Source organism: Actinomadura montaniterrae (assembly GCF_008923365.1).
GTDB lineage: Bacteria > Actinomycetota > Actinomycetes > Streptosporangiales > Streptosporangiaceae > Spirillospora > Spirillospora montaniterrae.
Window position 1 is genome coordinate 1 of sequence record NZ_WBMR01000007.1, and the last position, 55,765, is coordinate 55,765.

Below are 55,765 nucleotides of genomic sequence, written 5' to 3' on the forward strand. Positions count from 1 at the left end.
GGCCGCCTCAAGCAATGGCGCGGCATCGCCACCCGCTTCGACAAGCTCGCCCGCAACTACAGAGCGGCAATCGTCCTAGTCACAGCACTGCTCTGGATCAACGCATGATCCACTGGACACGACCTAGGCCTGGGCCTGGGCCTGGGCCTGGAGGGCGCGCGAGATGCCGAGGCCGGCGGTACGGAGGGCGGCGGTGAACCGGACGATGTTCATGCGGCAGGTGGGCGCGGTGATCGAGAGGGCGGCCGCGAGGGTCGTGGGCGTGCTGAAGACGGGGACGGCGACGCTCATGTAGCCGAGCCTCGTCTCCTCGACCTCGACCGCCAGCCGTTCATCGCGGGCCTTGTCGAGCTGCGCGCGCAGCAGCCCGGGCTGCACGATCGTCTTGCGGGTGAGCGGCCGCAGGCCGTTGTCCAGAACCTCGCGGAACAGCGACGGCGGCGAGAACGCGAGGATCACCTTCCCCGTCGCGGTGCAGTACAGCGGGAGGCGACCGGCGACGCGCGACCGCTTCTGGATGCCGCGCTTCTCGACGTACAGCACGTCGAGGCCGTCGTGGATCGCGAAGTGGACGGCCTCCTGCGTGGCGATCAGCAGGTCCTCCATGTACGGGAGGGCGGCTTCGCGCAGGGTGCGCTGCCGGGGCACCCGCTGGCCGATCTCGAACAGCCGCAGGCCGAGGCGGTAGCGGTTGCCGACCCGCTCCAGGACTCCCCACTCGAGGAGTTCCTGGGCGAGCCGGTGCACGCTGGCCTTCGCCACTCCGGACCGCCGTACCAGCTCGGCCAGGGAGAGGACGTCGTCCTCCGCGGTGAAGGACTCGATGATCAGCCGTGCCTTGCCGAGGACGGAGTTCATCGCGTCGGCGTCGTGCTGCGGGGCGAGCGGGAGATCTGTTGCGGGGCGGGCGAACGGAACCACGGTCATAACGCGAACCTCGCGATGAGATCGGCTACCTCGATGGAGTGCAGCTCCATTAATGGGACCATGCCGCCCTCGATGACCGCAATGGTCGGATCGTCGAGACGTCCTGCCAGAGACGCCAGCTCGGGGAAGCTGAACGGGTCGGCCGACGCGCCGACGCACAGCACGGGGCAGCGGACGAGACCGATCCGCTCCTCCATGCGGTAGGCGCTGACCGCCTCGTGTCCCTTCTCCGCGTCCGGGCCGAGGACCAGCACGTCCCGGATCAGCCGGTTGAACACGTCCGGGCGGTCCGTGGGGTAGAAGGGCTGCCGGCGCCGCCATATCTCCGTGAGATGACCTCCGTCGGGGTCGGTCTCCAGGTGCTCGATCGGCGGGCGGTGCCGCCGCGCCTCGCGCGCGGCGGCATCGACGTACGGGGTGGAGGACAGCACCAGCCGCTCGACGCGCTCCGGCGCCCGCGCCGCCGCCTCGACCGCGACGACGCCGCCGGTGTGGTGGCCGGCCAGCGTCGCGCGGTCCAGGCCCAGCGCGTCGAGGAACTCCAGGACGGCGGCGGCGTACGTCTCGATGCTGTGCTCGGCGAGCGGCGCGGAGGCGCCGAAGCCGATCGTGTCCATGGCGATCGCGCGGTGCGTCCGGCCGAGGAGGGGGAGCACCTCGCGGTACTCGTCCCAGGAGCGCGGCGTCTGGTGCAGGAGCACGACGGGCGCGCCGGAGCCGTACTCGGCGTAGTGCACCTGCCCGAAGGACGTGTCGGCGTACCCCTTGCGGATCATCGCGCCTCTGCGAGGAACGCGAGGCTGATCGGGTTGTACCGGCCCGCCTGCTCGTGCTGGGGCCAGTGCCCGCACTCGTTGAAGATCTCCAGCCGCGCGCCGGGGATGGCGTCGGCGATCGCCTGCGCCTCCGGGACGTCGCCGAACGGGTTCTTGTTGCCCCAGACCACCAGCGTGGGCGCGGTGATCCGGGGCATCCGGTCGGGGCGGAGCAGGTTGCGCTCGCGGATCTCCACCTCCTGCAGGGCCAGCAGGTTCGGCAGGTTCTTCTGGAAGTCCGGCCGGTGGTAGATGGCGTAGCGCACCTCGGTGAGCTCGTCGCCGAACTCCTCGTCCCATTCGGCCCACAGCAGCCGCAGTCTGCTGCGGGTGAGCTCGACGTCGTCCTCCAGGGAGGCGGCGGTGGTCGTCTTCTTCAGGCGCTCCATGACCTCCGGATTGATCTTGGTGCCGCCCATGCACAGCAGTTGCAGAGACGCGACCCGTTCCGGGTGCTCGCTCGCGGCCCACGCCGACACCCAGCCGCCGAGCGACTCGCCGACCAGGTGCGCGCGTTCGGCGCCGACGGCGTCGAGGTAGGCGATCAGGTGGTCGACGTAGGCGGGGATCTCCTGCGGCACGTCCGGCTTGCCGGTGTAGCCGTGGCCCAGCATGTCGATCGCGTGGCAGCGGTAGTGCCGGGCGTGCTCGGGGACGTTGCGGACGAACGCCTCCAGGTGGCCGCTGGTGCCGTGCAGGAAGACGACGTGCTCGCCGTCTTCCGGCCCGGCCTGCAGCGCCCGGGTCCTGATCCCGCCCGCGTCGACGTACGCGTGCCGGTAGTCGACGTCGGCCAGTGCGTTCCAGATGCTCATGCGGGGACCTCTCCGTGGGGCTGTGGCTCGATGACGGCGACGGCCATGCCGGTGAGCCATTCCGGGATGACCTCGTAGGCGAGCCGCCGGCCGGGGACGTGGCCGAGCGCGGCGGCCATGACCAGCCAGGTGCGCACCTCCTGCGCGCCGTTGCCGGCGACCTCTTCGAGGCGTTCGGTGGTGTACGCGGTGATGCGGTGCAGCTCGCCCTTCTCGACCATGGTCAGGAGCTCGTCGTCGAACTCCGGGTTGATCGCCGCCCGGGCGGCCCGGACGATCTCGCGGCGCCGCCCGTCGTACTCCTGCCAGTTGTTCCGCCCGTCGAGCCAGGCCCGGACCATGAACTCCTCGTCCTCGCCGTCCGGGCTGCGCCAGTCCGGCCACGGCAGCCGGTGCGACAGGCCGCCGGAGCCGATCACCGCGATGCGGCGGTCGCCGGGGAACGCCTCGACGGCCTCCCGGATCGCGCGGCCCAGCGCGTCGCAGCGGGCGAGCGCGGGCAGCGGGGGCGCGAAGACGTTGATGACGATCGGGACGATCCGCACGTCCAGCCCGGCGAGCAGGTACTGGATCGCGTGCGACTGGCCGTGGTCGATCTGCAGCCGGGCCGAGAAGGCGACGTCGAAGCCGCCGCCTTCCACGAGGGCGCCGGCGACGTACCGGGCCAGCTCCTCGTCGACCGGCTGCGGGCCCTTCGGCGTGCCGGACTCGCCGCTCGCGACGCACTCGCCCACCCCGATCGTGAAGCTCGGGATGAGGTCCAGCCAGAACCCGCGGAAGTGGTTCGAGCCCACCAGGACGACGGTGTCCGGCCGGGCCGCGGCGATCCGGTCCCGCGCGGCGTACAGGGCGTCGCGGAACCGGCCGGCCTCGTCCTTGTGGACCGTCTCCTCCCAGTGCGTGTTCATCAGCGTGCTGTGCGACGCGCCGACACCGAGCACGATCTCGCTCACAGTCCCACCTCCGACCGGGTACGGGTGACGGTGTCGACCGCCGTGCGGACGAGGAGCCGGGTGAGGCGTTCCATCTCCCGGACGTCGACGGTGTTCATCCCCATGGCGAAATCGATCTCGAAGGGCGCGTCGGTGACCTTCGGCATGCCGATCCGCACGGTCGGGACGCCCCGGTTGCGCAGGATGTTGGCGTCGGTCGCGCCGCTGTTGCCGCGGATCACCTCGTGCGGGCGGCCCTCCAGTGCCTCCCAGGCGGCGATCGCGCTGCGGGACGCCCACATGTCCGGGTCGGACGCGGTGCCCGGGATGGCGAGAACCATCTCCGACGCCAGCTCGACGCCGGGCAGTTCGGCGCGGATCCCCTGGAGCGCGGCGGCGAACTCCCGCTTGGCCCGCATCGGCGTCGTCCGGGGGCTCAGCCGCAGATCGACCAGCAGCCGGCAGGAGGCCGGGGTGACCGCCGCCATCCGCGGCCGCCCCGCCTCGATCGCGGCGACGATGCCCTGCGGGGCGACCGTGCCCTCGGTGTGCCGCTCGGCGTACTCGGCGAACCAGCGCTCCAGCCGCACGGCGACCTCGCCCGCGCGGGCGATCGCGTTGTCGTACGGCAGCCGGTGCCGGGATCCGACGTACGTGTGGATCCCGCGTACGGTCACCTCGAACCAGGCGAGCCCGACCTCCTCCCACGACACGGTCCAGCCGGGCTTGGCGATCACCGCGAAGTCGGTCCAGTGCCCCTGTTCCAGGAGGAAGGAGCAGCCGGCGCCCTGGCCCGTGTTGCGCCGGGCGCCGCCGTCGAGCGCGTTCGTGGGCATGCCCCCGGCGCCGAACGCGACGAGCAGGTCCCCGGTCAGCGGCAGCCCCGCCTGGTGAATGGCCTCGGCGGCCATCATCACGCAGGCGGCGTGCCCTTTCGGATTGGACGCTCCGAGCCCGATCACGAGATCGCCCACGACGCGGGCGGCGGGCCGCATGTCGGGCCGCAGGTCAGGACCGGTCCACGGAGCGTCCTCGGCCGCGTCGCCGGTGGTCAGCGTGTCGACCGGGGCGTACAGCATCAGGTCGGGACCGGTGCCGTCGCCGTGGAGCCGCCCCCACGCGTTGGCCTGCCGGTCGTCGAGCGGCTGCGTCGCCGCCGTGATGCCGGCCGCGCCGAGCGCGCCCGCGATGTGCTCGGCCAGCGGCCCCTCGCCGCCGGTGGGGCTGGGCTCGTTCACGAGGCCGACGACCAGCTCGCGCAGCCGCGCCGCGGTGACGTGCTTCCAGGCCGCCGCGACCAGGTCCCGGCGCCGCTCGTCCAGCCCCTCCAGCCCGCTCACTGGTTGATCCGGTGGACCTGGGTGTTGCTGGTACGGGCGATCCAGCGCCACAGCCGCGGCGCCGCCGCCGCGAGGGCCGCGCCGATGATCAGGGTCAGCAGGGTACGTCGCATGGAAGACTCCTCAGAGGTCACTTGGCGCCGATCTCGGCCCGCTTCTTGGCGGTCTCCTCTTCGGCGAGGGTGCGCCAGGCGGTGAGGGACACGTCGGGGCGGTAGAGCTTCTCCGGCGGCGCGTCCGTCACGTCGACCATCCACGCGTCCTGGCCGGAGAACTGGCCGTGGAAGAGCCAGCGGATCGCGCCGAGGTACTTGGCGTAGAAGCCGAGGCTCTTCCAGCCCTCGGTGAAGTTGACCATGACGCCGACGTACTGGTGGTGGTCGGCGTCGACCGGGACGTAGAACTCGTAGTGGATGAATCCCGGGTAGGCGATGCGCAGCATGCCCGGCATGGCCAGCGAGGCGAAGCCGGGGAACCCGTACGACTCGATGACCGGGTCGACCTTCTTCGGCTTGCCGGTGTTGCCGAGGTTGAAGGTCTCCTTGGGCGGCTGGAACTTCCACCAGCGCTTGGTCGTCCACCGGCCCACGCCGGGGAAGTCCGCCTCCCAGTGCACCTCGTCCTGCACCCGGTAGATCCACCGGCCCTCCGGCACGATCCTGGTGATGTTCCAGGTGGGCATCGGCTTGAATAGCCGCCACAGCGACGTCCGGTGCAGGTACTTCGCGTGCCCCTCGTCGAAGCCGTTCTCGCACGCGAACCGCCAGTTCCCGGTCCGCGGCTCGATGCGGCCGCCCAGCATGAAGGAGTTGCCGAGGAGTTCCTCGGGCAGCTGCGAGTCGAGCGAATGCGGTTCCTCGCCGGCGAGCGGGACGTACACCCACACCATGCCGAGGCGTTCGTCCACCGGGTAGGTCTGCACCCGCACCTTGCCGCAGATCCGCGACTCGGGGCCGTCGGTGATGACGGCGCACAGCTCTCCGTCGCCGAGGCGGAACGTCCACCCGTGGTACGGGCAGCTGAGCGTGCCGGGGAACTGCTGGTCGCCGAACGACAGGGGGACACCGCGGTGCGGGCAGCGGTCGTGCAGCGCGTGCACCTTCCCGTTGTCCCGGACCAGCGCGATCTTCTCGCCGCAGAGGGTGACCGCGAGGGGCTTCCCGTTCACGTGGCTCGACCAGGTGACCGGGTACCAGTACCCGCGAAAGCCGGTGGCGGCGGCGTTGTACTCGGGCCACGACGACCAGTCCTGCCGGCCGGGTCGCTTGGGCCGCCGTGCCGGCGCGCGGGTGTCCCCGGCCCCGGAAACGGACGAGTCGAGCTCGGTCATGCGTCGTCCTCCCGAAATCAGCTAGCGATGTCGAGATGATCGGACGCCGGACGGGTCCTGCCTACGGGAACGTTTCGCTCAGCAGACCGCTGCCGCCGGGACGCCGCCGCGGACGAGGATCCGGAACGGTCCGGTGAGTGGACCTCCGCTCATGCGGCGCAGGTGCCGAGCACCTTACGGTTCAGCGAACTCCGGCCTACGCCGAATCCACGCCGGGGTTCCCGGCCCACTGCCATCGAGGTGCTCTATGAAAGCACGGCCCACCTTCTGGCGCGCCGCCGCCGTTCTCACACTGTTCATGACCATTCCCGCCTGCAGCGCCGGCTCGACCGACTCCGGGGGTGCCGGAAACGCCGCCGGGCCCAAGGTCCGCTTCGCGGTCGGCATCGACGCGGCGTACGCCCCCGTGTTCGTCGCCCAGGAGAAGGGGCTGTTCGCCAAGCACGGCGTCAACGTCGACGTGGTCCAGTTCGGCAAGGGCGGCGACGCCGTCGACGCGATCGCCTCCGGCCAGATCCAGCTGGCCGGCAGCTCGGACACGACGGCGATCGGCAAGCTCCAGCAGAACCCCGACCTCCGGGCGCTCCTCGTCTACGAGCGGTCCGGGAAGTTCCTGAAGGTCGTCGAGCGCAAGAGCATCGGGGACCCGTCGCAGATCAAGAAGATGGCGACCGTGCCCGGCCTGTCGGAGATCGCCGCGACGCGGTTCCTCGAGTCCAAGAAGATCGACCCGAAGAAGGTCACGTTCGTCACCGCCGACCCGCCGGAGATCCCGGCGCTGCTGCAGAAGGGCAGCGTCGACGCCTACGTCCTCTGGGAGCCGTGGCCGGCCAAGGGCACGCAGCTCGGCGGGAAGATCGTCGAGACCAGCGGGGACTACGGCCTGTCCTATGTCCAGTGGCTCATCGCCGGCAACAAGTGGCTCAACGCCAACCAGGAAACGGCCGCCAAGGTCGCCGCGGCGCTCGACGAGGCGGCCAAGCTCACCGAGAGCGATCCGCAGGCGGCGGCGCAGGCGACGCAGAAGATCGCGAAGATCCCGGTCGAGCAGACCCTCACCGCGGTCAAGGAGATCGACTTCGGGGTCCGCGACATCACCGCCGCCGACATGGCGGGGTACGAGCAGACCGCCGGGTTCTTCCTCCAGACCGGCAAGACCAAGGCGAAGCCGGACGTGAACACCGCCGTGCTCCAGAACTGGTTCTCCCAGCACGCGGGGAAGTGAGGACGCCGTGACGACCGAGATCGACCGAGACGCCGCCCGCGGCGCGGCCACGCGCATCGACGGCGTGCGCATCAGCTTCGGCTCCTACGACGCCGTCAAGGACATCTCCCTCCAGGTCGCCGCAGGCGAGTTCCTGTGCCTGCTCGGCCCGAGCGGGTGCGGCAAGTCGACCCTGCTGTCCGCGCTGGCCGGGTTCACCCCGGCCACCGCCGGCACCGTCTCCGTCGACGGCCGGCCCATCGACGGGCCGTCGCCGGAACGCGGCATGGTCTTCCAGAGCAGCGAGGCGCTGTTCGACTGGCTCACCGTCCGGCAGAACGTCGCGTTCGGCCCCCGCATGCGCGGCATGTCCCGCGCGAAGCAGGCGGCCCTGGCGGACGAGTACCTCGGGCTCGTCGGCCTGCGCGGGTTCGCCGACAAGTTCCCGGACCAGCTGTCGGGGGGCATGCGGCAGCGGGTGCAGATCGCCCGGGTCCTGGCGAACCGGCCCCGCATCGTGCTCATGGACGAGCCGTTCGGCGCGCTGGACGCCCAGACCCGGCAGGTCATGCAGGAGGAGATGGACCGCATCTGGCGGGAGTCCGGATGCACCGTCGTCTTCGTCACCCACGACATCGACGAGGCGATCATCCTCGGCGACCGCATCGCGGTCATGACGGCGGGCCCGGCGGCGTCGATCAAGAACGTCTACGACGTGAAGCTGCCCCGGCCCCGCGACGAGACGTCCCCGGACGCGATCGCGCTCCACCAGAAACTGCGACAGGACATCGGCCAGGAGGTCCGCGCGGCCCTGCGGGAGCAGGGCCTCGCCTCCGGAGAGGAGGACGGGTGACCACCGTAGACACCGCCCAGCAGGGGGACACCGTCCCCCGGGTCCGCAGCCGGCTTCCCCGCGCGGCGTCCGGCCGGATCCGCACCGTCGCCATGTACGCGATCTCCGTCGCCGTCGGCATCGGGGTCTGGCAGCTCCTCGCGATGCGGTACGGTTCCGCGCTGGTCGCCTCACCGGCGCAGACCGTGAAGGCGGCCAAGGAGCTCGCCTCCGACGGCACGCTGGGGAACTCCGTCATCGCCTCCGGCCGCCGCATCCTCATCGGCTGGGGCCTCGGCGTGGCCGTCGGCGTGCCCGTGGGCCTGCTCATGGGCCGCCTCCCCGTGATCCGGCTGCTGCTCGATCCGTACATCGAGTTCTTCCGGTTCATCCCGCCGATCGCCTTCGTCACCCTCGCGGTGGTGTGGCTCGGCATCGGGGAGTCCTCGAAGATCGTGCTGATCTTCTACACGTCCGTCTTCATCGTCACGCTCAACACCATCGCCGGCGTGCTCTCGATCGACGAGTCCAAGCTCCGCGCCGCCACCAGCCTGGGCGCGAACCGATGGCAGGTCATGCGGAGCATCGTGCTGCCCGCCACGGTGCCGCACATCGTCACGGGCGCCCGCCTGGCGATGGGGAACTCCTTCCTGACCATCGTCTCGGCCGAGATCGTGGCCGCGCAGGTCGGCCTCGGCGCGCTGATCTGGACGTCGCGGAACTACGGCCGCATCGACTGGGTGTTCGTCGGCATCATCACGCTCGGCATCCTCGGGTTCGTCTTCGACCGGGTGCTGCGCATCGTCTCCTCCCGTGTTCTACGCCGATATGGGGTGAAGCTGTGATCGCGGAGAAGAAGTCCCGCGCGCTCGTCCTCGACGAGTTCGGATCGCCGCCGCGGATCGTGGAGCGGCCCGTGCCCGCGCGGTCGCCGGGCGAGACGCTCGTCCGGGTGCGGGCCGCGGCGGTCGGCCATCTCGACCTGAACGTCATCGACGGCCGGTTCGGCATCCTGCCCGAACCGCCGTTCGTGCCGGGCACCGACGCGTGCGGCACGGTCATCGAATCGGACGTCCACCCGGAGGGCGCACTGGTGCGCCTGCGGGGGGCCGGAGTGGGGCTGCGCCGTGACGGCGGCTGGGCCGAGTACGCGGTCGTCCCCGACAAGGCCGCCACCGCCACCCTCCCGGACGCGGACCCCGCCGTCGCCTGCTCCTTCTTCTCTCCGGCGGGCGCCGCCTGGGCGGCCGTGCACGACGTGGCGGCGATCCGCGAGGGGGAGCGGGTCATCGTGACCGGCGCGGCCGGAGCCGTCGGATCCGTGGCGGTCCAGCTGGCCGCGCGCGCCGGCGCGGAGGTGATCGGCGTCGTCGGCCGGCCGGCCAAGCTGCCGCACGTCCCGGCCGGGGCCAAGGCGATCCTCGCCCGCGATCTGTCGGAGGAGGCACTGGGCGGCCGTGTCGACGCGCTCGTCGACACGGTCGGAGGGACGGTGCTGACCGCCGCGCTCGCGCTCGTCCGGCCCGGCGGACGCGCCGCCCTGGTCGGCTACTCGGCGGGGCGGGAGCTCACCGTCGACCTCGCGGAATGGCTGCTCGCCGACGTCGCGCTGCTGCCGGTCAACCTGATGACCCGTGCCCGGGACCTCGCCGAGGTGGGCGAGCGGCTCCTCGCCGAGATCACCGCCGGGGACCTGACCCTCAACGTGGAGCGGTACGGCCTCGACCGGTTCGAGGACGCCATCGAACGGCTGCGGACCGGCGCGGCCGTCGGGAAGGTCGCCCTGACGATGGACTGACCGGGCCCCGTCACGGGGACGGCGCCGCCGAGCGGACTGCCCGCTGGCGGCGCCGTCCCCGGTGCCGTCCCCGGCGCCGGACGCCATCGGCGTCCGGCGGGTCTCGAGCCGGTCAGGTGCGGCGCGACCCTTCGCCATCGGGTGACGGGGGCAGGGCCACGACGGCGTGCCCGCGGCAGCAGACGGTGCCGTCGTCGAGGGTCTCCTCCAGGTCGAGCGTGACCTCGCCGGTCGCGGCGTCGACCGTGCGCACGGTTCCGGTGACGGCGAGGCGGTCACCGGGAGACGCGGGCGCGCGGTTCTGCCATCCGAGCGCGCGGACGGCCCGGGGATCGCCGCCGGCGAATGCGGCCGCCGCCCGGTGGAGGAGGCAACCGTGCAGCTGCGCCATGACGACGGGGCCGGCCAGCCCCTCGGAGCGGGCGAACTCGGCGTCGTAGTGGATGCGGTGCGCGTTCCGCGTCACCGCGCCGAACCGCAGCAGCCGGACCGCGTCGGGCACCGCCCGGACGGGCCCGATCTCCGCGCCGGGCAGTGCCGGCCGGCCGCCGGCCGTGGTGGGGACGTCCTGGTCCGTCATCGGACGATGAACCTTTCCGTGACCTCGATGAGGACACCGCGCTCGGCCGTTCCGTAGGTCTTCTCGGCGGTCAGCAGCAGGAACCCGGTGCCGCGCCCCTTCCGCGCGACCTCCGTCAGCGTGCGCCGCACGTCGATCCGGTCGCCGGGCCGTACGTCGGCGATCCAGCGCACGTCCTGGCCACCGGCCATCAGGGCGACGTCCAGTCCGTCCGTCCCCGGAACCTCGTCGCGGTACATCCCGTCCGGGCGGAACTCCTCGTCGCCGGCGCCCGGCACGCCGCGGAGCAGGCTGACGACGTACATCGGGTGGACGACGAAGCCGGCGTCTTCCGGGTCGACCAGGCACGCGGAGGTCTCCCCGGCGGCCCGCGCGAACTCGGCGGCCTCGGCCGCCCGTACGACGCCGAGCGAACGGTGCTCGACCCGGCCGACGAGGGCGCGAGCGCGCCGCTCGGCGAGGTCGACCGCAGTGGCCACGGCTTCCAACGGCACCTCCTGGTGTGATCACCTTGCGGCGCACGCTACGCACGGCGCCCGCCGCCGGTAAGGACCGCGGACCGCTCAGCGGACCGAGAGGCTTCGGCGCGCGGGCGCGGCGGCGCGAGGATCTCCGTCATGGACATCCAACCGGCTCCCGAGGGGGCGTACGCCGACGCCGACGGCGTGAAGTACCACTACCTGCGCATGGGCGCGGGCAGCCCGACGATCTTCCTGCACGGCGGCGGACCGGGCTGCACGGCCTGGTCGGACTTCGGTCCCGTCGCGCCGATGTTCGCGCGCGACCGCGAGTGCTTCCTGGTCGACATCCTGCAGTACGGCAAGTCGGAGAAGTGCGTCATCACCGGGCCGATGTGGGACTTCCACGCCGCGAAGACCGTCGCGCTCATGGACGCGCTCGACATCGCCCGGGCCGACTTCGTCTGCAACTCCTGGGGCGGGACGATCGCGCTCAACCTGGCGGCGAAGTACCCCGAGCGGGTGCGCTCGCTGGTGGTCACCGGAAGCATGCCGGTCTTCTACGGCCCGCTCGCGCCGCTGCCCGAAGGGGCCCGCCGCGGCCGCAAGGCCCGCGACGCCTACTACGGCGGCACTGGTCCGTCGTGGGAGAAGATGCGCGATCTCATAGCGCGGCTGGAGTGGTACGACCGGGAGGCGGTCCCGGATGAGACCGTCTCCCTGCGCTACCAGCAGAGCCTCGACCCGGAGGAGATGGCGCTCGCCGCGGACGCGGACAACCCGCGCGGTGACTGGCAGGACCTCACCGACGAGCTGGGGCGCCTCATGGTCCCCGTGCTTTTCGCCTGGGGGATGCACGACGCGTTCCTCACCCCCGACTATCCCCTGATGCTCGCCCGGATGGTGCCGCGCGGCCACCTGTACGTCATGGACCACACCTCCCACCACCTGCAGGAGGAGCGGCCGCACGACTTCTACTCCGTCGTCACCGGTTTCCTGAACCAGGCCCACGACCGCTGACCCCCATCTGGAGCCCGTCCAGGCCCATGAGGCGAGCGTCGTCCGTCGTAGTGCTCGGCGCCGAGGGCTCGCCCCATGGGCCATCCCGGCGGCGGGGCGCTTGCGGTCCGGCCAAGGCCGCGTTCCTGTGCGTGTTCGAACCGCGTCCAGGGACGCCTTTCCGGCAGTCGAACTCTGAGCGGATTTCCCCCGGCCGTGTGACAAACGGTTCGGTCAGCGGACCCGAAGGGTTTTGTGGCACTGCCGCCCGCCTGATCATACCGGGGATCGGCGTCCGTATCGTCCCAGGAGGTCAGTTGTCACTCTCCATGCGGGGTCCCAATAGGCGGCGAATCCTTGCCGCTGCCGTCAATGTGTTCGTGCTCGTGGTGGCCGTTGTCGCCGCCTCCACGGCGCAGGCTTCGCCGCGCCCGATGAACGTCCCCTCCAAGGCGGCCGCCACGTCTCCGGCGATGTCATGCGCGCAAGCCGCGCGGCTGGACCTGACCGGTGTACCGGGCGCACCGGCGAACATCGCCTCGGCGACCATCGTCGCCGCCGCCGACAATCCCCTCGGCAAGTGGGAGGCCTGCGAGGTCAAGGGGGTCATCGCGCCGCAGATCCAGTTCGATGTGCTGCTGCCCACCGAGACGTGGGCGGGGCGCTACCTGCAGACCGGCTGTGGCGGCTTCTGCGGCACCGCCCGCCTGGACGCCCAGGCGACCTTCGGCTGCACCCCGCTCACCAACGGGACGTTCGCGGTGGCCTGGGACAACGAGGGCCACTACGGAACCACCATGACCGATGGGCTCTTCGGCGCCGACCCGCAACTGCGAGTCGACTTCGGCTACCGCTCCCAGCACCTGACCTCCATCGTGGCCAAGGAGATCGTCAAGCGCTTCTACGGCCGGTCGGCGTCGCACTCCTACTTCACGGGCTGCTCGGAGGGCGGCGACCAGGCCATGACCGAGGCACAGCGCTACCCCGAGGACTTCGACGGCATCGTCGCCGGCGCCCCCGCCTCGAACATGACCGCGCTGGCGATCTGGGACCAGGGGTGGAACGGCAAGGCCATACTGGACGCCGACGGCAACTCGACCCTCACCCAGGACGACCTCAAGTCGCTGCATGCGGCCGTGGTCAGCGCCTGTGACGCCCAGGACGGTACCCGAGACGGGCTGATCAGCGACTCGATGGACTGCTCGTTCGATCCGAAGAGCATCGCCTGCAAGAGCGACGGCGGCGGCTCGTCCGGCTTCTGCCTCGACCCGGCTCAACTCGAGTCGGTCCGCAAGATCTACGGTGGGGCGCGGGACAACAAGAACCGGCTGATGTACCCGGGTGCCCAACCCCGCGGTTCGGAAGGCAACTGGGCGGGCTGGCTCGTTCCCTACACGCAGGGCGCGCTGTCGAACCAGGCCAGTTTCGCCGTCAACACATTGCGCTGGCTCGCCTATCCCGAGGCGCGGCCGTCGATGACGCTGAAGGACGTCCAGTTCACCGAGGCGAACTTCCGGGAGATCATGGGCCGCGTCTCCGGGATCTACGACTCCACGGACCCGGACCTGAGCGAGTTCCGGCGGCACGGCGGCAAGCTGATCATGTGGCAGGGCGAGGCCGACCCGGCGGTGCCGCCGGCCGGGACCGTCGCGTACTACCAGGCGGTCACCGAGCGCATGGGCGGGTTGGCCCGCACCCAGGAGTTCGCCCGGCTGTTCATGCTGCCGGGCGTGGCCCACTGCAGCGGCGGCGAGGGGCCCGACAAGTTCAACGGGCTCGGTGCGGTGGTCGACTGGGTCGAGGGCGGCCGGGCACCGAACAGCATGATCACCAGCAAGGTGGACTCCTCGGGATCGGTCACCGCGACCCGGCCCGCCTACCCGTGGCCGCTCATGGCGGTGGACACCACGGGGGGACCGGTCGACCAGGCGTCGAGCTACACGGCGCGGCCCCGCCGGTCCGCGAACCAGTCCATCAGCTGGCTGGGCACCTTCCGCTCGGGCTATGAGAAGACCTGTGGCTGGATCAACGGCAAGTGGGTCTGCCGGAAGGGCAAGGCCTAGACGTCCTGTGTACGGACGTGCTGAATACGCGAGACCCAGTCCGATGATCTCGGAATGAAGGAGGGCCTCCGAGTGCCGGTGCGAGACGCGAAATGCACACCGGCGCCTCAGGAGGCCCTCCACCCTCGCCATATCCGCCGACCTGCAGGTTCGATTTCCACTCGGAATTCGACGGCTGTCACATGGTGATGGCCACGGTGCCTGACACCTTGCCGCCGGTGCGGGCTTCGAGTGCCTGGGCTATGCGGGCGAAAGGGTAAGCGGTGGTGTTCAGGATCAGGCGCCGCTCGGTCAGGTCGGTGAGCAGGCGGTGGAAGACCTCTCCGGGGACGGGACGGCGGACCATGTTCAAGGGGAGCAGCCTGATGTCCTGGGCCAGGAAGGAAGGAAGATCGAGCGTGAGGGTCTTGCCGGCGACGTAGCCGATCAGAACGGCCCGTCCGCCGGGGCGCATGGCCGGCAGGAAGGCGGGCAGGGTGTCGCCGCCGATGGTGTCGAGCAGGAGGTCGACGCCTCCATCGGCGGCAGCCGTGCTCAGGCTCTCCGGTCCACGGCCGATGAGGACCTCATGGGCGGCCGGGGGTACGGAGGCGGCCTTCTTTTCGTCGCGTACCAGGGCCATGACGTGAGCGCCGGCCTGGGCCGCCAGTTGGACGGTCAGCGAGCCGACGCCACCGGAGGCGCCGGTGACCAGGACGCGCTCGTCCTCGGCGACGCGGCCGACCGGATCGACCGCGGCCCAGGCGGTGGTCATGGGCGAGTAGCAGGTGGCGGCGAGCGCCGCGTCCGCGTCATCGGGGATGGTCCGTACCGCGGTGAGCGGCGCGGTCACCTGCTCGGCCCAAGTACCGGGCCGTTCCAGTCCGACACCGCCGCCCCGGACCAGGACCCGGCGTCCAAGCAGCGATTCGCCGCCGGCGCTCACCCTGCCGATACCCGCGGTGCCGGGGATGAACGGCAACTCGGGGCGGTAGGCGAAGGTCCCGGACATCAGCGTGAGGTCCAGATGGGTGACCGCGGCGGCCTCCATGTCGACGGTCACCTCCTCGGCCGCAGGGCGCGGTGGCGCAACCTCCTCAACAGCCGGGGCGGTATTCCACCGGTGCAGGCGGGCAGCGAGCATGACGACTCCAATCCGCGGTCTCGGGGTCGCCGAGCTCTACCGATTGACACGAAGAGGTTCACAGGGCGGCGAAGTGGTGCGGCTCGGTCTCCGCGCGATCCTGTTTCAGCAGGCTAAGCGGTGAGTTCCTGCTGCTGGACGCCGGGGCTGACGGTCACGCAGGTGGACGTGGCCGCCGTCCACAACCCGGTCGCCGTAACCGACCTCTATTGGCGGGGAGCTCGGGCGTGGCGTTCGCTGTACAGGCGGCCCGCGATGGAGCCGAGGTGGACGACGACGCCGACGGCGACCAGCCAGGACATGATGACCATGACGACGCCGATGGAGCCGTAGCTCTGCTTGTTGGAGACGATCTCGTCGGAGAAGAAGCGGGACGAGAAGGCTCCCAGCCCCACCCAGAACAGGCCGGTGGCCAGGGCCGAGGGCAGCAGGGACATCCAGTCGGCGGCTTTCCCGAGCAGGACTTTCATCGTCCACCACCAGAACAGGACCGCCAGCGCCAGGCCGGTCAGGCCCTGGAGGATCGGTCCGACGAGGGGGCCGAGGGGGCCCAGGGCCCAGCTGAGGGCGACGTGCGCTGCGCCGTAGCCGAGGAGGCCGGCGAGCCAGGCGGCTTGGGCGCCCAGGTCCCGCAGGCCGCGGCCGGGCAGGTCGAACACCCGCCGGTACCAGCCCTGGAGTGTTCCTGCCACGGCCAGGGCTCCCAGGACCAGCAGGCATGCGCTGATCACGGTCGAGGAGCCGGTGGCGGGAGTGGCGGCGAACAGGCCGGCCACGGCGTGCGAGGCCGGTTCGTCCAGGCCCAGCCAACGGGTGACGACGGTGGCGGTGTCCTGGCCGGCCGCCGTGGTGATCACGATGAGGAACGGGAAGAAGCACAGGATCGCCAGCGCGGCCAGCTGGATGGAGTTGCCGAAGAAGTCGACCGCCGTCATCCGGGTCCACAGCGGGTTCTCCGTGACCGCCTTCAGGCGTGGGGCCGCCCACTCCCGGCTCGCCTGGTGGAGGGCGCGACGCCGGGGCCGAGGCGGTGGCCCGAGCCGGTGAACCCCGGACGGTTCGGCGCTCATGTGGCAGACCTTCCCTGGCACCGCACCGCCACCTACCAGCCAGCATACGCACCCCGCCCCGCCCGGCGCCGCCACGGTCCGGTCGTTCATGCGGGTCGTGGTCACCCACGAGCTTCTCCCGGCGATCGCCGTGGTCAACAGGATGAAGGGATCATGGGGATGGCTTCAGCAATCGCCTGGGGCTGCTCCTTCGGCCGGGCTGGGCCGGTGTGGGGTCGGGGAATCTCCAGGAGACCAGGGCCAGCGCGGTGACCGCGATCGCCATGGCGAGCGCGATGTACACGGCCACCGACAGCGAGCTCGTGACGTCGAATCCCATTTCTCGCATCTGCGCGTGCGTCGTGGCGCCGGTATGCGTGCTCAGCCACACCAGATCCGCTTTGCGGATCATGAAAGTGGTGATCGACGCTACGGCGAGAGCTCCCGGGACGGCCGCCCAGACGGCGGAGATCCGCCGGGCGAACTCCTCGTTGATCGCGATGCAGAGCGCCGTTACGGCCATGACGGCGGTGAGGATGCCCCAGATCGTGCGTACTCCAGCGATCGGGTCGTCATGGACGGTGTTGCTCAACAGGAGGCCGGTCTGGACGATGTGGCCCCACGGCAGCGCCGTCAGGAGACCGAGGAGCACGGCCGCGAGCGCCATCGATCGCGTGACCTTCCCGCGAGTGATCCGCAGCGGCTTCCGTTCGAGCGGACGGATCGGCCGCGTCGGGGCGCCGGCGGGAGGCGCCTCGTTCGGTGGGCCGTGCTGGTCGCGTGATTGCGGGTCCGGACTCGTCGGCGAGGGCGAGGGCGAGGGCGAGGGCGAGGGCGAGGGCGAGGCCGCGCGAGCGCCCTCGTCCAGCAGGGTCAGCGCGGCCCCGGCCGACGCGTGCCCGCCGAGGAGCCCCAGCAGGACCTCGCGAGCGGTCGGCCGGTCGGCGGCGTCTTTGGCGAGGCACGCGGAGACGAGGTCGCGCAGCGGGCCGGTGATCCCGCGCAGCTCCGGCTCCTCGTTGAGGATGCGGTGCATGACCGTGGGGATCGAGTCCAGGCCGAACGGCGCGGCCCCGCTGGCGGCATAGGCGACGGTGCATGCCCACGCGAAGATGTCGGCGGCGGGGCCGATGGCGCCGCCGGCGATCTGCTCGGGTGCCATGTAGGCCGGAGTGCCGATGATCGCGCTGGACGGGGTGCCGGTGGCGTCGAGGGCGCGGGCGATGCCGAAGTCGATGACGCGTGGTCCGTCGGCGCCCATGATGACGTTGTTCGGCTTGAAGTCGCGGTGCACGATCCCGGCTTCATGGATCGCGGCGAGCGCGGTCACCGTGGCGATCGCGATCCGATCCAGCGCCGGACCGTGGGACGGGCCCGCGGTGGCGATCGCCTCGGCGAGCGAGGGACCGTCGACGAACTCGCTCACGATGTAGGGCTGATCTCCCTCGAGGTCCGCGTCGAGCACCCGGGCGGTGCAGAACGGTGCGACCCGCTGGGCGTGGGAGAGTTCGGCGGCGAACCGGGAGCGGGCCTTGGCGTCCCCGCCGAACCTGGCGTGCAGGACCTTGACCGCGACGGGCGAGCCGTCGGGGGCCTCGCCCCGGTACACCGAACCCTGGCCGCCCTCACCCAGCAGCCCGGTCAGCCGGTAGACGCCGATCTGCCCCCGGTCGCCCGCACGAAGCTCACGCATGGACTCTCCCAAAGAGGATTCGTAGCAAAATGCACGGTACAGGAGAGTTTCGAGAATGGGGTCAGAGAAGACGTGCCATTGGTGGCGAGCCACAGAGACGCGGGTAATGCTCGAACGGCATTGCGTTATCGCAGCGCGCGTTTCAGGAGCACGTCGAGGGCAAACGATGTGTGCCGGTTGCTCCGCGGCCGCAAACTCGGCCCGGCCCGCATGGCTCGATCGGCAACGGTCCGCTGGGCGCAGGCCCGGAACCGGGTTCGGTTCCGGGCCTTGTCCTTCGGGGGGCTTCGTTCAGGCGCTCTGTCGGGCGGCGGTGACGGCGTCGAGCCGCGGTCGTGCGGCCATGGACCTCAGCTTGGACTGGGGCGGGTCGGCGGGGCGGCGCCAGTGCCAGTCCGTGACGGCCTGGTAGGCCGCCACCACTTCCAGCAGCCGGTCCTCCTCGTACGGGCCGCCACCGAGGATCGTGCCGACAGGTACCCCGGAATCGAATCCGATCGGGAAGCCGATCTCGGGTAGCCCGAGGATGTCGAAGGGGACCGGGCCGGTCTGCAGGAGGACGTCGCAGTCGTTCAGCAGCCCGTCGAGGACCTGGTGGAGCAGATGGGTCTTGGCGCGCTGCCCGGTGATCCATTCGTCGCCGGACAGCATCAGTCCGCCGAGCCAGCTCAGGACCGAGACTCCGAACAGCTTGAGGTCCTTCTGCAGCCAGGGCCGGAACGGCTCGGTCCGCTCGGACAGGCGCACGTCGTTGAACGCCCCCGTCAGCAGGGACCAGTCGTCGGGGTAGGAGACCTGGACGACCCGTGCACCGGGGATCGCCTCCAGGGCGGCGAGGAAATTCCTGCGCAGCGCGAGCACCGGCGCGCTCACTCCGGTCAGGTAGTCCGGGGGGACGCCGATGCGCGTGGTGCGCCGCAGTCGGACCTTGCCCTTGGCGCGCACGGGTGTGGCCGCACGGACGAGGTCGGGCACCGCGGGCAGGCCGAGGGTTCGCACGTCGTGGGGGTCGGGCCCGGCGAGCACCGTCATCATGATCGCGGCGTCCAGGGCGTCGCGCGCGAGTGGTCCACTGTGGTCGCGGGTGAACGACAGGGGGATGACGCCGTAGATCGAGGTGCGGCCCATGGTCGGCTTGAGCCCGGTCAGGTTCTGCTGGTTCGACGGCAGCACGATGCTGCCGCCGGTCTGCGTGCCGATTGACGAGGTGGCCATCCGCGCGGCCACGGCGCAGGCAGGGCCGGTCGAGGAGCCGCCGGGATCGACCGAGGGGTCGGTGGGCGTCCAGGCGTTGACGGTCGTGATCCGGCCGTCGGGGGTCGTCGCCCGGGTGGTGGCCAGCGGCCCCATCTGCCCCTTGCCGATGACGATCCCGCCGGCGTTCTTCAGCCGGGCGACACCCGTCGCGTCGTAGCCGGGAACGAACTGGTCGAAGATGAACGAGTTCGCGGTCGTCCGGACCCCGGCGGTGAAGTAGTTGTCCTTGATGCACAGGGGGATGCCGGAAAGCGGGCCGCCGCGCTGCCGATCGGCTCGCTTCGCAGCGGCGAGCGCCTGCTCCCCGGTCACAGTGACGAACGCCTGGTAGGTGCCGTCGAACGCGGTGATGCGGTCCAGGTGCGCTTGGACGAGCCGCACCGCGCTGATCTTGCGGTGGCGGAGCAGCGTGGCCGCCTCCGCCAGGGTCGCCTCCGTGGGATCGGCCGCCGCCTCCGGACGTACCGGGACGTCGGGGATCGTCAGCCGGCGGGTGGTGGCCAGGGCCGGTGTCGTGCCGGGCGCGGTCGCCAGGGCCGCGGCGGCGGTCACCGCGCCCGAGCGCGCCAGGAACAGCCGGCGGGAGACCGAGCGGCTCATCGGGTCGCCGTCCAGGCCGTGGTGATCGAGGGGTACTCCAGTGGCGGATCGGCCTGCTGCGACAGCGCGGCGGAGTCCGGGCCGTCCGCCGGCGGACGCCAGCCGCCGATCGCGGCGGGCCGTCCGCCGGGCCGCGCGCCGCCGCTCTTCGCGCCGGCCATGAACGTTCGCAGGTACTCCATGGCCTGCGCGCGCGACGGCGCGCCGGTCGTGGGATCGGGCGACTCGGGAAGCTGGTTCAGATCGACCCCCGCCAGCGCCAGCCGCGCCGTGATGAAGGCGTCGAGATCGTCATCCGACGGTAGGCCCATCGGTCCTCCTCCGCTTGTAGATCATGAGCGGTGAGGAAATCGGATGACCGTTTCCGGCATATTTCGCCAGTGTCGTAACCAGGTAACGCCTGCGTTCCGCCGCGCTGCCGGCATCCCGTGTCCGTTCAGACGGCGAGGAGGTTCTTGACCTCGTCGGTGTGCAGGTCGGCGGCCGTTCCGGAATGCCGGACCGCGCCGCCGTCGAGGATCACGAAGGCGTCGGCCAGGCGGAGGGCCAGGTCGAAGTACTGCTCGACGAGCAGGACCGCGAGCCCGCGGTCCCGGTGGAGTCCCTCGATGGCCTCCTCGATCTCGCGGATGATCGACGGCTGGACGCCCTCGGTCGGCTCGTCGAGGATGAGGAGGCGCGGCCGGGTCACCAGGGCGCGGGCGATCGCGAGTTGCTGCTGCTGCCCGCCCGACAGGAAACCGGCCCGGCGTTTCAGCAGCCCGGTCAGCCGCGGGAAGACCTCCAGGGCGTCATCGACGGCGGTCCGGTCGGTCCGCCCTGTGGCCTCCAAGGTCACCTGGAGGTTCTCCCAGACGGTGAGCTGCGGGAACGTCTCGTGCCCTTGCGGCACGTAGCCCATGCCCGAGCGGACGCGCTGGAAGGTGCGCGCCCGTGTCACGTCGGTGCCGTCGAAGGTGACCGTGCCGGCCGTCGGGGGCAGGAGGCCCATGATCGAGTTGAGCAGGGTGGTCTTCCCGACCCCGTTGCGTCCCATGACGGTGACGAGTTCGCCCGGACGTACCGTCAGGTCCACCCCGAACAGCACCTGCGACCTTCCGTACGCGGCCTGCAGCCCGCTGACCTCGAGCATCACCTCGGCCATGCCGTCTCTCCGTTCATGCTGAGGCCGTCGCCCGCTCCCTGGAGCGGCACCCGCTCCTCGCTCATGGCGTCTTCTCTTCTCTCGGGCGGCCGAGATAGACCTCCTGGACGCGGGCGTCGGCCTGGACGGCGGCGACGTCCCCTTCCATGAGCACGCTTCCCTCGTGCAGGACGGTCACCTGAGACGCGTACCGCCGGAGGAACTCCATGTCGTGCTCGACGACGATGACCGTGTGGTCCTTCGCGATCTCGACGAGCAGCTCGCCCGTCCGGTCGCGTTCGGTGCGGCTCATGCCCGCCACGGGTTCGTCGAGCAGGAGCAACCGGGGCCGCTGCGCGATCAGCATGCCGATCTCCAGCCACTGCCGCTGGCCGTGCGACAGCACCCCGGCGGGCCGGTCCGCGAAGCCGGCCAGCCCGGTCCGCTCCAGCGCGGTCGCGACGGCCTCGGACGTGCCGCGCCGCTGCCGGAGCAGCGCGGGCAGCGGGCGGCGGAAGCAGGCGGCGAGGTCGATGTTCTCGGCCACCGTGAGCTCCTCGAAGACCACGGAGGTCTGGAACGTCCGCCCGATTCCGAGCCGCACGATCCGGTGCTCCCGCCGTCCCAGCAGGGAGGTGCCGGCGAAGCCCACCGATCCGCTCGCCGGCCGGGTCAGGCCGGTGATGACGTCGATCAGCGTGGTCTTCCCGGCCCCGTTGGGCCCGATCAGGAAGCGGAGCTCGCCCTGCCGCACGGTGAGGTCGACGCCGGTGAGGGCGCGGAACCCGCCGAAGACGACCTCCAGCCCGCGGATCTCCAGCAGCGCGGGGGCCTCCGATGCGGGCGCCGCCGCGGAGGCGGGAGGGGAGGGAGAAGTCATGGAGCGGCCACCTCCTTCTGTCCGTGCGTGGGCCCCGCCGGTTCCGGGACGGAGGACGGACCGCGGCCCGTCCGGCGCCGTCCGATCGCCTCGGCGGCCCAGCGGGCGGCACCGGCGACGCCGCCGGGGGCCACCATGATGACCAGGATGAACATCAGGCCCTGCAGGTAGACCCAGCCGCTCGGGTACTGCTCGCTGAAGGTGGTGTGCGCCCAGTTGAGCAGGACTCCGCCGAGGGCCGCCCCGGCCAGCGAGAACCGTCCGCCGATGGCGACCGCGACGACGAGTTCGATGGACGGGACGACGCCGAGCAGCGAGGGCGAGATGATGCCGACGACCGGCACGTACAGGGCGCCGGCGATGCCCGCCATGGCCGCGGAGACGGCGAAGGCCACGGTCTTGACGGTGGCGGGGTTGTAGCCGAGGAACCGGACCCGGTCCTCGCCGTCGCGCACCGCGACCAGCAGCCGGCCGAAGCGGCTCTTCATCAGCTGGCGGGCCAGGAGGTACAGGGCGCCGAGCACGACGGCCACCACGAAGTAGAAGATCCGTTTGGCGCCGTCGGTCTCCGGGTCCCGGCCGAAGACGTCGTAGAAGTGGGTGAGCCCGTTGGTGCCGCCGGTGAGGCCCTGCTGGCCGACGAGCCAGATCGTGAAGGCGGCCGCCAGCGCCTGGCTGAGGATGGCGAAGTAGGCGCCGCGCACGCGCTGGCGGAACACCAGGAGTCCGAGCAGCGCGGCCGCGGCGGCGGGCACGACCACCGCGGCGGCGATGGCGAACACGGGACTGGTGAAGGGCTTCCACAGCAGCGGCAGCCGCTCGACGCCGCTCCAGACCATGAAGTCGGGGAGGTTGCCGGGGCCGGCGTCGTGGAGTTTGAGGTACATCGCCATCGAGTAGCCGCCGAGCCCGAAGAACACGCCCTGCCCGAGGGTGAGCATGCCGCCCTGGCCCCAGGCGAGCCCGATGCCGAGCGCGGCGATCGCGAAGCACAGGTACTTGGCGAGCAGGCCCAGCCGGAACGGGTCCAGGACGGCCGGCGCGACCACGAGGACCAGCAGCGCGACGGCGGTGAAGAGCGCGGGTCCGCGCATCCGGGCGGTCATGTCAGCGCCCGGCTGCGCAGGACGAACAGGCCCTGCGGGCGTGCCTGCAGGAACACCACGATCGCCGCGAAGCCGATCACCTTGGCCAGGCTGGCGTCGGTCCAGAACTCGGCGTAGGAGTCCAGCAGGCCGAGGGCCAGGGCGGCGATGACCGCGCCGCGGAGCCGGCCGAGGCCGCCGGCGACCACGACCAGGAAGGCGTCGACGATGTAGTAGGTGCCGAGGTTCGGGCCGATCGGGCCGATCAGCGTCAGCGCGACGCCCGCGACTCCGGCGAGGCCGGACCCGATGAAGAAGGTGAGCTGGTCGACCCGTCCGGTGTCGATGCCGCTGCACGCGGCGAGCTGGCGGTTCTGCATCACCGAGCGCATCCGCCGGCCCTGCCGCGTCCGGTTCTGGTACGCCCAGATCGCGAGCGCCGAGACCGCGGCGAGGACGATGATGAACAGCCGGGTGTAGGGCAGCTGCGACCCGAACATCCGGACGCCGCCGTCCAGCCAGCCGGGGGCGCGCACCTGGACGTTGGGCGCGCCGAAGATGTCGCGCGCGAGCTGCTGGAGGACGAGGCTGACCCCCCAGGTGAGCAGCAGCGTGTCGAGCGGCCGGCCGTAGAAGCGGCGGACGGCCGCCCGCTCCAGGACCAGGCCCATCGCGCCGGCGACGGCGAACGCGACCGGGAGCGCCGCCAGGACCGCCTCTCGTCCGGTCCAGTCCTGCAGGACGTACGCCGTGTAGGCGCCCGCCATCATGAACTCGCCGTGGGCCATGTTGATCACGCCCATCTGGCCGAAGGTGAAGGTCAGGCCGAGGGCCACCAGCATCAGGACGGCTGCGATGCTGAGGCCGATCGGCAACTGGCTGAGCAGGGCTTCCATGCGACTCCTCGGTGCCCGTGGTCGGCGGGTCCGCCGGGCAGCGCCGTCATCGGGCCGGCCGGGGCCGCCCGATGACGGCGGCGGGACGGGTCAGGACAGGCCGGCGGCCCACGGGTAGCTCTTGAGGTAGGGGTCCGGTGCGATCGGCTTGCCGGAGTCCCACACCTCCTTGATCGTGCCGTCGGGCTGGATCACGCCGATGCGGGCGGTCTTGTACATGTGGTGGTTGGCGCCGTCGATCGTCACCTTGCCTTCCGGCAGGTCGAGGGAGATGCCGCCCGCGGCCTTCTTCACCGCCTCGACCTCGGTCGTCCCGGCCTTCTGGACGGCCGCCGCCCACAGCTTGACGGCGTTGTAGCCCGCCTCCATCGGGTCGGAGGTCACCTTGTCCGCGCCGTACTTGGCCCTGAACGCCTTCACGAACGTCTCGTTGGTCTTGCCCGGGGTCGTCATGTAGTAGTTCCAGGCGACGAGCTGGCCCGCGACGTTGTCCACGCCGATGCCCTTGACCTCCTCCTCGGCGATGCTCACCGACATCACCGGGAGGGAGGACGCCGTCGCGCCGGCGCTCTTGAGCTGCTTGAAGAACGCGACGTTGCTGTCTCCGTTGAGGGTGTTGAACACCGCGTCCGGCTTCGCCTGCATGACCTTGTTGACGAGCGTGCTGTACTCCGTCGCTCCCAGCGGTGTGTACTCCTCACCGAGAATGGTCATGCCATTGGCTTTGGCGTAGGCTTTGATCTCCTTGTTCGCGGTGCGCGGGAAGACGTAGTCGCTGCCGACGAGGAATATCTTCTTCTTGCCCTTCTCCTTGAGGTAGTCCAGGGCGGGCACGATCTGCTGGTTGGTAGTCGCGCCGGTGTAATAGATGTAGGGCGAGCTTTCCAGGCCCTCGTATTGCACCGGATACCACAGCAGTGCCTTGTTGCGTTCGAAGACGGGCAGCATCGCCTTGCGGCTGGCCGACGTCCAGCCGCCGAAGACGGTCGCGACCTTGTCCTTGCGGATGAGCTTCTGGGCCTTCTCGGCGAAGGTGGGCCAGTCGGAGGCGCCGTCCTCGACGACCGGCTGGAGCTTCTTGCCGAGCACTCCGCCGGCGGCGTTGATCTCGTCGATCGCCATCAACTCGGAATTCTTGACGGTGACCTCGCTGATGGCCATGGTCCCGCTCAGCGAGTGCAGGACACCGACCTTGATGGTGTTCCCGCTCGCCGCCGCCGTTCCGCCCGAGGATTCCGAATCGCCGCAGGCGGCGAGGGACAGCAGCGTCGCGGCGGCCAGGGAGGCCAATACCGGCAGAGATTTCCTGAGCACGTACCACTCCTTGCGGACAGGCCCCGAAACCGGTGGGCGGATCGCTCACCGTGTGAGTCGGGTTAATGCAAGCCGCGAGCTGTGTCCTCGGTAATTCTGCTCTGTATCCGATGCGTCAACTGAACCTCACGGCGGGGGTCTGCCCGGTGCCGGCCGGGGTGTTCTCAGCCGTGTCGACGGCTGCCCTCGCGAGGCTCTCGCCGTGGACGAGCCGGCGGCGGAGCGCCGCGGAGTCGGCCGCGAGCGCGGTGACCAGGACCCCCGGCCCCGCGAGCGGCATGACCGCGAGCCCTTCGGCGGCATGGGCCTCCTTCGCCAGTCCGGGACCGACGAGCAGCACGCTTCCGGTGCAGCGTGCGCCGCCCAGGACCGCGCCGCTGGCCTGGAGCGTGCGGTCGGGCAGCCGCAGCTCGTGCCGCAGGACCGGGTCGCCGCCGTGGGTGACGTCGACGCGGGCCGTGTAGCGGCCCGGCGGTTCACCGTGCCGGCCCAGGACGAGCTCCTCGCGCCATCGCAGGGTGGCGCCGTCCGCGAGCGCGATCTCGGTGACCGAACGGTGGTGGGAGCCCGCCGCCGCGACCGCCGGCTCGAAGGCGAGGTCCAGGTGGCCGCCCGGTCCGACCGCGGCCCGCACGTGCGCACCGGACTCGCCGTCGCCGGGGAGGAGCAGCGCGCTCGCGACGGACCGGACGGCCAGGGCGGCGCCCGCCGCGACGTCCAGCCGGAGGTGCAGCTCGTCCCCTCCGAGGGGTCCCGCGGCGGCCCCGACCAGGTAGACGGCGTCCGGGGCGGCGCGCAGCGCGTACGGACCGTCGGAGCGCAGCGTCGCCAGCCGGGTCCGCCCGCCGGCGCCGAGTTCGGCGCGGACGGCGGCGCGCGCCGTGTAGTGCCGGGTCACGGAGCCCCGGGAGCGACCGCCGGCCGCGGGGTGCCCGCCGCGGACCGGGCCTCGTGCGTCTCGGCGAGGACGGACCGCACCCAGCCGGCCACCTCCGGAGCGCCGGGACGCTCCCGCAGCGAACTGAAGATCACCGGCTTTCCGCGGCGCACCTGCGCCGCGTCGCGGTCCATCACGCCGAGGTCGGCGCCGACGAGCGGGGCCAGGTCGGTCTTGTTGACGACGAGCAGGTCCGCGCCGCTCACTCCGGGCCCCCCTTTGCGCGGGACCTTGTCGCCGCCGGAGACGTCGAGGACGAAGATCTGCCGGTCGACGAGCCCCCGGCTGAACGTCGCGGTGAGGTTGTCGCCGCCGCTCTCCACGATGACGAGGTCGAGCGGCGCGTGCCGCCGCTCCAGCGACTCGACGGCGTCGAGGTTGGCGGAGATGTCGTCGCGGATGGCCGTGTGCGGGCAGCATCCGGTCCGGACGGCGGCGATCCGGTCGTCCGACAGCACCGCGTTGCGGCGCAGGAAGTCGGCGTCCTCGGTCGTGTAGATGTCGTTGGTCACCACGGCGAGGCGGAGGTCGTCGCGGAGCGTCCGGCACAGCGCCGCGACCAGCGCGGTCTTGCCGCTGCCGACCGGACCGCCGACGCCCAGCCGCAGGGCCCGCCCGCGGGCCGGCGGCGCCGGGTGGGGATCGTGGTCGTGGTTCGCGCCCATCGTGGCGTCCTCTCTGGCGGCGTGTCCCCGGTCGGGACGATCGCCGTCCTGCTCGTGGTGGCGGTGGGTGGTGGTCTGTGCCGCGGGGTCAGGATTCGAACAGGCGCAGGTTCGCCTGGAGGTGCAGTTCGGCGAAGATGTCGAGGGCTGGTGCCGAAGCGGCCGGAAGGTCCCGGGGATCGCCGCGCGCGTGTCCGGCGGCCTCGGCGGCGACCGCGTCCACCTGCGGTGCCAGCTCCGCCAGTGCGCGGTGCACGGCCAGCGGGTCGAGTCCGAGCAGGCGCACGGCCGCGGACGCGGGACCGGTGACCGCCCCGTACGCGCCGATCGAGGCGGCGTCCGCGGGGGAGCCGCCGGTGACGGCGACGGCGGCGCCGAGGACGAGCGGGTGGTGCGGAGCGGAGAAGGCCGCGAGGGCGTCCAGCGCCGGGTGCGGCGACATTTCGCGGACGGCGCGCAGCAGCGACCGTCCCTGGGCCCGGGAGGCCCGGCGCCCGGCGGGCGACGGCATCCTGGCGTCGGTTTCGGCGTCGAGCACCGACCATCCCTCGTGCCCGCCAAGGCCCCCGTCCCCACCGTCCCCGCCGCGCGTACGGGCCGCGTGGCCGCAGGCGGCGGCGGAAAGGGCGGCGGCGACCAGCCCGGTGGTGGCGAGGCGTCCGCGCAGGAAGGCCGTGAGCGTCGGGAGGTCGGTGACCGCGCCGGCCTCCGCCGCCGGTTCCAGCCCGCCGGAGTGGGCGTGGCCGCCCGCCGGGAGCCGCGAGTCGGCGAGGAGCAGCAGCGATGCCGGCAGCGCCATCAGAACAGGAAGTAGCGCTGCGCCATCGGCAGCTCGGTCGCGGGGGCGGGCTCGACCTCGTCGCCGTCGATCGACACCGTGAAGGTGTCGGGGTCGACGTCGATCCGGGGGAGGGCGTCGTTGAGCACCATGTCCGCCTTGCCCACCAGCCGGGTGTCCTTCACCGGCGCCAGACGGCGGTCGACGGTGAGCCGGTCGGCCAGGCCCGCGTCGATGGCGGCGGGGGCCACGAAGTGCACCGAGGTGGCGGCGGCGGTGCGCGGCGCGGCACCGAACATCGGCCGGGGCAGCACCGGCTGCGGCGTGGGGATCGACGCGTTGGCGTCGCCCATCGCCGCCCAGGCGATGACCCCGCCCTTCAGGACCACCTGCGGGCGGACGCCGAAGAAGGCGGGATGCCACAGCACCAGGTCGGCGAGCTTGCCCGGCTCCACCGAGCCGATCTCGCCGTCGAGCCCGTGCGCGATGGCCGGGTTGATCGTGTACTTGGCGACGTAGCGGCGGGCCCGCAGGTTGTCGGCCGGCTCCGCGGCGCCGCCCCCGCCCGGGGAGCCGCGGCGGAGCTTCATGACGTGCGCGGTCTGCCAGGTGCGGATCACCGTCTCGCCGATCCGTCCCATGGCCTGCGAGTCCGAGCCGATCATCGCGATCGCGCCGAGGTCGTGCAGGACGTCCTCGGCGGCCATGGTCGTCGGCCGGATGCGCGACTCGGCGAAGGCCAGGTCCTCGGGCACGGACGGGTTCAGGTGGTGGCACACCATGAGCATGTCGAGGTGCTCGTCGAGGGTGTTGACGGTGTGCGGCCGGGTCGGGTTGGTGGAGGAGGGCAGCACGTTGGGATGCGCGGCGATGGTGATGATGTCGGGCGCGTGCCCGCCGCCCGCGCCCTCGGTGTGGTAGGCGTGGATCGACCGGCCGGCGATGGCGCCGAGCGTCGACTCGACGTACCCCGCCTCGTTCAGGGTGTCGGAGTGCAGGGCGACCTGCACCCCGGACGCGTCCGCGACCCGCAGGCAGGCGTCGATGGCCGCCGGGGTCGAACCCCAGTCCTCGTGCAGCTTGAAGCCGGACGCTCCGGCGCGCAGCTGCTCCCACAGCGCCTCCTCGCCGACCGTGTTGCCCTTGCCGAGCAGCGCGACGTTCACCGGCCACGAGTCGAGCGACTCCAGCATCCGGGCCAGGTACCAGGCACCGGTCACGGTCGTGGCCTTCGTCCCCTCGGCCGGGCCTGTTCCGCCGCCGATCACGGTCGTGACCCCGGCGCCGAGCGCCTCGTCCAACAGCTGAGGGCAGATGAGGTGGACGTGGGAGTCGACCGCCCCGGCGGTCAGGATGCGACCGTTGCCCGCCAGCACCTCGGTGGACGGCCCGATCACCAGGTCCGGGTGGACGCCGTCCATCGTGTCGGGGTTGCCGGCCTTGCCGAGCGCGACGATCCTGCCGTCGCGGATCCCGACGTCGGCCTTGACGACGCCCCAGTGGTCGAGCACCACGGCCCCGGTGACGACCAGGTCGAGGGCACCGTCCGCGCGCGTGGTGCGCGCCTGCCCCATCGACTCGCGGATCACCTTGCCGCCCCCGAAGACCACCTCGTCGCCGGCTCCCGCGCCGCGGCTCCGGTCCTCGGTCACCTCGATGAACAGGTCGGTGTCGGCCAGCCGGACCCGGTCTCCGACCGTGGGGCCGTACAGCTGCGCGTACCGGGCCCGCGACAGGTCAGCCATCCAGTGCCCCGGCCTGCTCCGCCCGCAGGCCCGGCACCACCCGGTTCCCGGCCAGGGGCACCAGCGCGACCTCCCGGGTCAGGCCCGGCTCGAACCGCACCGACGTGCCCGCCGGGATGTCGAGCCGCTGTCCCCATGCCGCGGACCGGTCGAACTCCAGCGCCGGATTCGCCACCGCGAAGTGGTAGTGCGACCCGACCTGGACGGGCCGGTCCCCGGTGTTGACGACCATGACCGCCGTGCGCGGCCGGCCCGGGTTGAGCGCGACCGGCGGCCCGTCACCCGGGACGACCTCGCCCGGAACGAGGGGGCGCCCGCTCACGGGATCGGCCGGTGGACGGTGACGAGCTTGGTGCCGTCGGGGAAGGTCGCCTCGACCTGCACCGAGTCGAGCATCTCCGGAATGCCTTCCATGACGTCCTCCCGTGTCAGCACCGTGCGGCCGGACTCCATCAACTCGGCGACCGACCGCCCGTCCCGCGCGCCTTCCAGCACGTGGACCGCGATGACCGCGGTCGCCTCCGGATGGTTGAGCCGCAGGCCGCGAGCTCGGCGCCCCTGCGCGACCGACGCGGCGACGTGCAGCAGCAGGCGCTCCTGCTCATGTGGGCTGATCAGCACGCTCCGGACCCTACTGGCCGGAGGCGAATACGACACCAGTTGAATTGCGGATTTAACACCGAATTAACGTGCTCGGCACGGGGAGATCCGGCCCATCCTCCACGAGAACGGAATAGCGCCATTCCCCGGCCCCGTCCTGGAAAACGCCAGAACCTTTGGAAGTGGCCGTTCAGAGGGTGGCCGGTTTGCGGGCGGTGACGAGGCGGGTCGGAACCCACGGGCTGCCCCACCACGCGCGCCAGCCGAGGCCGCGCACGCGGATGTCCTGGGCGTTCAGCCGGGCCAGCACCGCAGCGTACTGGCGGGGGGTCCGCGCCAGGTCTGCGATCAGCAGGCGGCCACCCGGCCGCAGCACCCGGTAGGCTTCGGCGATCGCCTGGGCGCGGGCGTCCGCGCCGAAGATGGTGTGCACCGTCAGGCTGGACACGACCAGGTCGAAGCTCGCCTCCGCGTACGGGAGTCTGCGCAGGTCACCCCCTTGCACGCGAACGCGGTCGGCGACGCCTTCGGCGCGTGCGTTGCGCAGGGTCGCCGCCGGGGCGTTGCCGGACTGGTCCCGTCCGCGCCACAGGTCCACACCGACCGCCCGTCCCTGCGGGAGGCGCCGGGCGGCGGCCAGCAGCACGGCGCCGCGTCCGCAGCCGAGGTCGAGCAGCCGTTCGTCGCCACGCAGGTCCAGTTCGTCCAGCACGTCCCGCCAGACCAGGAACTTGCCGCGCAGCGTGGCGTGCAGGCTCAGGGCCAGGCATCCCGCCAGCAGGGTGCCGGACACCAGCGCGGGCAGCGCGGCGGCGAGATCGGCGGTGACCGCCATTACCAGCCCGGTCACCCAGAACCCCAGCACGACCAAGCCCACGAAGCCGAACCCGTAGGGCGCATCCATCCCATACCGCGCGGCAGGCATCCCGCAACTCTGCCACAAAGCGGCCGCTCGAGGGCGACCACGATGTCAACGTCGATATCTGGGCTATCTAGTGCAATTCGGCGTTCGGTTATGGCTTGTCTTTGCGTCGCAAAAAAACTGATCGCCATGGCTTCCTGGCCGATCAGGGAATCAGCCTCATGGATGACCGCCATCCGCAGGAGTGATTTCCGCTCGAGCCTCTTCGTAGGTCAGAGTTAGGGCATATCAAGGAGGACGTTCATGACCCCTGGCTCGCATACTGGCCGTCTGGCCGGGAAGGTCGCGTTGATCTCTGGTACCGCTCGCGGGCAGGGGCGCGCCGCGGCCCTGCGGTTCGCAGCCGAGGGCGCCATGGTGGTGGGCGGCGACCTGCTCGCCGGCGAAGCGGCCGAGACCGCCGCGCTCGTCCGCAAAGCAGGCGGCGTCATGGACGACGCGAGCCCGCTCGACGTCACCGACGAGGCGTCGGTCCGTGGGTGGGTCTCCCGCGCGGTCGCCGAGCACGGCCGCATCGACATTCTCTACGCCAACGCCGGAGCCGTCCGTTTCGGTGCCGTGGACGTCCAGTCCTATGCCGACTTCTCCTTCACCCTGCGCGCCGAGCTCGACTCCGTCTGGCTCTGCGCCCACCACGCCTGGCCGTACCTCACCGCCGCGCGCGGCTGCATCATCACGGTCGGGTCCACCGCGGGCATGACGGGCTCACTGACGAACCAGCGCACCGCGCATTCCGCTTCCAAGGGCGGCGTCATCGCCCTCACCCGCCAGCTGGCCGCCGAGGGGGCCCCGCACCGGGTCCGCGCGAACTGCATCAGCCCGGGAATGATCGACACCGCGGGCTCTCGCGGCGACCTGCTCGCGCCCGACCACCCCATGCGCTCCATCCAGCGCCACATCCCGCTCGGCCGCCTCGGCGATCCCGGCGACGTCGTCAACGCCGCCGTCTTCCTCGCCTCCGACGAGGCCACCTACATCACCGGGGCCAACCTGGTGGTGGACGGCGGCTGGTCCACCGTCCTGCCCGGCGCCGTCCCTGAAGAATGACGCTCGCGCGATCGTCGAACGCGAGGTGAGCAGGAATTTACCTGGGGGTTTCCTGTGACCCTTGCCACCGCTTCAAAGTGTATGCAAAAGTGTGGGCACCTTCGGAAGGGAGGCCGCCGTGGTGGGAACCGGCGTGCGGGCGCGGGCAGGCAGCGCGCTCTACAACGAGGTCGTCGACTGGATGGACGTCGAGGCCGAGTTGCTGGACGACTACCGGGAACGCGAGTGGCTGGAGGGCATGGTCAGCCGCGACGTCGTCTACCAGGTGCCGCTGAGGCAGACGGTGGAGCGGGCGCGCGGGACCGGCTTCGTGCCGGGAACGTTCCATCTCGACGAGTCGTACGGGTCGCTGCAGAGCCGGGTCGCCCGCAACGAGACCGCCTACGCCTGGGCGGAGGACCCGCCCTCCCGGATCCGGCACTTCGTCACCAACGTGAAGGTCACCGACCTCGGCGGCGAGCAGGCCGGAGTGCGCAGCAACCTGCTGATCTACCGCACCCGGCAGGAGCAGACGCAGCCGCAGCTGCTGTCCGGCGAGCGCAGGGACGTGCTGCGCCGCGAGGACGGCGTGCTGCGCCTGCTGCGCCGCGAGGTCCTGCTGGACCTCACCGTGATCGGCACCCACAACCTTTCCATCTTCTTCTGAGGGGGCACGCGATGGCACGGAGCGAGCAGCTCCTCGACGACCTCGCCGAGGGCGTCGCGCGGGGCGAGGTCCCGGTCGGCATCTTCGGCGACCAGGAGATCTACGACCGCGAGCTGCGGTCGATCTTCGGCCGGTGCTGGGTCTACCTGGCGCACGAGTCGGAGATCGAGGCGAAGGGCGACTACGTCCTGCGCAAGATCGGCGAGGACAACTTCATCGTCGTCCGGGACGAGCAGGGCGAGATCCATGTGCTGTTCGACGCCTGCCGGCACCGGGGCGTCCAGGTGTGCCGGTCCGACTCGGGCAACACCTCCCACTTCCGCTGCCCGTACCACGGATGGACGTACAACACGAAGGGCGACCTGGTCGGCGCCCCGCTCTGGCGGAACGCGTTCGGCGGGATGCCGAAGGAGGGCAACGGGCTGTCGAAGGTCGCCCGCGTCCGCTCCTACCACGGGCTGGTCTTCGCGACGCTCGACCCGACGGCGCCGGAGCTGGAGGAGTACCTCGGCGGCATGGCCTGGTACCTCGACCTGCTGTTCGGCCTGAACGAGCACGGCATCGAGATCATCGGCGCGCCGCAGCGGTTCGTGATCGACGCGAACTGGAAGTCGGGCAGCGACAACTTCTCGGGCGACGACTACCACCTCGGCACGCTGCACCGGTCGGTGTGGGAGATCGGCGCGTTCCCCGTCCCGTTCCGGGAGAACATGATGGGGTACCACATCCAGGCCTCGCCGGGTCATTCGCTGTCGTTCTCGATGGCGCCGACCGAGGACGAGCCCGGCCCGAAGTTCTTCGGCTTCCCCGACGACGTCGCCGCGACGTTCGACACGTCCCGGATCAGCGAGCACCAGCTCGACATCGCCCGCCGCTCGCGGGTGATGGTCGCGAACGTCTTCCCGAACTTCTCGATCCTCGCCCTGCCGATGACGGAGGACGGCGCGCACCATCCGCCGACGGGCGTGATGACGATCCGGACGTGGCAGCCGCACGGCGTCGGCCAGGTCGAGATCTGGAACTGGTTCTGCGTGTACAAGAACATGACGCCGGAGCAGAAGGACCGGGCGTACCGCGCGGGCCTCGGCACGTTCTCCATGGGCGGCGCCTTCGAGATGGACGACACCGAGCCGTGGATCACGGTGAGCCGCACCGGCCGGTCGGTGGCGGCCGACCTGCTCGACTTCAAGCTGAACTACCAGATGGGGATGCCCGGCGTCGGGATCGCGAAGGAGGTCCCCGACTGGCCGGGGCCCGGCATCGCGTACTGGACCCGATACGAGGAGGGCGTCCAGCGCAACCTGTACCGGTTCTACGCCGACATGATGCGCGCCGAGCCCGGCAGCTGGCCGAAACTGACGTTCGAATGAGCGACTGGATCGCGGCGACACGGGAGCGGTACGGGCGTGGCGGCCTCGCGGGCCGGCTGACCTGGGGCGATCGCCCCGCGGTGGTCGTGGTGGACCTCATCGCCGGCTTCACCGACCCCGCATGCCCGCCCGGCTCGGACCTGGACGAGGTCGTCGCACGCACCGGCACGCTGCTGGAGCGCGCCCAGGCGGCCGGCGTCCCGATCTTCCTCACGGCCATCGCCTACACCCCGCAAGAGCTGGACAGCCTTGTCTGGCTCCGCAAGATGCCCGCGCTGCGCGCCCTGACCCGTGGGTCGCGGTGGGTGGAGGTGGACGGGCGGTTGCCCGTCCGCGAACCGGTGATCGTCAAGAAGGCGGCCTCCGCGTTCGCGGGCACCGACCTCGCCTCACGGCTCGCGGCGGAGCGGGTGGACACGCTCGTCGTGTGCGGCGCGACCACGTCCGGCTGCGTCCGGGCGACCGCCGTGGACGCCTGCGCGCTGGACCTCGCGGTGTTCGTCCCGCGCGAGTGCGTCGGCGACCGCGAGCCCGGCCCGCACGAGGCGAACCTGCTGGACATCGACGCCAAGTACGGCGACGTCGTGGGGATGGAGGAGGTGCTGGCACGGTGGTGACGACGACGCTGACCGGACCCCGGCTGCTCACGCCGGGGCCCCTGGATCTCGCCGCCGAGCGCGGGCGCGGCACGTACGAGCCTCCCGCGTGCCGCGACGTGATCGCCGAGCTGGCGGCCGCCGGGCTGCGGGGGAGGGGCGGCGCCGGGTTCCCCGCGCACGTCAAGTGGCGCGCGGTCGCCGACGCGCCCGGCCCGCGCGTGGTCGTGGCGAACGGCGAGGAGGGCGAGCCCAGCTCGCACAAGGACCGGTGGCTGCTGACGAACCGTCCGCACCTGGTGCTGGACGGCCTGCTGCTCGCCGCCCGCACGGTCGGCGCGGACCGCGCCGTCGTCTACCTCTCCCACGCGGAGACGGTCACGGCGGTGCGCGCCGCCATCGCGGAGATGCCCCCGCTCGACGGGCCCGTCCCGGAGGTCCACGTCGTCGAGCCGACGTACGTGGCGGGGGAGGAGACGGCGGTGTGCCGGTCGATCGGCGGCGGCCCGGCGCTGCCGCTGGCCCGCCCGCCGCGCGTGTGCGACTCCGGGGTAGACGGGCGCCCGACGCTCGTGTCGAACGTCGAGACGCTCGCGCACGCCGCGTGGATCTCCCGGAACGGCGCCGCCGCGTACCGCGAGAACGGCACCGAGGACTCGCCCGGCACGACGCTCGTCACTCTGACCGGCGCGTGCGCGGACCCCGGCGTGTACGAGGTCCCGTTCGGCCTGACCGTCGCGGAGCTGTTCGCCCACGCGGGCGGCTTCATCGGCGAGCCCGCCGGGTTCGTGATGGGCGGCTGGTTCGGCGGGCTGCTCGGCCCGTCCCACACCGGGACGACCTGCACCTACGAGGCGGTGCGCGCGGCCGGCTCCGGGCTCGGCTGCGGCGCGATCACCGCGCTGCCCGCCGGGACGGACCCGCTCGCCGTCGCCGCGGACATCACCGCCTGGTACGCCCGCGAGTCGGCGCGGCAGTGCGGCGTGTGCGCCAAGGGCACCGCGGCGATCCGCGACGTGTTCGCGGCGCTGAAGGACGGCACGGCGACCGACAAGGACCGCGGCAATCTGCAGCGCTGGGGCGAGACGCTCCCCGGACGCGGCGCGTGCGCGTTCCTGGACGGCGCCGCCGGATGGGCGCGGACCGTCCGCGCCGAGTTCCCCACCAGCTTCGAACGAGACCTCGGACGAGAGGAGACCTGACATGAAGGTGTTCGTCGACGCGACCAAGTGCAGCGGCTACGGCACGTGCGCGGAGATCGCCCCCGACCTGTTCCAGCTCGACGACTGGGGCTACGCGTCGGTGATCGGCGACGGCGTCCCCGCCGACCCGGACGCCGCGCGCCGCGCCGCCGCGCAGTGCCCCGAGTCCGCCATCACGATCGAGGACTGAGCGTGGACCTCGAACTGGGCGGCAAGGTCGCGCTCGTCACCGCCGCCAGCCGCGGCATCGGCGCGGCGATCGCCGGCCTGCTCGCCGCCGAGGGCGCGGACGTCGCCGTCAGCGCTCGCAAGCCGGAGGCCGCCCCGGGCTGCACCCCCTACGCGGTGGACCAGTCGGACCCGGCGGCCGTGGAGCGGCTCGTCCCCGACGTCGTCGCCGCGCACGGCCGGCTCGACGCGCTCGTCATCAACACCCCCGGCCCGAAGATCGTGCCGTTCCTGGAGACCGTCCAAGAGGACTGGACGCTGGCCTACGACCAGCTCGTCCGGCCCGCCGTGCAGCTGGCGTCCGCCGGTGCCCGGCAGATGGCCGAGCAGGGCGGCGGCTCGATCCTGTTCATCACCTCGACGTGGGTGAAGCAGCCCGCGCCCGGCGGCGTGCTGTCGGCGTCGATGCGGTCGCTGCTGTCGGCGCTGGCCAAGCAGATGTCGCTGGAACTGGCGCCGCACGGCGTCCGCGTCAACCAGCTGATGCCGGGGGCGACCGGCACCGACCGGATGCGGAACATCGCCGCCGCGAAGGCCAGGGCGAACGGGACGACCGAGGACGAGGAGCACGCGAAGGTCGTGTCCGCGATCCCGCTCGGCCGCTGGGCCGAGCCCGCCGAGATCGCCCGCGCCGCCGCCTACCTGCTGTCCCCCGCCGCCGGGTTCGTCACCGGCGAGGCGTTCGCGGTCGACGGCGGCGCGCTGCGCTCCACCCTCTGAGAAAGGACTACGACATGCCGAAGACCCTGCGGGAACTGTTCGTCGACCAGTACCGGCTGTGCGCGCTGAAACCGTCGGAGACGGTCGCGGTGATCTCCGAGCTCGGCAAGAAGACCGACTACGCGGAGGCGGCCGTCGCCGCGGCCCGCGACATCGGCGCGGGCGCGCTGGTGCTGACCGCGTCCAGCCTGTCCAACCCGCTGCTGCCGCCCTACGAGGCGGACGGCCGGGAGGTCGCGGCACTGCTGGCGGCCGCCGCCGAGTGCGACCTCGTCATCGACGTGACGGTGGAGGGCCTGATCCACTCCGACGTCCGGACGCGGATCACCGGGAACGGCAAGCGGATGCTGTTCGTCGCCGAACCCGCCAACGTGCTGGAGCGCCTGATGGGCGACGAGAAGCTGCGCGCGGTGGTCGAGGCGGGCGGCCGGCGGCTGAAGGCCGGGAGCACGCTGCGGGTGACGTCCGCCGCCGGCACCGACCTGACCGCCGACATCTCCGGCGAGGACCTGCCGATCACCCACCAGTGGGGCTACGTCGACGAGCCGGGCCGCTGGGACCACTGGCCGAGCGGGTTCGTCGCGTGCTTCCCGCACGACCGCACCGCCGAGGGGACGATCGTCCTGCAGCCCGGCGACGTGCTGATCCCGTGGCAGCGCGCGGTCCGCGACACGGTGACGATGACGATCGAGAAGGGCTTCATCACCGGGGTCGAGGGCGCCGGGAACGACGCGTTCGTCCTGCGCGACTACTTCGACGCGTGGGACGACGAGAACGTGTACGCCGTCTCGCACATGGGCTGGGGCGTGCATCCGATCGCCCGCTGGTCGGCGTTCGAGGTGTACGAGCCGCGCTCGCTGTACGGGCAGGAGCTGCGCTCGACCTCCGGGAACTTCATGTGGTCGACGGGCCCGAACCGGTTCGCGGGCCGCGAGACCCCGGCGCACCTGGACATCCCGATGCGCGGCTGCACCGTCGAGATCGACGGGCACGCGGTCGTCCGCGACGGGGTGCTGACGGGCGAGGAGGAGTGACCGTGGGGAGGAACGACGGGGCGGTGGACGCCAAGGTCCTCGAGCAGGCGATCCTGGCGCTCGGCCGCGACACGGCGCTGCTCGCCCGGTTCCGCGCCGACCCGCCCGGCGTCGGCGCCGAGCTCGGGCTCGACGCCGAGTGGGCCGGGGTCATCGCCGACGGGCGGCGCGACCGGCTCCGCTCGGCCGGCGTCGTGGACGGCATCACGATCCTGGTCAGCCGGTGGTTCGCCGACGACCTCGGCGACTCCACCAGCGCGAGCCGCTTCCACGTGGAGCACTCCGCGCCGCTGCCCGACCCGGACGTCCCGGCGACGCTGGTGTTCGCGGGCGGCTGCTCGCACGTCCCCGACCTGCTGGCCCGCCCCGAGATCGACCCGGCGGACGGCGTCGCCCGGCTCACCGAGGGGTACCGGCGGCTCGGCGAGCGGATCGCCGCGGCCGACCCCGACGTGCTGATCGTCACGGCCGACTGCCATTTCCAGAGCTTCCGGACCGGCGCGTTCGTCGTCGGCACCGGCGCGTCCCACACCGGGTCGATGGAGTTCTTCAAGCGCCCCGACCTGGACCTCGCGCTGACCGGCGCGCCCGGCTTCGCGCGCTCCATCGTGGACGCGGTCCGCGCCGAGGGCATGGAGGTCGAGGAGTCCGAGCGGATCGACCTGGACCACGGGCTGATCGTCCCGCTGCGGCAGGTGCTGCCCCGCCCCGACCTGCCGGTCATCCCGATCATCACGCAGCCGGCCCGGTCGTTCTCGCCGTTCGGCGCGCGGGCGTTCGGCGAGGTGCTGCGCACGGTCCTGGAGACGCGGGGCGAACGGGTGGCGATGCTCGCGACCGGCGGGCTCTCGCACTGGCTCGACCCGGGCAAGTTCGGCGGCGTGGACGTCGAGTTCGACACCTACATCCTGGAGATGCTCCAGGCCGGGCGCGGCAACGACCTCGGCAACCTGGAGCCCTACCCGCTGCTGGACCACGGCCAGTACGAGTTCCTCAACTGGCTCATCATGCTCGGGCTGGTCGGTCCGAGCGTGCCCGCCGAGGTGCTCGCCTACGAGCCGATGGAGGCGTCCGGCGGCGGCTGGACGGTCGTCGACCTGCCCCTCCCCGAGCGGGCCGGGCGCGCGTCCGGGCAGGAGCACGCGCATGCCTGACCGGACGCTGACCGTCGGCCTCACCCAGTGGCACGCCACCCGCGACGTCGCCGCCAACGTCGACACGGCGTGCGCGATGATCGGCGCGTGCGCGGGCGCCGACCTGGTCCTGCTCCCGGAGAACGGGCTGATGCTCGGCACCAACACCGAGATGCGGGACGCGGCGCTGGCCGCCGACGCCCCGGAGATCGGGGCGCTGCGGCGGGCCGCGAAGGCGGCGGCGTCGACGGTCGTCCTCGGCGGCTTCAAGCGGCGCGCGGCCGGCGGCATCCGCAACACCGCGCTCGTCATCGGCCCGGACGGCGAGATCGCCGGCGGCTACGACAAGATCCACCTGTTCGACGCGCGGATCGACGGCCGCTCGTTCGAGGCGTCCGGCGTCGAGACGGCCGGCGACCGCCCCGTCCTGCTGCGGGTCGCGGGCGCCACCGTCGGCTTGACGATCTGCTACGACGTGCGCTTCCCCGAGCTGTACCGGGCGCTGGCGCTGGCGGGCGCCGAGGTGCTGCTCGTCCCGTCGGCGTTCACGCAGCGGACGGGGGAGGCGCACTGGGAGCTGCTGCTGCGGGCCCGCGCCGTGGAGAACTCCGCCTTCGTGGTGGCGTCGGCGACCGTCCGCGGCGCCGACGACGACGCGTTCCCGACCTACGGCCACGCCCTCGCCGCGGGCCCGTGGGGCGAGGTGCTGGCCGACCTCGGCACCGCGCCCGCCGCGAGCCGCGTCCTCGAACTCGATCTCGGCGAGGCGGCCCGCCGCCGGGAAACGCTTCCGGTGCTGCGCGGGGTGCGTCCGGACGCCTACGGTGTCCCCGCGGACACCATCAAGATCGACTGAGTAACGGCCACGGAGGGGGACGGGACATGACTGCGGAACCGGATCTGCCCGAGGGGGTCGTCCGCGCGGGCGAGCCCATCGGGATCGGCAACGAGTTCACCGGCGTCCAGATCCGCAAGGTGTGGACGCGGCAGGGCGAGCGGCTGGAGATCCTCGTGCCCAAGCACGGCCACCGCATCCTGCTGGACGCCATGCAGCTGGAGATCATCGCGCGGCAGGACCCGGAGCGGTTCACCCAGCTGTTCGCGGTCGCCCTCGGCTCCGAGGGCGCCCCGGGCGCCGGGCACGTCCCGGACACCGGCGAACCGGACACCGGCGAGTCGAACACCGAGGGGGACGGGCGCCGATGACCGAGTCCAGGCCCGGCAACACGGTCGACGCGATCTACCAGACGCTCCGGGAACGGATCATCGACGGCGTCTACGCCCCCGGCCTCCGGCTGTCCCAGGGCGGGCTGGCCACCGAGCTGGAGGTGTCGCGGACGCCGCTGCGCGAGGCGCTGCACCGGCTGGAGGCCGACGGCCTCGTGGTCGCGGAGGCCAACCGCGGCATGGAGGTCGCGCCGACCAGCGCCGCGCACGTCGAGCAGTACTACGGCCTGCGGCTGCTGGTGGAGCCGCCGACGATCGCCGGGATCGTGTCCGAGCTGACCGCCGGCGACCTCGCGCGGATGGACGCCGACCTGGAGCGGATGGAGGGCGACGGCCGCCGCATCCGCGACTTCCAGGAGGCGCACCTCCGCTTCCACCGGACCGCGCTCGGCCGCTACCCGAAGGCGTGGGCGGAGCTGACCGAGTCGCTGCACCTGAAGATCTACCGGCACCAGCGGCTCTACCTGTCCCATCCCGAGGCGCCGGAGGACTTCACCCGGCTGGACCGGCTGCTGCTGGAGGCGATGCGCGACCGCGACGCGCAGTCCGCCCGGCAGGTCCTGGAGTTCCACCTGATCGACGCCGCGCTCGGGCTCGTCCTCGACCAGGACCCCGACCACGTCTTCGGCCCCCTGCCGCTCGCGGCGCGCGGGCTCGGCATCGAGCTCGGCACCACGCCGGACGGCCGGATCCAGCGTCCCGGCACCTTGCGCTGGCCGCGGTCCGGCCTGCGCGCCGAGCTGAACCTGTCCACGTCCAACCTGCGGCACGTCCGCGAGGAGAGGGAGAACGCATGACCGCGATCCGCTTCGGCATGATCGTGCCCAGCTCGAACACCACCATGGAGACCGAGATCCCCGCGATGCTGCGGGCCCGCGAGGAGATCGCGCCGGAGCGGTTCACGTTCCACTCCGCGCGGATGCGGATGCAGCACGTCGACCCCGAGCAGCTCCGCGCGATGGACGACCAGTCCCTCGTCTGCGCCGAGCAGCTCGCCGACGCCGACGTGGACGTGATGGCCTACGCCTGCCTCGTCGCGATCATGGCGCACTCGCCGGGCTACCACCGGGTCAGCCAGCAGCGGCTGTCGGCGGTGGCGGGGAGGGCGCCGGTGCTGACGTCGGCGGGCGCGCTGGTCGAGGGGCTCCAGCACCTCGGCGCGAAGAAGGTCTCCGTCATCACCCCGTACATGAAGCCGCTGACCGGAACGGTCTGCGAGTACATCGAGGCGGAGGGCGTCGAGGTCCAGGACGCCGTCAGCCTGGAGGTGTCCGACAACCTCGCGGTCGGGCGGCTCGATCCGGCGAACCTGGTCGACATCGCCGCGAAGGTCGACACCTCCGGCGCCGACGCGCTCGTGCTGAGCGCATGCGTGCAGATGCCCTCGCTGCCGGTCGTGCAGCGGATCCAGGACGCGTTCGACATCCCGGTGGTGACCGCGTCGGTCGCCACCGTGTGGCGGACGCTGCGCGAGCTCGGCCTCAAGCCGGTCGTTCCCGGCGCCGGGTGGCTGCTCGCCGACCGGGATTGATTCTTTCTGGCCTTAAATGTGCATACAAATCTGAATTTACTTCTGCATGCATAGGTGTGCCGTCATTCGTGGAGAAGTGAGAGGAGCTGCTGATGGGTTCGCTTGAAGGGCAGGTCGTGGTCTTCACCGGGGCCGGCTCCGGGATCGGCCGGGCCGTCGTCACCCGGTACGCCGCCGAAGGGGCGCGCGTCGTCGCCCTGGACGTGTCGGAGAAGGTCACCGAACTCAAGGCCGAGCTGGGGGACCGCGTCGTCCCGCTCGTCGCCGACGTCCGGTCCTGGGAGGGCAACGTCCAGGCCGTCCAGACCGCGCTGGACACCTGGGGACGGCTCGACGTCTTCGTCGGCAACGCCGGCATCACCGACGCCGCGCGCCCGCTGGAGGACATCCCCGGCGACCGGCTCGCGGCCGGTTTCGAGGAGCTGTTCGGGGTGAACGTCCTGGCGCCGATCCTCGGCGTCCGAGCCGCGCTGGACGCCCTGGTGGAGTCGCGTGGTTCGGTCATCCTCACCGGATCGTTCGCCGGATCCCACGCCGCGGGCGGCGGCGTCCTCTACACGGCGTCCAAGCACGCCGTCGAGGGACTCGTCCGGCAGCTGGCGTACGAGCTCGCTCCGGACGTGCGGGTCAACGGCGTCGCACCCGGCGTCGCGCCCACCCGCCTGAAAGGGACGACCACGCTCGGGCAGACGGCGGCCGACTCCGTCCTCGACGGGACCAGGGAAGCACTCCCGCTGCAGGAGATCCCGGAAATCGACGCCTACAGCGGCATCTTCACCCTGCTGGCGTCGCGCTCCGACTCCGCCGTGATGACCGGCACGATGGTGACCGCGGACAGCGGCCTCGGCATCCGGGGCATCGCGCGCCCCGGCGGGCGCGTGCGGACCGCCGGGTGACCGGGCGGCTGGACGGCCGGGTCGCGGTCGTCACCGGCGCCGATGCCGCGCTCGTCGCCGAGGGCGCCGCCGTCGTCCTCGGCGGCCGGGACCGCGAGCGCCTCGCGGCGCAGGCCGCGAAGCTGAGCGCGCAGGGCACCGCCACCGCCTGCGCGGGCGACCTGACGACCCCGGCCGGCCGCGACGCGCTCATTGAGGCGGCGGGCCGCGTCGACATCCTCGTGAACAACGCGGGCGGCTTCGTCGAGGCCGTGACCACCGCGGACGCGTCCCGCGAGGACTGGGACCGGCAGATCGAGCTGAACCTCACCGTGCCGTTCCTGATGTGCCAGGCGGTCCTGGACGAGATGGTGCGGCGCGGCTGGGGACGCATCCTCAACATCGGCAGCGTCGTCGCGACCGCCCCGCAGGCGGGCAACGCGATCGGCTACGTGGCGGCCAAGGCCGGCCTGGTCGGCTTCACCCGCCAGCTCGCCGTCGAGGTCGCGGGGACCGGGGTGACCGCGAACGTGCTGAACCCCGGGACGGTCCGCACCGAGCACCTGCTCGACTACTTCGCCGCCTCCGGAGCGGCCGAACGGGACCTGGCGGCGAACATCCCCGTCGGCCGGCTCGGCACCCCCGAGGAGATCGCCTCACTCGTCCCGGCCCTGGTGGGGGAGGGCGGCGGGTTCCTGACCGGAGCCGTCATCGATGTCAACGGAGGAGCGGTACATGCCTGAACGTCACGTACCCGGCCGCCACGGCGGCGGGGGAGCGCTCGCAGGGAAGGTCGCACTGGTCACCGGCGGTGCCGCCGGGATCGGGCGCGCGGTGGTGGAAGCCTACGTCGAGGCGGGAGCCAAGGTCGCGGTCCTGGACCGCGACGCCGACGGCGCCGCGGCGACCGCGGCGGAGTTCGGAGCCGACGTGCACGCCACGGTCGGCCTGGCGGAGAGCCTGGCCGACAACCAGCGGGCCGTCCAGGAGGCGGTGGACGCCTTCGGCCGGCTCGACGTGTTCGTCGGCAACGCGGGCGTCGGGGCGGGCAACCTCCCCCTGGCCGGCATCCCGCTGGACCGGCTGGAGGCGGCCATCGACGAGATCTACGCGATCAACGTCAAGGGGTACCTGCTGGGCGCACGCGCGGCGCTGCCCGCGCTGCTGGAGACCGGCGGGAACATGATCTTCTCCTGCTCCATCGCCAGCTACCGCGCGGTCGACGACGGCGTCCTGTACGTCTCGACCAAGCACGCGGACCTCGGCATCGTCCGCCAGCTCGCCTGGGAGTTCGCACCGCGGATCCGGGTGAACGGCGTGGCCATCGGCGTGGGCAGGACCCGCATGCAGGGCTTGGCCGCCCTGGACCAGGACCCGATCGACGCCGTCCTCCCGGGCGCGGAGCAGGTCATCCCGCAGGGGTTCATCCCTGAACCGGGCGACCACGCCGGAGCCTTCGTGTACCTCGCCTCCGACGCGGCCCCGCTGACGACGGGCGAGTGCCTGTGGACCGACAGCGGGTTCGGCGTCCGCGGCATCGGCCGCCCCGCCGGCGGCACCGACCTGGATCCGGCCGCACTGAGGGCCTGACCGGCGAAGACGTAAGGCGGCTGGGCGGGGGCCAAGGCCGCACATGTGCATTTCCCAGACGAACACTCAGAACCACCCACCCCCCTCTCGCCCTTGGAGCGACCATGTCGCTGGCCCCGGAAAACACCCTCCCGCCGCTGCGGACGAGCAGCACCGACGACCCCGACGTCGTCGCCGAGCAGCGCGCGGACGACTACACCAGCCACCTCGTCCCGACCACCGCCCGGGTCGGGCGCTGGCAGCTCACCATGTCCTTCTGGTCGCTGCTGAGCGCCATGGTCTGGCTGTTCTACGGCGCCCTCGCCGCCGGCCTCTACGGGACCTCCGCCGCGCTGACCGCCATCGGCGTCTCGGTGGTCACCTACAGCCTGATCAACATGCTGCTCGCCGGGTGGGCCCGGCGCAGCGGCCTCAACAGCACGCTGCTGTCGCGGCGGATGTTCGGCGTGATGGGCGCCTCGCTCACCGCCCTCCTGGTCGCGGCCAACACCACCTACTACGCAGTGTTCGAGAGCAGCACCCTGGCCGTCGCGTTCGAGCACTACACCCCCGGCTGGGACGTCCGGGTCTGGTACGCGATCGTCGCCCTGGTCATGCTGCCGCTGATGCTCGGCGGCGTGCAGACGTGGATGGCCCGCCTCAACGGCGTCCTGCTGCCCCTCTACCTCGTGGGCATCGTCGTCGCCGTGGTCGTCGCCGCGATCAGGTTCGACGGTGGCGGCTGGCTCTCCTTCCAGGGCATCGTTCCGCCGGAGGCCCGTCCCATGCCGGGCTGGCTCCTGAGCGTCATCCTCTACATGGGCATCTACCTCACGATGCCCACCACGGTGGACTTCGCCCGCTTCGCCAGGGCCGAGGACGACCGCTTCCACAAGCACGTCACCTTCGGCTGGGTCTTCTACACCTTCCTGTTCGCGGCCAACGGAGCGGCGGGCATCTTCCTCGTCCGCGCCGCCATCCCCGACCGGCCGGCGGCCGAGACGGGGGTCGTCGAGGCGATCATCGCCACCCTCGGTGCCGCCGGGCTCGTCCTCATCGTCGTGTCGCAGGCCAGGATCAACAGCCTGAACTACTACCAGGCGTCCTCGAACTGGGAACGCCTCATCGCCGGCCTGACCGGACGGCGGCTCGGACGCATCCCCCTCGTCCTCGCCACCACGGCCGTGGTCTTCCTCCTGATGCTCACCGATGTCTTCAGCTACCTGAACAGGGCGCTCACCTGGCAGGGCGTGTTCCTCGTCAGCTGGGTCGGCATCGCCCTCACCCATTACGCGCTCGTGCCGGAGGACCGCGCTCGCGGGCCGGAGTTCCGTGCGCTGCGGCTGCCCCGCGCCACCTGGGGGCTGGCGGCCTGGGTGGTCGCGGCCGGGACCGGCATCTACTGCGCGGAGGGCCCCGGCGTGCCCGCGCTCCTCGCCGAGGGCGCGCCCGCCGTCGCACTGGTGCTCAGCGTCGTCCTGTACGCGGTCGTGGTCAAGGCGCGCCCGCTCGTCGCCCCCGCCGCGCCGGATCCGCGCCTGGAGGTCGAGGACGCCGCGGCGACGCGGGCCGAGTGCCACCGCTGCGCGAAGTCCTACATCGTCCTCGAGATGGACCGCGAACCCGCGGCCGGCGACGCCCCCGTCTGCGACGGCTGCGCCACCGCCACCCTCGCCCGCCGCCGCTGACCCACCGGACCGCCGCCGACTTACCGGACACGCCCAGGAAAGCGAGCACCGATGGCCTTCGACAGCCTCTTCCAGCCCGTGACGATCGGCACCCTGAAGATCCGCAACCGCATCGTCAAGTCGCCCAACACGACCGGCACCTGCAACCCCGACGGCACCGTCACCCAGCGCACGATCGACCACTACCGGACGCTTGGCGAGGGCGGCGCCGGCCTCGTCATGGTCGAGTACACCTACGTCGACGACGACGCGGCCAAGTCCATCCACGGGCAGCCCGGCGCCGCCAACCAGGAACACGTCGCGGGCCTCGGCTGGCTCGCCGACGAGATCCGGGCCGGCGGCGCCCGCGCCGGCCTGCAGCTCGTGCACAGCGGCCGCCAGCGCTTCCTCGGCACCGCACCCATGAAGTCGGCGTCGGACTCCTCCTGGGACGTCGCCGAGATGCCGTTCGGCGTCCGGCCCGCCCCCATGACCACCGAGGAGATCGCGGGCGTGGTGCGCAGCTTCGGCGAGGCGGCGGCGCGAGCCCACGCGGCGCGCTTCGACCTGGTGGAGATCCACGCCGGGCACGGCTACCTGATCACCAACTTCCTGTCCCCGCACACCAACAAGCGGACCGACGAGTACGGCGGCGGCGCCGAGAACCGCCGCCGCATCCTGCTGGAGATCGTCGACAGCGTCCGCGCCCGCGTGCCGCGCGAGTTCCCGCTGAGCGTCCGGCTCTCGGTCACCGACTACGAGCCGGACGGCATCACGATCGAGGAGACCGTCGAGCTGTGCCGGCTGCTGGAGGAGCACGGCGTCGACGTCGTCCACGCCTCCGGCGGCCACCACGCCCTGCAGCACTACGAGGCCAGCTCCTGGTTCATGCCGCGCCAGCTCCACCGCTGGGGCTGGGAGAAGATCAAGCCCGCCGTGTCGATCCCGGTCATCGCCTCGGGCTCGCTCGTCTCCCCGGAGGTGGCCGACGAGATCATCGCCTCCGGCAGCGCCGACCTCGTCTCGGTCGGACGCGCCCTGCTCGCCGACCCGCAGTGGCCCGAGAAGGCCCGCACGGGACGGCACCTGGAGATCGTCCCGTGCATCCGGTGCAACGACGGCTGCCTGGTACGGGGTCTGGAGGCCAAACGCAGCGTCGGCTGCACCGTCAACCCGACCGTCGTGGAGGAGGGCCGCTTCCCGATCGGGACGGCGCCCGCCGCCAAGCGCGTCGCCGTCGCGGGCGGCGGCCCGGCCGGGCTGCGGGCCGCCGCGATCCTGCACGACCGGGGCCACCGGGTCGTGCTGTTCGAGCCGCGGGAACTCGGCGGCGACCTCAACCACGCCGTCGGCTCGACGTTCAAGGTCGACATCGCCGAGCTGCGCCGCCACCTCGTGCACGAGGTCGAGCGGCGCGGCATCGAGGTGAGGAAGGCCGCAGCCGACGCGGCCGCCCTCGCCGACGGATTCGACGAGGTCGTCCTCGCCACCGGCGCCCCGAAGCGGCCGTTCCCCGGCCCGGTCTCCGGCACGGCGCTGGTCATCGGCCCGAACGACGTCACCGCCCACGCGGACACGCTGGCAGGACGATCGGTCGCCGTCGTCGGCGGCGGCTTCCAGGGCGTCGAGACCGCGATGCGCGTCGCCGAACTCGAAGGCACCAGCGTGACCGTCCTCGAACGCGGCGACTCGCTCATCCGCGGCGACGAGGTCCACTACGACGCCGAGGAACTGCCCAAGCTCCTCGTCAAGGCCGGCGCCACGGTGAAACTCGGCCACGAGGCCACCGCGATCGAGGACAAGGGCGTGCGGGTCCGGTCGGACGGCATCGAGAGCCTGGTAGAGGCCGACGCCGTGATCGTCGCGCTGGGCAGGGAACCTTCAAGGAGCACCTTGCAGACCGAGCTGGACGCGGCCGGAATCCCGGCACGGACCATCGGCTCCGCCGACAGGCCGGGCCGCGTCTTCGACGCGATCCACGCCGCCTTCTGGACGGCCCGCCTCATCTGACCCTTCCAGAGCGACAGCGCACCAAGACACCGCCCGCCCGGGATAAGCACACCCGGGCGGGCGGGAATCCCTGCAACATGAGGCGCGGTCACGGCTTCATTGATAGGCCGTGGTGAAGCCGGCGATGGCGGTGATGATGCTCATCACGACGCCATAGGCGAGCGCGGCTCTCAGGGGGACGAGGTCGGATGCCGCAAGGGTGCCGGTGGGGTCAGTGCGGCGATAGGTGAGGTAAATCAGAGCGGGATAGAGGAGAGCGAAGGCGGTCGTACCGATGACGAGGCCTACCGCGCGGAAGCGGCTGTCGGACTGGTCGTGGACGGCGGTGTCGACTTCGAACCTGATCTTGGCGGCTTGAACCTTGAGGTCGGCGGACGTTACGGGATCGGTCGCGGCGAGGGACCGCGCCCTGGACTCGAGCGCACCGGCATGGGCGCGCTGCGCCTGCTGGAGCCGGGCCGCACCGGGTGCGGCCCTCAGCTCGAAGAGCGCGTGCTCCTGCAGAGCGAATCCGATGATCAGGAAGTAGACGAGCGTTCCCCATCCGAGCACCTTCAGGATCAGTTCCCGCCGGGCGGCGCCGTCCAGCTCCATGGGGTTCCCTTCCGTTCAGGTGTGGTTCCCGCCGGCACGGGCTGTCACGGGCAGGCGGGGGAGGACGAGAGCCGGTACGCCAGGGTGCACAGGGTGCGCAGCCAGGCGGCGGGAGCGGTCGGTTCGAGGCGGCCGTCGGGGGAGATCCGCCAGGGCTCGGAGGCAGGGTGGCCGCCGGTGAGGATCGTGGCGCGCGGGGCCGGGTCGAACGGGCGCAGCAGCCCGAACCACGGATCGCGGGTCCAGCGGCGCACGGCCAGGCCCGAGGACGCCGTCCAGCGGAGGTTCTGGGTGGTGTAGGTGACGTCGAGGTGGCGCGGGTCGCCGGCGAAGGAGAGGGCGACCGGAACCAGGCCGGCAGGTGAGGGCAGCCTGCCGACCAGGGTGCGGGTGGCGAGGTCCCAGACCTGGACTTCGGTGGGGGTGGCTTGGATGGGGACAAGGGCGGCGAAGCGTTCCGAGGGATCGATGGTCAGCAGCGACTTGTCGAGGCCGCTCGCGCCGAATGCGACGTCCGAGCCGGGGACGGGAGTGCCGTCCCACCAGAAGCGTGTCAGGAACCCCCGGCCGGATTGGTTCGTCCCCAGGACGATCATGTCCCGGTTGCGCGGGCGGACCTGGACGTCCTTGGTGAAGGGCGTCGGGAGGGGGCGCCGTGTCAGCCGGCGCAGGGGATGGATGCTCCACAGAGAGCCGCTGATCATGATTCTGCGGTCGTCGGCGAAGGCGACGCTGTCGCCGCCCTGGCCGATGGTGGCGACCGCGGTCAGGTCCGGGAGCCGGAACAAGGTCGTGGTCCGCGTCTTTGACGAGGTGCTCGCCAGGATCCGGCCGTCGGGTGAGAGCGCCAGCCGCTCGGCGAGCCTGGGGAACCGGTCCTGGGGAGGACGGGATCCGCCCGGCCCGGTGTCGTCGGCCGAGACGGGGATGGGGACCGTGCCGGTGCGGTGGCGGGTGCGGGTGTCCCAGACCTCGGCCCGCGAGGCCGGGTCGATGAGCAGCACGTGGGAGCCATCCTGGGAGAACCGCACGAACTGCCAGGCGGTCAGACTCAGCCCGGCGGGGTGAAGCGTGCCGAATAGGAGCCGATGGATCGTCCTGTCCAGGGCGTCCGGTGCCGGGACCCGGACGACCATGGCGGCGTGGTTCTGGACGGTGATCAGCCGGTAGTCGCCGTTCGGTTCGGCGATGAGCGCGGCCGGCCGCTGGTCGGGCGGCAGTTGGACGGTGCGCATGGAGCCTTCGTCGGCACCGGCCTCGCCCACGTGGACGAGATCCTCGTCGACGAGGTCGCGGTAGGCCACGAGCGCGCCGTCGGAGCTGAAGACACTCGAGCGGGGGCAGTCCGCCGAATCGTTCATGTGCGGAGTCATGGTGTGCCGGGCGAGTACCGCGTTGTCGCTCAAGCTTCGAAGCCTGAGGTCGTAGGAGCGGCCCTCGATGCCGCAGTCGATGAAGGTGTCCAGGTCGCGCGGCGTGGGCGCCCTGGTGGCGTGCGGCCCCGGCGGGGAGAACGGGCGAGTGCCGGACGCGCTCAGGATCGTCGGGAATCCGCTTGCCACGCTCAGGACCGCTTCGCCGGAGGGCAGCACACCGAGCAGTGCCGTTCCGGACTGGAAGTAGGAGCCGTTCTCGTCGACCGGCGGCCTGGCCAGGCGGCGCGGAGCCGTGCCGGGCCGGTCGAGGTCGGCGAGCAGCGTGCCTTCGTTGGTCAGCAGCGCCAGCCATCGGCCGGACGGATCGGCGAGCAGGTCGAAGACATCGGTGTCCAGGAGGAGAGCACGTTCGGGCCGGCCGGTGCGCGCATCGGTGATGACGATCCTTCCCGGAGTCGTCGCCGTCGGATCGGTGATGAACGCGATCCGGTCGTCGTTGAGCCAGACGGGCTTGGCGGCCACCGAGAAGGGTTGGAGCAGGATCGGGCCGGCACGTGCCGGACGCTCAGGCGGCATCCTGAAGGTCCGGACGGGGGCGGCTCCCGAGAGGTCCCAGATCATCGCGGACCTGTCGAAGGTCTCCACCAGCCGGGTACCGCTGCGGTTGATGCGGGACCTTCCGTCAGTGGGTTCGACGAAGGGCGTGAGAGTGAAGACCGATTCGACGTACCGCAGGCCCCGGTAGCGTTCGAGCAGGCGTTCCCGGGTGAACTCGTCGTCGTAGAGCCCGTACGCCTGCAGAGCTGAGAGCAGGCCGTCCGGCATCGACGCGGTCCGCTCGTAGTTCAGGATCTCGTGCGCGGCGAGGGCCGCGTTGCGGTCGTTCCTGGTGGCGACACCTCCGTTGAGCGCGTTCACCAGGGACACCGCCAGCACGACGACCAGCACCAGGGCCAGGCCTCGCAGGACGGAACGGTGCGCGGAGGCACGGGCGCTGGCGTTGATGAGGACGCGTTGGCGAGGGCTCAGTTCGGCCAGGTGGGCACGGCGTTCGCCCCAGGCGGTGAGGAGGGCGCGGCCGCGCAGGAGGTCGTCGCGTGCGCGGTTCAGGTGCCAGCGGCGAGAGCGCGCGTCGAGCTCGTCCTGCCACTCGCGGAACTTCTCGCGCCGCTGGAATTCCCGGTGCAGCCTCGGCCAGGCCCGGACGAGCGTCTGGTGAGCGAGCTCCACCGTGGTGGGGCGGCCGTCACCGCCCGACAACGTCAGAAGGCGGGTGGCGGCGAGGGACCTGGCCAGCGGCGCGTAGGCGCCGAGGTCGTCCAGTTCCGCCACCCGGCGGACGTACCGGCCGCCGGGTACCGGGCTGATCAGCTGGCAGAGCAGCTCCAGGTCGGCCTCGGAGGAGCCGCGGCCGCGCCAGATCTCCTCGGCGAACGAGGCCACCGCTCCGTCCTCGCTGCGGAGCTCGTGGTAGACGTCGTGGCGCAGCAGTCCGGCGACGCGGCGCTCCCACAGCAGGGTGAGCGTGAACTCGAGCAGCGGCAGCGGATTCGGCTCGCCGACCAGGTCGGCCAGGATGGCGTCGACGAGGCCGTCCTGGTAGACGGGCATGCCGACGGGAGCGAGCGGTCGTTCGATCAGGGCGCGCAGTTCGGTGTCGTCGGGGGCACGGATCGGTATGGCCGCGTCCCCGAACCTCTGCCCGATGCGGCGGTCTTCGAGCAGAGTGCCCAGTGACACGGGGCCCACGGTCACCACGAGAGCGAACGGTACGGACCGTCCCGGGCCGACCAGCTCGGTGAGAACCGCCAGCAGCGCGACGGTCTCCCGCTCCGACCGCGCCAAGGCCTCGTCGACCTGGTCGACCACCATGACGATCCGGCGGAGTCCGCCCTGCTCGGCCAGCGGGCCGAACACGTCGCCGGGACGCTCCGCCAGGCGCCCGGCGAGCAGGTCCGGGTCGTTCGCCCATGCGGCCGCGACGCCGGCCCTGGCCGCCTTCAAGCTCGGCTCGGCGCACAGTGCGGCGGCCAGCGCCGACCAGGGCGTCTCGCCGGCGGAGAGCCTGCATTTGGCGACGGCGACGTCCGCCGCCCGCAGTTCCGGCACGAGCCCGGCCCGGACGAGAGAGGACTTGCCGCACCCCGAGGGGCCGGTGACCACGATCAGACCGCCCCGGTTCAGCTCGTCCAGCAGTTGGGCCGTGAGCCGCTCCCGGCCGAAGAACTGCTCCCGGTGGTTCTCCTCGAACGGGTCCAGACCGCGGAACGGGATGGCCGGCCCGGACGCCTCGGCCAGGCCGGGCCATGCCCGATGCAGGGCCGGGCCGGACAGCGCGTAGCCGGTGCGCCGCTCCGGCCTGCTCTCGCTCTCGACGAGCATCCCGACGACGGCGCCGAGTTCGACGTCCAGGACGGGGCCGCCGCTGAAACCGCGACCGATGGCGATCCCGGTCGACCGGTCGTCGTCGATCTGGAACCGCCCCCCGGCGCCGTTGCCTCGTATCAGGCCTTGGGCCCACACCCCCTGGGGCCGTCCGGCGGGGCAGCCGTACAGGCGGACCGGGTGGCCCGTCGTCTCCTCGGCGGCGACGATCTGCAGGGGCATGGCCCCGCCGGGGAGATCGTCCGCGGCGATCCGCAGCCCGGCCACGTCGGCGTCGTCGGCCACGAACGTGACGGTCGCGGGCATCCGCCCGCCCTCGGCGATCAGCGGGAGGTCGACCTCGATCAGCGCGCCGAGCGGAGCCCGGTCGCGTTCCAGCGCGTACGCCGCGACGTGCGCGCACGTGATGAGACGGTCGGCGTCGATCAGGAAGCCGACCCCGACGGGCTCGTCACCCCGCCAGACCCGGACCAGGGCTCGCTCGACGAGCTCAGCCATGGGCCACGGCCGCCCGTTCGCGCCGGACACTGAGGAGCAACGCGATCAGGGTCGACAGCCCGGCGCCGATCCCGAGCAGGGGAGGCCACGGCGACCACGTCCCGTCCGGGAACGGATCGCCGGCGCCTGGACGGGCGAAGAGCGTCAGCAGCAGGCTCGTGGTGTCGGCGACCAGAGCCGTCCCCGGAAGCAGCAGCCAGCCCGCCAGCAGCGGCCGCGCCAGCGGGTATGTGGGCATGAGAACGGCCAGCAGCGGGACGGTGACGACGCAGACGAACGCGAGACTTCCGCTCAACAGACCCAAGCCCGTCGAGGGCCGAAGCAGAAGCCAGATGAAGAGCACGAAGGCGATCACGAGCGCCGCGGCGGGCCGGCGCCGCGGCCCCGTCTCCGGGGCAAGTGGCGGGTTCGTCCGCCACAACCAGATCCACGGCAGGAGAGTCGCGGCCCCCGCCGCCAGCAGCGAGGCCGAGCCGAGCCACAGCACCGTCGGCGCGTCGAAGAACGAGAGGCCGGTCCAGCGGCCCGGAACCGTACAGGCGGTAGTGCCCCACAGCGCCGCCGAACCGGCGAGGAATGCGACCCTCCTCGGCGACCGGCCCCAGAACAGGCAGGCGATTCCGCTGCCCAGGAGCACCGCGTACGGGAGGATCGTGACCACCAGTGCCGCGATCACGGACGCGCTGCCGGCGACCTCGCGGAAGTCGGGGCTGTAGAGATGGCCGTCCATCCGCCCCCACCGGCTTCCCCGCACCTCGATCGCGACCTGCCACGAGCCGTTCGGGTCGTTGCGGAACGCGACCGCCGTGGCCGAACCGACGAGTTCGTGGACGGGTTCGACGTTCAGCGCGTACAACGACAGGCAGAACGCGCCGACGGCGCAGATCCCCGAGGCTCGGGGCAGGATCGGCCCGGCCGCGCGCACGCGCACCTCGGCTCCGGCCCGTTCAGGCGGAGGTGGAAGGTCCGGCGTCGCCGGTGCCCGGTGACTCGCTCGGCCGCTCAATGCTGATCTTGATGTGCGCGGCGCTGGCGGTCTTGGCGACCACCACTCCGACGTCCGCCGTCATGGTGAGCCCGACCTCGACGGTGACCTTCTCGGCGCGGTCGGCCGAGGCCTCCGCTCGCTGGGCGACGGCCCGGGCGATCCGCAGGACGCGGTCCACGCTCTGCTCCAGCGTCTCCTGTGCCCGTTCGGTGGTGGCCTGCCAGCGGCGTCCTGCCGGTACCGGGGCGTCGGTCTCCTCGACCTCGAAGGGAACACCCTCCCCATCGGAGAGGCGAACTTCGACATACTCAGCCATCGCCGCATTCCCTTTAATACCGAGGTGCCAGTGAGATGTGCCGTGCAAGAGAAACGGTAAAGGGAACACCTCGCCCTCAGAGGGGTTCGCAGGGCGGTGACTGCATGTGGCCATGCTGACCGTGTCAGTTGCCAAACCCTGGTCTCCTTGTCCTTAAGGGCATGGGGACGTCCCGGTGCGGCCCTAGAAGATCATTTGGTGATCATCTGCCGTTCGCCCGGGCGTCGGCGCGCACGAAGGACGATCTTGACTGCTCCGGCACATGGCCGGAGCGGAAGGAGATCAGCGTGATGCGCAAGGCAGCTCTCGCCCTCATCACCTCCGCGGCCGCGGCCGGCGCCGCCGGCGTCGCCCTGGCCGCTCCGGCCTCGGCCGCGACGTCGCCGTCCGCCGTCTGCGGCTCGGGCTACTCGGTCATCGACCACAAGGCGCTGACCGGCTCGACGGTCTACCTGCTCTGGAACGGCTCGTCCGGCCGCAACTGCGTGGTGACGGTGAAGACCACGTCGGTGGGCACCAAGACGCGGACGGGCGCCTACCTGTACGTCCAGGGCAGCAACCCGATCGAGGACACCGACAGCTACGCCTACTACGCCGGTCCCGTCTCCGCTCCCGCCGTCGGGAAGTGCGTCCAGTGGGGCGGCGGCACCAACAACCAGTGGTGGTACAGCGGCTGGACGCACTGCAGCTGACCCCGCGGTAACCCGCCCGGGCCCGGACCGAGCGCTCGGTCCGGGCCCTTGGCGACGTGGTCACCGGCCGGCCGTCACAGCCGATGCCCTTCCAGCGTGACGCGGGAGCGGCCTTCAAGGGAGCAGGCCCAGACGGCGGGCGTTGACCACGGCCTCCAGCCGGGAGTGGCTGTGAAGCTTGCGCATCGCGCCGCGGAGATACCCCTTCACGGTCTCGACGGCGATGCCGAGATCGGCGGCCACCTCGGGGTTCGTCCAGCCGAGCGCGACGCACGCGAGGACATCGGTCTCCCGCGCGGACAGGACCGGCGCGGGGCCGGCGGGGGCCGTCGCGGCGCAGGCCCGGCCGAGTTTGTCGCAGGCGGAGTCCAGGCGGTGGCGCAACTGCTCGTCCGCGAGGTCGTGCCGCAGCAGGCGGAGTTCGGCGTAGCTCTCCCGGATCAGCTCCCATTGCCGTCCGCCTGGTCCTTTCCGGGGCTGCTCGGCGGCATTGAGCTGCTCCGCGAATCCGTCGAGGCGGCGTGCGATCTCGTCGTGGACGGCGAGGTCCTGCTCGAGGTCCCGTGCGGCGTCGTGGACGGATTGGACGATCCGGTCCCCGAGCGGGACGGCGGATCGGATCGCGCCGTACAGGACCCCGCGGACGGTGCGGCGGACGGTCACCGGCACCGCCACCATCGCCCGCAGGTCCTCGACCTTGATGAAGCGGTCGTAGTCGTGGCTGATGCCCTCGGCGCTCACGTAGTCGTTGAGCACCATCGGGCGGCGCCGGGCGACGACCTTGCCGCCGAGTCCGAGACCCACGCGCAGGGCGACGCCGCGCATCGCGCCGCGGTGCTCTCCGGAGAACTCCGACAGCCGGAGCCGCTGGTCCGCGCCGACCGGCCCGCCGAACGTCAGCGGGAGCCTGGTCGAGTCGCGGAGGCGGGTGAGCGCGCGGTGGAGCTGGACGGTGTCATCAGGTGCGTGGTGCCCGGTCACGATCTCTTCCTACGTCATCGAGGAGGGGGGTGGCACCCCCCATCTGGGGGTGCCGGACGTGCCCTGCGGAGGCGACCATTCCGGAAACCTCACCTGCGTTCATCCGGGAGCCGCCATGACGAGTCCGCACGATCAGGTCGTCCAGCTGCTGGACGCCTTCGGTTCGCCGCATGCGAGCGCGGCGGAGTCGCTGTGCGACCGGCATCCGCCGGAGGCCGTCGCGTTCACGGTCGTGGAGGCGGATCTGACCGCCCGCGACGTGACCTTCGGGGAGCTCGCCGACGCGTCCGCGCGGGTGGCGGCCGCGCTGGCGGACCTCG

Annotated in this window: 56 protein-coding genes (1 of these 56 cut by a window edge); 26 read left to right on the forward strand and 30 right to left on the reverse strand. The window is 71.8% G+C overall.

What is annotated here, in order from left to right; all coding sequences use genetic code 11:
- Positions 1–123: 123 nt before the first annotated feature.
- The 6 genes from F9B16_RS04365 to F9B16_RS04390 all read right to left on the reverse strand — a co-directional run bounded on the left by F9B16_RS04365 (position 124) and on the right by F9B16_RS04390 (position 6,159).
- The gene (locus F9B16_RS04365) at positions 124–927 is read right to left on the reverse strand and encodes an IclR family transcriptional regulator (RefSeq protein ID WP_151538516.1); all 804 of its coding nucleotides are present in this window, start codon (positions 925–927) and stop codon (positions 124–126) included.
- On the reverse strand, positions 924–1,703 hold the full coding sequence (locus F9B16_RS04370; RefSeq protein WP_151538517.1) for an alpha/beta fold hydrolase: 780 nt from the start codon (positions 1,701–1,703) through the stop codon (positions 924–926). Before F9B16_RS04370 ends, F9B16_RS04365 begins: the two co-directional genes overlap by 4 nt.
- Positions 1,700–2,557: an alpha/beta fold hydrolase gene (locus tag F9B16_RS04375; protein ID WP_151538518.1), complete on the reverse strand. Its 858-nt coding sequence runs from the start codon at positions 2,555–2,557 to the stop codon at positions 1,700–1,702. Before F9B16_RS04375 ends, F9B16_RS04370 begins: the two co-directional genes overlap by 4 nt.
- Entirely contained in the window at positions 2,554–3,510 is a 957-nt protein-coding gene (locus F9B16_RS04380) for a DODA-type extradiol aromatic ring-opening family dioxygenase (protein WP_151538519.1), read from the reverse strand. Before F9B16_RS04380 ends, F9B16_RS04375 begins: the two co-directional genes overlap by 4 nt.
- Positions 3,507–4,829 carry a M20 family metallopeptidase gene (locus F9B16_RS04385; RefSeq protein WP_151538520.1) on the reverse strand — a complete coding sequence of 441 codons (1,323 nt, stop codon included), beginning with the start codon at positions 4,827–4,829 and terminating at the stop codon, positions 3,507–3,509. Before F9B16_RS04385 ends, F9B16_RS04380 begins: the two co-directional genes overlap by 4 nt.
- A gap of 130 nt (positions 4,830–4,959) precedes the next feature.
- On the reverse strand, positions 4,960–6,159 hold the full coding sequence (locus F9B16_RS04390) for a Rieske 2Fe-2S domain-containing protein (RefSeq protein ID WP_151538521.1): 1,200 nt from the start codon (positions 6,157–6,159) through the stop codon (positions 4,960–4,962).
- A gap of 247 nt (positions 6,160–6,406) precedes the next feature.
- Between F9B16_RS04390 and F9B16_RS04395 the strand changes: the two genes are divergently transcribed.
- Genes F9B16_RS04395 through F9B16_RS04410 form a run of 4 tightly spaced genes read left to right on the forward strand, consistent with a single transcriptional unit; the run spans position 6,407 to position 9,993 of the window.
- Positions 6,407–7,384, forward strand: coding sequence for an ABC transporter substrate-binding protein (locus F9B16_RS04395; protein ID WP_151538522.1), 978 nt, complete (start codon positions 6,407–6,409; stop codon positions 7,382–7,384).
- A gap of 7 nt (positions 7,385–7,391) precedes the next feature.
- On the forward strand, positions 7,392–8,216 hold the full coding sequence (locus F9B16_RS04400; protein WP_225991343.1) for an ABC transporter ATP-binding protein: 825 nt from the start codon (positions 7,392–7,394) through the stop codon (positions 8,214–8,216).
- Positions 8,213–9,040, forward strand: a complete 828-nt coding sequence (locus F9B16_RS04405; protein ID WP_225991344.1) for an ABC transporter permease — start codon at positions 8,213–8,215, stop codon at positions 9,038–9,040. Before F9B16_RS04400 ends, F9B16_RS04405 begins: the two co-directional genes overlap by 4 nt.
- Complete coding sequence (locus tag F9B16_RS04410) at positions 9,037–9,993, forward strand: quinone oxidoreductase family protein (protein ID WP_225991345.1); 957 nt, start codon at positions 9,037–9,039, stop codon at positions 9,991–9,993. Before F9B16_RS04405 ends, F9B16_RS04410 begins: the two co-directional genes overlap by 4 nt.
- 112 nt (positions 9,994–10,105) lie before the next feature.
- On the opposite strand, the gene F9B16_RS04415 is transcribed toward F9B16_RS04410, so the two are convergent.
- Entirely contained in the window at positions 10,106–10,573 is a 468-nt protein-coding gene (locus tag F9B16_RS04415; protein ID WP_151538523.1) for a hotdog family protein, read from the reverse strand.
- The gene (locus F9B16_RS04420; protein WP_151538524.1) at positions 10,570–11,052 is read right to left on the reverse strand and encodes an FAS1-like dehydratase domain-containing protein; all 483 of its coding nucleotides are present in this window, start codon (positions 11,050–11,052) and stop codon (positions 10,570–10,572) included. The genes F9B16_RS04415 and F9B16_RS04420 overlap by 4 nt, the downstream gene beginning before the upstream one ends.
- A gap of 138 nt (positions 11,053–11,190) precedes the next feature.
- Between F9B16_RS04420 and F9B16_RS04425 the strand changes: the two genes are divergently transcribed.
- Positions 11,191–12,051, forward strand: a complete 861-nt coding sequence (locus F9B16_RS04425) for an alpha/beta fold hydrolase (RefSeq protein ID WP_151538525.1) — start codon at positions 11,191–11,193, stop codon at positions 12,049–12,051.
- Between the two features lie 452 nt (positions 12,052–12,503).
- Positions 12,504–14,093, forward strand: coding sequence for a tannase/feruloyl esterase family alpha/beta hydrolase (locus F9B16_RS04430; protein ID WP_192808618.1), 1,590 nt, complete (start codon positions 12,504–12,506; stop codon positions 14,091–14,093).
- Positions 14,094–14,271: 178 nt separating this feature from the next.
- Here F9B16_RS04430 and F9B16_RS04435 read toward each other — a convergent pair whose 3' ends face one another.
- From F9B16_RS04435 to F9B16_RS04515, 17 genes are all read right to left on the reverse strand, one after another.
- The gene (locus tag F9B16_RS04435; RefSeq protein WP_192808619.1) at positions 14,272–15,135 is read right to left on the reverse strand and encodes a quinone oxidoreductase family protein; all 864 of its coding nucleotides are present in this window, start codon (positions 15,133–15,135) and stop codon (positions 14,272–14,274) included.
- Between the two features lie 287 nt (positions 15,136–15,422).
- Positions 15,423–16,286 carry a YhjD/YihY/BrkB family envelope integrity protein gene (locus tag F9B16_RS04440; protein ID WP_192808620.1) on the reverse strand — a complete coding sequence of 288 codons (864 nt, stop codon included), beginning with the start codon at positions 16,284–16,286 and terminating at the stop codon, positions 15,423–15,425.
- A 151-nt stretch (positions 16,287–16,437) separates the two neighbouring features.
- Positions 16,438–17,958 carry a serine/threonine-protein kinase gene (locus tag F9B16_RS52410; RefSeq protein ID WP_225991346.1) on the reverse strand — a complete coding sequence of 507 codons (1,521 nt, stop codon included), beginning with the start codon at positions 17,956–17,958 and terminating at the stop codon, positions 16,438–16,440.
- Positions 17,959–18,249: 291 nt separating this feature from the next.
- Positions 18,250–19,815 (reverse strand): amidase, encoded by a 1,566-nt coding sequence (locus F9B16_RS04450; protein ID WP_151538529.1) that lies wholly within the window; start codon positions 19,813–19,815, stop codon positions 18,250–18,252.
- Positions 19,812–20,126 (reverse strand): hypothetical protein, encoded by a 315-nt coding sequence (locus F9B16_RS04455; protein WP_151538530.1) that lies wholly within the window; start codon positions 20,124–20,126, stop codon positions 19,812–19,814. The genes F9B16_RS04450 and F9B16_RS04455 overlap by 4 nt, the downstream gene beginning before the upstream one ends.
- A gap of 125 nt (positions 20,127–20,251) precedes the next feature.
- Positions 20,252–20,959 (reverse strand): urea ABC transporter ATP-binding subunit UrtE, encoded by a 708-nt coding sequence (gene urtE / locus F9B16_RS04460; protein WP_225991347.1) that lies wholly within the window; start codon positions 20,957–20,959, stop codon positions 20,252–20,254.
- Positions 20,960–21,020: 61 nt separating this feature from the next.
- Positions 21,021–21,818: an urea ABC transporter ATP-binding protein UrtD gene (gene urtD / locus F9B16_RS04465; protein WP_151538531.1), complete on the reverse strand. Its 798-nt coding sequence runs from the start codon at positions 21,816–21,818 to the stop codon at positions 21,021–21,023.
- Positions 21,815–22,912, reverse strand: coding sequence for an urea ABC transporter permease subunit UrtC (gene urtC, locus F9B16_RS04470; protein ID WP_318839214.1), 1,098 nt, complete (start codon positions 22,910–22,912; stop codon positions 21,815–21,817). The genes urtD and urtC overlap by 4 nt, the downstream gene beginning before the upstream one ends.
- A gap of 8 nt (positions 22,913–22,920) precedes the next feature.
- Entirely contained in the window at positions 22,921–23,799 is an 879-nt protein-coding gene (gene urtB / locus F9B16_RS04475; RefSeq protein WP_151538533.1) for an urea ABC transporter permease subunit UrtB, read from the reverse strand.
- A gap of 90 nt (positions 23,800–23,889) precedes the next feature.
- Positions 23,890–25,113 (reverse strand): urea ABC transporter substrate-binding protein, encoded by a 1,224-nt coding sequence (gene urtA, locus F9B16_RS04480; protein WP_192808621.1) that lies wholly within the window; start codon positions 25,111–25,113, stop codon positions 23,890–23,892.
- A gap of 115 nt (positions 25,114–25,228) precedes the next feature.
- Positions 25,229–26,011 carry an urease accessory protein UreD gene (locus F9B16_RS04485; protein ID WP_151538535.1) on the reverse strand — a complete coding sequence of 261 codons (783 nt, stop codon included), beginning with the start codon at positions 26,009–26,011 and terminating at the stop codon, positions 25,229–25,231.
- Positions 26,008–26,715: an urease accessory protein UreG gene (gene ureG / locus F9B16_RS04490; protein WP_151538536.1), complete on the reverse strand. Its 708-nt coding sequence runs from the start codon at positions 26,713–26,715 to the stop codon at positions 26,008–26,010. Before ureG ends, F9B16_RS04485 begins: the two co-directional genes overlap by 4 nt.
- Before the next feature lie 88 nt (positions 26,716–26,803).
- The gene (locus F9B16_RS04495; RefSeq protein WP_151538537.1) at positions 26,804–27,514 is read right to left on the reverse strand and encodes an urease accessory protein UreF; all 711 of its coding nucleotides are present in this window, start codon (positions 27,512–27,514) and stop codon (positions 26,804–26,806) included.
- Positions 27,514–29,238, reverse strand: coding sequence for an urease subunit alpha (locus F9B16_RS04500; protein ID WP_151538538.1), 1,725 nt, complete (start codon positions 29,236–29,238; stop codon positions 27,514–27,516). The genes F9B16_RS04495 and F9B16_RS04500 overlap by 1 nt, the downstream gene beginning before the upstream one ends.
- Positions 29,231–29,560 carry an urease subunit beta gene (locus F9B16_RS04505; protein WP_151538539.1) on the reverse strand — a complete coding sequence of 110 codons (330 nt, stop codon included), beginning with the start codon at positions 29,558–29,560 and terminating at the stop codon, positions 29,231–29,233. The genes F9B16_RS04500 and F9B16_RS04505 overlap by 8 nt, the downstream gene beginning before the upstream one ends.
- The gene (locus F9B16_RS04510; protein WP_151538540.1) at positions 29,557–29,859 is read right to left on the reverse strand and encodes an urease subunit gamma; all 303 of its coding nucleotides are present in this window, start codon (positions 29,857–29,859) and stop codon (positions 29,557–29,559) included. Before F9B16_RS04510 ends, F9B16_RS04505 begins: the two co-directional genes overlap by 4 nt.
- Before the next feature lie 169 nt (positions 29,860–30,028).
- The gene (locus F9B16_RS04515; protein WP_151538541.1) at positions 30,029–30,763 is read right to left on the reverse strand and encodes a class I SAM-dependent methyltransferase; all 735 of its coding nucleotides are present in this window, start codon (positions 30,761–30,763) and stop codon (positions 30,029–30,031) included.
- A gap of 240 nt (positions 30,764–31,003) precedes the next feature.
- On the opposite strand from F9B16_RS04515, the gene F9B16_RS04520 reads away from it, so the two are divergent.
- From F9B16_RS04520 to F9B16_RS04605, 18 genes are all read left to right on the forward strand, one after another.
- Positions 31,004–31,807, forward strand: coding sequence for an SDR family NAD(P)-dependent oxidoreductase (locus F9B16_RS04520; RefSeq protein ID WP_151538542.1), 804 nt, complete (start codon positions 31,004–31,006; stop codon positions 31,805–31,807).
- A gap of 118 nt (positions 31,808–31,925) precedes the next feature.
- Complete coding sequence (locus tag F9B16_RS04525) at positions 31,926–32,453, forward strand: aromatic-ring-hydroxylating dioxygenase subunit beta (RefSeq protein ID WP_225991348.1); 528 nt, start codon at positions 31,926–31,928, stop codon at positions 32,451–32,453.
- Positions 32,454–32,464: 11 nt separating this feature from the next.
- A complete protein-coding gene (locus tag F9B16_RS04530) occupies positions 32,465–33,823 on the forward strand; it encodes an aromatic ring-hydroxylating oxygenase subunit alpha (RefSeq protein ID WP_151538543.1) in 1,359 nt (452 codons plus the stop codon).
- Entirely contained in the window at positions 33,820–34,440 is a 621-nt protein-coding gene (locus tag F9B16_RS04535; RefSeq protein WP_151538544.1) for an isochorismatase family protein, read from the forward strand. The genes F9B16_RS04530 and F9B16_RS04535 overlap by 4 nt, the downstream gene beginning before the upstream one ends.
- Positions 34,434–35,621: an NADH-ubiquinone oxidoreductase-F iron-sulfur binding region domain-containing protein gene (locus tag F9B16_RS04540; protein ID WP_192808622.1), complete on the forward strand. Its 1,188-nt coding sequence runs from the start codon at positions 34,434–34,436 to the stop codon at positions 35,619–35,621. Before F9B16_RS04535 ends, F9B16_RS04540 begins: the two co-directional genes overlap by 7 nt.
- Before the next feature lies 1 nt (position 35,622).
- Positions 35,623–35,811 carry a ferredoxin gene (locus F9B16_RS04545; RefSeq protein WP_151538546.1) on the forward strand — a complete coding sequence of 63 codons (189 nt, stop codon included), beginning with the start codon at positions 35,623–35,625 and terminating at the stop codon, positions 35,809–35,811.
- Between the two features lie 2 nt (positions 35,812–35,813).
- Positions 35,814–36,569: an SDR family oxidoreductase gene (locus F9B16_RS04550; RefSeq protein ID WP_151538547.1), complete on the forward strand. Its 756-nt coding sequence runs from the start codon at positions 35,814–35,816 to the stop codon at positions 36,567–36,569.
- Between the two features lie 14 nt (positions 36,570–36,583).
- Positions 36,584–37,603: a M29 family metallopeptidase gene (locus tag F9B16_RS04555; protein WP_151538548.1), complete on the forward strand. Its 1,020-nt coding sequence runs from the start codon at positions 36,584–36,586 to the stop codon at positions 37,601–37,603.
- A gap of 2 nt (positions 37,604–37,605) precedes the next feature.
- Positions 37,606–38,757 (forward strand): DODA-type extradiol aromatic ring-opening family dioxygenase, encoded by a 1,152-nt coding sequence (locus F9B16_RS04560; RefSeq protein ID WP_225991349.1) that lies wholly within the window; start codon positions 37,606–37,608, stop codon positions 38,755–38,757.
- The gene (locus F9B16_RS04565) at positions 38,750–39,592 is read left to right on the forward strand and encodes a nitrilase-related carbon-nitrogen hydrolase (RefSeq protein ID WP_151538549.1); all 843 of its coding nucleotides are present in this window, start codon (positions 38,750–38,752) and stop codon (positions 39,590–39,592) included. The genes F9B16_RS04560 and F9B16_RS04565 overlap by 8 nt, the downstream gene beginning before the upstream one ends.
- A 26-nt stretch (positions 39,593–39,618) precedes the next feature.
- Positions 39,619–39,942 (forward strand): hypothetical protein, encoded by a 324-nt coding sequence (locus F9B16_RS04570; RefSeq protein ID WP_192808623.1) that lies wholly within the window; start codon positions 39,619–39,621, stop codon positions 39,940–39,942.
- The gene (locus tag F9B16_RS04575; protein WP_151538550.1) at positions 39,939–40,760 is read left to right on the forward strand and encodes a GntR family transcriptional regulator; all 822 of its coding nucleotides are present in this window, start codon (positions 39,939–39,941) and stop codon (positions 40,758–40,760) included. Before F9B16_RS04570 ends, F9B16_RS04575 begins: the two co-directional genes overlap by 4 nt.
- Positions 40,757–41,494 (forward strand): maleate cis-trans isomerase family protein, encoded by a 738-nt coding sequence (locus F9B16_RS04580; RefSeq protein WP_151538551.1) that lies wholly within the window; start codon positions 40,757–40,759, stop codon positions 41,492–41,494. Before F9B16_RS04575 ends, F9B16_RS04580 begins: the two co-directional genes overlap by 4 nt.
- A gap of 92 nt (positions 41,495–41,586) precedes the next feature.
- Entirely contained in the window at positions 41,587–42,390 is an 804-nt protein-coding gene (locus F9B16_RS04585) for an SDR family NAD(P)-dependent oxidoreductase (RefSeq protein ID WP_151538552.1), read from the forward strand.
- Positions 42,387–43,112 carry an SDR family NAD(P)-dependent oxidoreductase gene (locus F9B16_RS04590; RefSeq protein ID WP_151538553.1) on the forward strand — a complete coding sequence of 242 codons (726 nt, stop codon included), beginning with the start codon at positions 42,387–42,389 and terminating at the stop codon, positions 43,110–43,112. The genes F9B16_RS04585 and F9B16_RS04590 overlap by 4 nt, the downstream gene beginning before the upstream one ends.
- Positions 43,105–43,959, forward strand: a complete 855-nt coding sequence (locus tag F9B16_RS04595) for an SDR family oxidoreductase (protein ID WP_151538554.1) — start codon at positions 43,105–43,107, stop codon at positions 43,957–43,959. Before F9B16_RS04590 ends, F9B16_RS04595 begins: the two co-directional genes overlap by 8 nt.
- Positions 43,960–44,063: 104 nt before the next feature.
- Positions 44,064–45,626, forward strand: a complete 1,563-nt coding sequence (locus F9B16_RS04600; protein WP_151538555.1) for a purine-cytosine permease family protein — start codon at positions 44,064–44,066, stop codon at positions 45,624–45,626.
- 51 nt (positions 45,627–45,677) lie between these two features.
- Positions 45,678–47,615, forward strand: coding sequence for an oxidoreductase (locus tag F9B16_RS04605; protein WP_151538556.1), 1,938 nt, complete (start codon positions 45,678–45,680; stop codon positions 47,613–47,615).
- Positions 47,616–47,711: 96 nt separating this feature from the next.
- On the opposite strand, the gene F9B16_RS04610 is transcribed toward F9B16_RS04605, so the two are convergent.
- The 4 genes from F9B16_RS04610 to F9B16_RS04625 are packed head-to-tail and all read right to left on the reverse strand — an operon-like array spanning position 47,712 to position 53,772.
- A complete protein-coding gene (locus F9B16_RS04610; RefSeq protein WP_151538557.1) occupies positions 47,712–48,209 on the reverse strand; it encodes a hypothetical protein in 498 nt (165 codons plus the stop codon).
- A gap of 44 nt (positions 48,210–48,253) precedes the next feature.
- Entirely contained in the window at positions 48,254–52,468 is a 4,215-nt protein-coding gene (locus F9B16_RS04615; RefSeq protein WP_151538558.1) for a serine protease, read from the reverse strand.
- Entirely contained in the window at positions 52,461–53,399 is a 939-nt protein-coding gene (locus tag F9B16_RS04620) for a hypothetical protein (protein ID WP_151538559.1), read from the reverse strand. The genes F9B16_RS04615 and F9B16_RS04620 overlap by 8 nt, the downstream gene beginning before the upstream one ends.
- A 16-nt stretch (positions 53,400–53,415) precedes the next feature.
- Positions 53,416–53,772 (reverse strand): CU044_2847 family protein, encoded by a 357-nt coding sequence (locus F9B16_RS04625; RefSeq protein WP_151538560.1) that lies wholly within the window; start codon positions 53,770–53,772, stop codon positions 53,416–53,418.
- A gap of 290 nt (positions 53,773–54,062) precedes the next feature.
- Here F9B16_RS04625 and F9B16_RS04630 point away from each other — a divergent pair, with 290 nt between their 5' ends.
- On the forward strand, positions 54,063–54,464 hold the full coding sequence (locus F9B16_RS04630; protein WP_151538561.1) for an acetyltransferase: 402 nt from the start codon (positions 54,063–54,065) through the stop codon (positions 54,462–54,464).
- Between the two features lie 114 nt (positions 54,465–54,578).
- Here F9B16_RS04630 and F9B16_RS04635 read toward each other — a convergent pair whose 3' ends face one another.
- Positions 54,579–55,445 (reverse strand): helix-turn-helix transcriptional regulator, encoded by an 867-nt coding sequence (locus F9B16_RS04635; RefSeq protein ID WP_151538562.1) that lies wholly within the window; start codon positions 55,443–55,445, stop codon positions 54,579–54,581.
- Between the two features lie 115 nt (positions 55,446–55,560).
- Between F9B16_RS04635 and F9B16_RS04640 the strand changes: the two genes are divergently transcribed.
- Positions 55,561–55,765: the start of an AMP-binding protein gene (locus tag F9B16_RS04640; protein ID WP_151538563.1), read on the forward strand. Its footprint extends 1,466 nt past the window's final position; the window shows 205 of its 1,671 coding nt (coding positions 1–205); it begins with the start codon at positions 55,561–55,563; its stop codon lies off the right edge, out of view.

What these genes read in the sequence shown, in the direction of transcription:
- F9B16_RS04500 (WP_151538538.1), bottom strand. Translation starts at nt 29,238, where the DNA reads ATGGCTGACCTGTCGCGGGCCCGGTACGCGCAGCTGTACGGCCCCACG.
- F9B16_RS04545 (WP_151538546.1), top strand. Translation starts at nt 35,623, where the DNA reads ATGAAGGTGTTCGTCGACGCGACCAAGTGCAGCGGCTACGGCACGTGC.
- F9B16_RS04535 (WP_151538544.1), top strand. Translation starts at nt 33,820, where the DNA reads ATGAGCGACTGGATCGCGGCGACACGGGAGCGGTACGGGCGTGGCGGC.
- F9B16_RS52410 (WP_225991346.1), bottom strand. Translation starts at nt 17,958, where the DNA reads ATGCGTGAGCTTCGTGCGGGCGACCGGGGGCAGATCGGCGTCTACCGG.
- F9B16_RS04450 (WP_151538529.1), bottom strand. Translation starts at nt 19,815, where the DNA reads ATGAGCCGCTCGGTCTCCCGCCGGCTGTTCCTGGCGCGCTCGGGCGCG.
- F9B16_RS04390 (WP_151538521.1), bottom strand. Translation starts at nt 6,159, where the DNA reads ATGACCGAGCTCGACTCGTCCGTTTCCGGGGCCGGGGACACCCGCGCG.
- F9B16_RS04455 (WP_151538530.1), bottom strand. Translation starts at nt 20,126, where the DNA reads ATGGGCCTACCGTCGGATGACGATCTCGACGCCTTCATCACGGCGCGG.
- F9B16_RS04395 (WP_151538522.1), top strand. Translation starts at nt 6,407, where the DNA reads ATGAAAGCACGGCCCACCTTCTGGCGCGCCGCCGCCGTTCTCACACTG.
- F9B16_RS04440 (WP_192808620.1), bottom strand. Translation starts at nt 16,286, where the DNA reads ATGAGCGCCGAACCGTCCGGGGTTCACCGGCTCGGGCCACCGCCTCGG.
- F9B16_RS04375 (WP_151538518.1), bottom strand. Translation starts at nt 2,557, where the DNA reads ATGAGCATCTGGAACGCACTGGCCGACGTCGACTACCGGCACGCGTAC.
- F9B16_RS04530 (WP_151538543.1), top strand. Translation starts at nt 32,465, where the DNA reads ATGGCACGGAGCGAGCAGCTCCTCGACGACCTCGCCGAGGGCGTCGCG.
- F9B16_RS04600 (WP_151538555.1), top strand. Translation starts at nt 44,064, where the DNA reads ATGTCGCTGGCCCCGGAAAACACCCTCCCGCCGCTGCGGACGAGCAGC.
- F9B16_RS04615 (WP_151538558.1), bottom strand. Translation starts at nt 52,468, where the DNA reads ATGGCTGAGCTCGTCGAGCGAGCCCTGGTCCGGGTCTGGCGGGGTGAC.
- F9B16_RS04580 (WP_151538551.1), top strand. Translation starts at nt 40,757, where the DNA reads ATGACCGCGATCCGCTTCGGCATGATCGTGCCCAGCTCGAACACCACC.
- F9B16_RS04570 (WP_192808623.1), top strand. Translation starts at nt 39,619, where the DNA reads ATGACTGCGGAACCGGATCTGCCCGAGGGGGTCGTCCGCGCGGGCGAG.
- F9B16_RS04565 (WP_151538549.1), top strand. Translation starts at nt 38,750, where the DNA reads ATGCCTGACCGGACGCTGACCGTCGGCCTCACCCAGTGGCACGCCACC.
- urtC (WP_318839214.1), bottom strand. Translation starts at nt 22,912, where the DNA reads ATGCGCGGACCCGCGCTCTTCACCGCCGTCGCGCTGCTGGTCCTCGTG.
- F9B16_RS04595 (WP_151538554.1), top strand. Translation starts at nt 43,105, where the DNA reads ATGCCTGAACGTCACGTACCCGGCCGCCACGGCGGCGGGGGAGCGCTC.
- F9B16_RS04365 (WP_151538516.1), bottom strand. Translation starts at nt 927, where the DNA reads ATGACCGTGGTTCCGTTCGCCCGCCCCGCAACAGATCTCCCGCTCGCC.
- F9B16_RS04555 (WP_151538548.1), top strand. Translation starts at nt 36,584, where the DNA reads ATGCCGAAGACCCTGCGGGAACTGTTCGTCGACCAGTACCGGCTGTGC.
- F9B16_RS04515 (WP_151538541.1), bottom strand. Translation starts at nt 30,763, where the DNA reads ATGCCTGCCGCGCGGTATGGGATGGATGCGCCCTACGGGTTCGGCTTC.
- F9B16_RS04630 (WP_151538561.1), top strand. Translation starts at nt 54,063, where the DNA reads ATGCGCAAGGCAGCTCTCGCCCTCATCACCTCCGCGGCCGCGGCCGGC.
- F9B16_RS04605 (WP_151538556.1), top strand. Translation starts at nt 45,678, where the DNA reads ATGGCCTTCGACAGCCTCTTCCAGCCCGTGACGATCGGCACCCTGAAG.
- F9B16_RS04430 (WP_192808618.1), top strand. Translation starts at nt 12,504, where the DNA reads ATGTCATGCGCGCAAGCCGCGCGGCTGGACCTGACCGGTGTACCGGGC.
- F9B16_RS04370 (WP_151538517.1), bottom strand. Translation starts at nt 1,703, where the DNA reads ATGATCCGCAAGGGGTACGCCGACACGTCCTTCGGGCAGGTGCACTAC.
- F9B16_RS04425 (WP_151538525.1), top strand. Translation starts at nt 11,191, where the DNA reads ATGGACATCCAACCGGCTCCCGAGGGGGCGTACGCCGACGCCGACGGC.
- urtB (WP_151538533.1), bottom strand. Translation starts at nt 23,799, where the DNA reads ATGGAAGCCCTGCTCAGCCAGTTGCCGATCGGCCTCAGCATCGCAGCC.
- urtE (WP_225991347.1), bottom strand. Translation starts at nt 20,959, where the DNA reads ATGGCCGAGGTGATGCTCGAGGTCAGCGGGCTGCAGGCCGCGTACGGA.
- F9B16_RS04415 (WP_151538523.1), bottom strand. Translation starts at nt 10,573, where the DNA reads ATGACGGACCAGGACGTCCCCACCACGGCCGGCGGCCGGCCGGCACTG.
- F9B16_RS04625 (WP_151538560.1), bottom strand. Translation starts at nt 53,772, where the DNA reads ATGGCTGAGTATGTCGAAGTTCGCCTCTCCGATGGGGAGGGTGTTCCC.
- ureG (WP_151538536.1), bottom strand. Translation starts at nt 26,715, where the DNA reads ATGGGCGCGAACCACGACCACGATCCCCACCCGGCGCCGCCGGCCCGC.
- F9B16_RS04610 (WP_151538557.1), bottom strand. Translation starts at nt 48,209, where the DNA reads ATGGAGCTGGACGGCGCCGCCCGGCGGGAACTGATCCTGAAGGTGCTC.
- F9B16_RS04585 (WP_151538552.1), top strand. Translation starts at nt 41,587, where the DNA reads ATGGGTTCGCTTGAAGGGCAGGTCGTGGTCTTCACCGGGGCCGGCTCC.
- F9B16_RS04575 (WP_151538550.1), top strand. Translation starts at nt 39,939, where the DNA reads ATGACCGAGTCCAGGCCCGGCAACACGGTCGACGCGATCTACCAGACG.
- urtD (WP_151538531.1), bottom strand. Translation starts at nt 21,818, where the DNA reads ATGACTTCTCCCTCCCCTCCCGCCTCCGCGGCGGCGCCCGCATCGGAG.
- F9B16_RS04495 (WP_151538537.1), bottom strand. Translation starts at nt 27,514, where the DNA reads ATGGCGCTGCCGGCATCGCTGCTGCTCCTCGCCGACTCGCGGCTCCCG.
- F9B16_RS04520 (WP_151538542.1), top strand. Translation starts at nt 31,004, where the DNA reads ATGACCCCTGGCTCGCATACTGGCCGTCTGGCCGGGAAGGTCGCGTTG.